This window comes from Kitasatospora sp. NPDC098652, from assembly GCF_044760155.1.
In the GTDB taxonomy this organism is placed as follows: Bacteria; Actinomycetota; Actinomycetes; order Streptomycetales; family Streptomycetaceae; genus Kitasatospora.
This window is the reverse complement of the sequence record NZ_JBIWAQ010000003.1, coordinates 378,677-436,347: the sequence shown is the minus strand read 5'-3', so window position 1 is coordinate 436,347 and position 57,671 is coordinate 378,677. Positions and strand designations below refer to the sequence as shown.

Here is a 57,671-nt window from a genome sequence, read left to right as displayed (position 1 = left end):
CGCCCTCCTCGGCCGGGCAGCCCTCCTCGGCCGGGCCCGCCGTGGTCTGGAGCGGCCAGGTCGCCATCACGATGGAGGGCGGGGCGGACTTTGACCTCACCCCGCCGGGGCGTCACCCCGGCTTCCCCCAGGGCATCTACGCGACGGGCTTCACCGCCACGACGGCGGTGGTGCGCGAGGAGATCAACTCGGAGCACGACAGCTTCGGCATCTGGACCGGCCAGGCGCCGCCCTCCGGCGCCGCCTGCGCGGACTGGGCCGCCAGCCATCCGGGCGACTCGGCCCACGTCAGCGTCGGGACGATGATCTGCCTCAGGACCCCGGGGGGCCGCACCGCGCTGATCAAGGTCGACTCCATCGCCCCGGCGGACTACCAGCTGGAGGCGACGGTGACCGTCTGGTCCGGCTGAGGTCAGGTGGCCGTCAGGTGGCTGTCAGGTGGCCGGGCCGAGGTCATGATCGGGCAATGTCCGGCGGGTGCCCGGTGTGCTTTCCGGACCGCCTGGACGGGTTGACCTAGATTGCCCGAGCATGAGCGAAAATGTCGGAATCAGTCGTCGGTCGCTGCTCAAGGCGCTGCCCACCGCCGCGCTGGTGGCCGCGTCCGAGGGGATCCTCTCCCGGCGGCACGCGGCGGCCGTCCCCGCGCCGCAGCCGTTCCCCCAGCCGTTCCCCCAGCCCGCCGTGCGGACCGCGCGGCGGGTGCCCGACCGGGCGGGGGCGCTGCTGGAGCAGACCCTCGACGTCCGGTTCACGGACACCGTCGTGCCCGGCTACGGGACGGTCACCACCCGCACCTACAACGGGACGATCCCCGGCCCGACCCTGCGGCTGCGCGCCGGGGACACCCTGCGGCTGACCCAGGTCAACGGCCTGCCGCCGAACGAACCCCACGACGGCGACCACAACCGGCCGCACGGCTTCAACAGCTTCAACCTGCACACCCACGGCCTGCACGTCGACCCGACCGGGGAGGCCGACAACGTGCTCCGGGTGTTCGAGCCGCGCACCGCCGACGAGGTCGAGGCCGACGCCCCGGAACCGCAGTACGTGACGACCATCGAGGTCCCGGCCGACCACCCGGCCGGCACCTACTGGTACCACCCGCACCTGCACGGGGCCACCTCCGTGCAGATCGTCGGCGGGATGGCCGGGGTCCTGATCATCGAGGGCGACGTCGACGAGGTCCCCGAGATCGCGGCCGCCGCCGACCTGGTGGTCTGCCTCAACGAGCTGCGTCTCAAGGACGGCACGGTCCCCGACTTCGACTCCGGCAACGCGCTGGCCGCCGTCCCGGCCGTGCTGACCGTCAACGGCGCGGTCGGCCCCACCGTGACGCTGCGCCCGGGCGAGGTGCAGCGCTGGCGGCTGGTCTGCGCGACGGCGTTCACCGCGCCGGTGCTACGGCTCACCGGCGACGGCGGGGACCTGACCCTCCACCAGATCGCCCAGGACGGCGTGACCTTCCCGGCCGCGGTCGCCACCGACGCGGTGCGCCTGACCATGGGCGGCCGGGCCGACGTCCTGGTCCGGGTCGACGACCCCGGCAGCTACGAACTGCGGGTCGAGGGGCTGACCGCGCCGCTGATGACGGTCGAGGTGACGGGCGAGGCGGTCGACCCGCCGATGGAGCTGCCGACCACGCTGCCGGCCGGCAAGCCGTTCCTCGACGAGGGCGACATCGCGAACCCGGACGCGGACCGCGAGGTGGTCTTCCACGTCGATCCGGGCGTCTTCCCGGGATCGTTCCCCAACGCCTTCCGGATGCTGGGGAGCAACCCGACCCCCGCCGCCGACCCCGCCGGCGACCCCACCCGGGACCCGGCCTACGGCCTGTTCGACCCCGGCTACGTCAACCACACCCTGGAGCTCGACACCGTCGAGCGCTGGACGCTGCGCACCGCCGAGACCAACCCCGCCTTCCACCACCCCTTCCACCTGCACACCAACCACGTCCTGGTCACCCACCGCGACGGCGAGCGGCTCGACCCGCCGGTCTGGCAGGACACCGTCGACCTGGCCGGCGGCAGACCGGGCGACACCGTCACCTTCCTGGTCCGGTACGAGGACTTCACCGGCCGGGCCGTCGCCCACTGCCACCAGCTCCAGCACGAGGACCTCGGGATGATGCAGACCGTCGAGTACGTGGCGCCGCGCCGGTCCTGACCCGCGGTCGGGCGCCCCGCCGCCGGGGCGACGGCGGGGCACCCGAGGACTACGCGCCGGTGCGGGCCGGGGCCGGGGACGGGCCGGTCGGGGACGGGTCGGTTGGCGCCGGGACAGCGGCCCGGCGGGCGTGCAGGACGGCGGCGCCCAGCGGGAGCGGACGGTGCTCCAGCAGGTGCAGCCCGGCGTCGGCGAGCAGCCGGCCGTAGTGGTCGGCGCGGCGCTCGCGGCCGCCGGTGTTGACCATCATGTGCAGGTCCCACGCGGTGGCCAGCGAGGGCGAGCCGTCGGCGGGCAGCAGCCGTTCGACGATCAGCAGGTCGGCGTGGGCGGGCATCGCCCGGGCGCAGTGCCGCAGGATCTCGGCGCAGCGCCCGTCGTCCCAGTCGTGCAGCACCCGGGACAGCACGTAGACGTCGCCGTCGCCGGGGACGTCGGCGAAGTCGCCGGTGAGGTACCCGCAGCGCCCGCCGAGGCCGGCGGCGTCGAGCCGGCGGCGCGCGGCCTCGACGGCGTGCGGGCGTTCCAGCAGGACGCCGCGCAGCCGGGGGTGGGCGGCGAGCAGTCGGCCGAGCAGTTCGCCGTTGCCGCCGGCGATGTCGACGACGGTGCCGGCGGGAGCGCGGGAGCCCGCGGCCGTGATGACGGGGTGGTCCGGGAGCGGGTCGAACATCCGGGAGCCGGCGACCATCGACAGGTCGAAGAGTTCGGCGAGTTCGGCGTCGCGGGCGAAGTGGTCGAAGTGGTTCTCGCCGAAGAGGTGGTCGAAGGCGGCCTCCCCGGTGCGCACGGTGTGCTCCAGCTCCGCGAAGGACCGGTAGAACGGGCCGCCGTACATCAGCGCCAGCGGCCGCATCGAGGCCGGGGCGTCGGCGCGCAGCAGGGCGCCGGTGCCGGTGAGCCGGTAGCCGTCGGGGTGTTCGGCGACGACGCCCAGCATGGCGAGGTAGCGCAGCAGGGTGGCGAGGCTCTGCTGGTCCGCGCCGAGTGCGTCGGCGAGTTGCCGCGGTGCGGTGGCGGTGCGGGTGTCCAGGGCGTCGGGCAGGCCGATCCGGGCGCTGACCGCCAGGGCCTGGGTGGTCCAGGCGCCGGTGAGCTGGTGCAGCAGGGTCTCGGCCGAGCACTGGGTGGGGTCCTCGCCCAGGTGGTCGGCGAGCACCGTGCGGTGGTCGCCGTGGGCGTGCAGCTCGACCCGCCGGTAGCCGGTGCGGGAGCCGCCCGGGGTGGTGAAGTAGAGGACGGTGGAGTCCTCGTGGGGGTTGTAGCCGCCGCCGTCCGGGGCGGCGCCGTGCCGGGTGAGCAGCGCGCACAGGCCGCGCAGTGCCAGCGGGTCGGGGTGGGCGACGTCGAAGGCGAGGTGGGCCTCGTGCTCGTGGGCGCGCTCGTGGGCGGCGAGTTCGGTGAGGTCGGAGCCGGGCGGCACGGTGAGCACGAACACCTCGACGCTGCGTTCCCCGTCGGGGCCGGAGACCGGCGGGCGCAGGATGCTGACGTCGATCTCGGCCTCGGCGCGGCGGTGCCGCCGGGCGAGCCGGCTGCGGACCACCACGCTGGGCTGCGCGGGTGCGTCGGGTTCCAGTCCGCAGGAGGCGAGTTGGGTGCGGAGCGCGGCGCCGTTCGGGGGTAGGACGAGCAGGGCGGCGTGCGAGAAGCGGCAGCGGTCGGCCACGGCCCGCAGTTCCGGTCCGTCGAGGTCGGGCAGCAGCAGCGGGAGCAGGGTCGCGGTGTCGTGCTCCCTGACGAACTCGGCCGTCGCACGCAGGCGGGCGGTGTCGTCCGGGGGTGTCGCGGTCATGGGGAGGGTGTCCTCGGTGCGGGGGCGGGGGCGCCCGGTGGGCAGGGCGGCTCAGATGCCGACGTAGTTCTCGGCGAACCAGTCCTGGTGGGTGCGCGAGGTGCGCAGGGATTCGACGCGGGAGCGCCGCATGGCTTCGTGGAAGAACGATTCCGCTGCCTGGCCGACGGGGGAGTGCAGGAGCTGGATCATCCAGTGCGCGAACTCCTGGGCCCGCCATATGTGGGTGAGGCAGCGCGCGGAGTACCGGTCGAGGGCCCGGGCGTCGCCCCGGCGGAGCTCGTCGATCAGCGCCTCGGCGAGCAGTTCCGCCTCCAGGACGGCCAGGTTGGCGCCCTTGGCGGCGGCCGGGGCGGGGAGGCTGGCGGCGTCCCCGGCCAGCAGCAGTGAGCCGTACCGGAGTCGGTCGAGCACGTCCGACTCCAGGTGGACGACGGAGCGGTGGAGGATCCGGCCGTGCTGCAGCGGTCCGTGCTCGTCGGCGCGCAGCCGCCGGTCGAGCGCGGCCCAGATCCGGTCCTCCGACCAGGCGTCGGCGGGGGTGCCGGGCCGGCACTGGAGGTAGTAGCGGGTGATGTCGGCGGTGCGGGTCATGTGGCCGGCGAAGCCGTCGGGGTGCATCGCGTAGCCGACGGCGTCCATGCTCGGTGGCGCCTCGGCCAGCAGGGCGAGCCAGGAGACGCCGTGGTCGCGCTGGTACCGGCGGGTGCCGGGGGGCAGCGAGCGCCGGGCCGCGCCGTGGCGGCCGTCGCAGCCGGCCACGTAGCGGGCCCGCCAGCGGGCGGGGCGGCCCTCGGGGTCTCGCACGGTGACGGTGGGGTCGGGGCCGTCGGTCCCTTCGACGACCTCGGCCTCGGTCTCGAAGGCGATCCGGCCGCCCGCTGCCAGGTAGTGCGTCAGGAGGTCGGCGACCAGGTCCTGTTGGGGGTACACGGTGTGGAGTTCGCGGCGGCCGAGGGTGCCGTAGTCGAGGCGGAAGCTGCCGTCCTCGGTGCGGAACTCGCAGGTGCCGTGCGGTTTCCCGTGGCGGTGCAGGCCGTCGGCGAGGCCGTGGCGGTCCAGCACCCGAACGGTGTTGGCGGCGAGGAACCCGGCCCGGGCCCTGGTGCGGACGTGGTCGGGGTCGGCCCGTTCGAGGACGACGCAGTCGATCCCGGCGGCGTGGAGGAGGTTCCCGAGGGTGAGTCCGGCCGGTCCGGCGCCGAGGATGACGACATCGGCGGATTCCTGGGCTGTTCGGCTCGTCTGACGTTCAGTCACAGTACGGGGAGCATAGCCACAGCCGGATACAACGAGGCGCCGGAATCGCTCGGATCGGTGAATAGGGTGATGATCTTCGCCGGTTCTTCACGCCATCGCCGACCGCGAGGCGTGCTGCTCGAAGCTGATCGGGGCTGCGCACTGTTGCGCAATGATGGAGGTCTCGACTATAAATCGATCATCTTCACGCACAATCGTGCAGTCTCGCGCAGGAGGACCTGATGGCCCACGTCGACGAAGAGATCGCCAGCCAGCCCGACTGCTGGCAGCGCGCCCTGGAACTGGCCCCGCAACACCTGCCCGAACCCGGTGAGCGGGTCGCCGTCATCGGCTGCGGCACCTCGCTCTACATCGCCCAGGCCTACGCGGCGCTGCGCGAATCCCTCGGACTCGGCGAGACCGACGCCTTCGCCGCCTCCGAGTTCCCGCTCGGCCGCCGGTACGACCGGATCGTCGCGCTCACCCGCTCCGGCACCACCACCGAGGTGCTCGACGCCCTCGCCCGGGTGGGCGGCACCGAGACGGTCGCGATCACCGCCGACCCCGGGACCCCGGTCGGCGCCGCCGCCCGCCACCTGGTGGCGCTGGAGTTCGCCGACGAGCGGTCCGTCGTCCAGACCAGGTTCGCCACCACCGCCCTCGTCCTGCTGCGCGCCCACCTCGGCGCCGCCCCCGCCGACCTGCCCGCCCAGGCCCGCACGGCGCTCGCCGAGCCGCTGCCCCGGGGCGCCCTGGAGGCACGGCAGTTCACCTTCCTCGGCACCGGCTGGAGCTGCGGGGTGGCGAACGAGGCCGCGCTCAAGGTCCGGGAGGCCTCCGCCGCCTGGACCGAGGCCTACCCGGCGATGGAGTACCGGCACGGCCCGATCAGCGTCAGCGGCCCCGAGGGCCTGGTCTGGTTCCTGGACACCCCGCCGACCGGCCTGGTCGACCAGGCCGGGGCGACCGGGGCCGCGATCAGTGTGCCCGGACTCGACCCGCTGGCCGAACTGGTCCGGGTCCAGCGCCTGGCCGTCGGCCTCGCCGTCCGGCGCGGCCTCGACCCCGACCGGCCGCGCCACCTCACCCGCTCCATCGTGCTGGACCAGCCGTGACCGGTCGGCCCGCGGAGCACCCGCCCGCGGCCGGCCCCGCCCGCCCACTGACGGCACAGCCCGGAGGAGCACCGTGACCCTGATCGGAACCGGAGAGATCGTCGCGCCCGCGGTGAGCGGCGGCCACGGCGTGGGGGCGTTCAACGTCATCCAGCTGGAACACGCCGAGGCCATCGTCGCCGGGGCCGAGGCCGCCGGGGCACCGGTGGTGCTGCAACTCAGCCAGAACGCGGTGCGCTACCACGGCGGCCTGGCGCCGATCGGCGCGGCGACGCTGGCGGTGGCCCGGGCCGCCGCCGTGCCGGTGGCCGTCCACCTCGACCACGCGACCGAGCGGTCGCTGGTGGCGGAGGCGCTCGCCCTGGGGTTCGGCTCGGTGATGTTCGACGCCTCGGCGCTGCCGTACGAGGAGAACGTGCGCACCACCGCCGAGGTGACCCGGCAGTGCCGGGCGGCGGGCGTCTGGGTGGAGGCCGAACTCGGCGAGGTCGGCGGCAAGGACGGGGTGCACGCCCCCGGTGCCCGGACCGACCCGGCGCAGGCCGCCGAGTTCGTGGCCCGCACCGGCGTCGACGCGCTGGCCGTCGCCGTCGGCACCTCGCACGCCATGCTCACCCGCACCGCCGCGCTGGACCTCGAGCTGATCGCCGCGCTGCGGGCCGCCGTCCCGGTGCCGCTGGTGCTGCACGGCTCCTCCGGGGTGGCGGATCCGGTGCTCGCGGCGGCGGTCGCCCACGGGATGACGAAGGTCAACATCGCCACCCACCTCAACAAGGCCTTCACCGAGGCGGTCCGCGGCCGGCTCGCCGCAGACCCCGCACTGGTGGACACCCGGACGTACCTGGGGGAGGGGAGGGCGGCGGTGGCCCGCGAGGTCACCCGGCTGCTCGGCGTCCTGACCGCGCCCCGACCGGCGGACCGGGCCGCCGTCTCGCCCTGAACCGCCGCCCGCCGCCGGGGTGCGCGGTTGGCTGCGCGAGGGTGCGCGGAGCTGTTCGCGGGTGCAGTCACCGACCGTCGGCCCGGGCTGAACTACACTCCGTCCATGCTCAAAGCTGATCGCGCCGCCAGGATCGTCTCGCACATCGCCGAGGCGGGGAGCGCGGACGTGCGGACGCTCTCCGACCTGCTCGGGGTGTCCGACGCGACCGTGCGCCGGGACCTGCAGGAACTGCAGGACCAGGGGCTGCTCCAGCGCACCCGCGGCGGTGCGGTGACCGGGGCGGTCAACCTGGAGATCCCGCTGCGGCACCGGAGCGACCAGCAGGCGGAGGAGAAGCGCCGGATCGCCCGGGCCGCCGCCGAGCTGGTGCCGGACGGCGCCGTGGTCGGCCTGACCGGTGGCACCACCACCACCGAGCTGGCCCGGGTGCTCGCCGAGCGCGGCAACCTGACCGTGGTCACCAACGCGGTGAACATCGCCGCGGAGCTGATCGTCCGCCCCGAGGTCCGCCTGGTCGTGATCGGCGGCCTGGCCCGCTCGGCCAGCTACGAGCTGGTCGGCCCGGCCGCCGAGCGGATGCTCGACCAGTACCACCTGGACCTCGCCTTCATCGGCGTGGACGGGCTGACCGTCCAGCAGGGCTGCACCACCCACGACGAGATGGAGGCCCAGACCGACCGGGCGTTCCTGCGCAGCAGTGCGCACACCGTCGTGCTCGCCGACCGGACCAAGGTCGGCCGGGTCACCTTCGCCTCGATCTGCCCGCTCACCGACGTCCACGACCTGGTGACGGACGCGGGGCTGCCGGACGCCCAGGAGCAGGCGATCGCCGAGATCGGCGTCCGGGTGCGGCGGGCCTGACGAGCGGGGCCCGGCGCTCGGGGCCTGACAGTCAGGGCCTGACTGTCAGGGCCTGACAATCAGGGCCTGACGAGCGGGGCCCGGCGTCCGGACCCCGGGCGGCGTCGTCCCGGGACGGCGCTGGGACGCGGGAGGGGACGGCGAAGCGTGGCGGACCGGCTCGCACCGCTCCTAGCGTGACTGCCGTCCAGGCCCCCTGCCCCCGCGCCGTCAGCAGGCCCGGGGCAGGGGGTCCTTCAGTCTCCTCCCGCTCCCCGAAGGACCAGGTAGTCCCGTATGAACGCCGTTGACCCCGCCTCCGCCCCCGTCGGCCCCGGCCGCCGCACCTTCCTGGCCGGCGCCTTCGCCGTCGGCACCGGCGCCCTGCTCGGCTCCGCCCTGACCAGCGGGGTGGCCTCCGCCGCCACCGGCCCGGTGATCGCCGACACCGGCGCCTGGGGCGCCCGCCCGGCGAGCAGCCCGCTCAACTTCGTGTCCGGCGCCCCGGACAAGGTGATCGTCCACCACACCGCCACACCCAATGTGACGGACTACTCCCAGGCCGCCGCGTTCGCGCTGGCCCGCTCGATGCAGACCTACCAGATGGACAGCGAGCACTGGATCGACACCGGCCAGCACTTCACCGTCAGCCGCGGCGCCTACATCATGGAGGGCCGTCACAGCAGCCTGGCGACCCTGCGCGGCGGCGGCCAGCACGTGGAGGGCGCCCACTGCACCGCGCAGAACACGGTGGCCATCGGCATCGAGAACGAGGGCACGTACAGCACCGTCGACCCGCGCAGCCAGCAGTACGCCGCGCTGATCGACCTGATCACCTACATCTGCCAGCAGTACGGGCTGCGCGCCTACCAGGTCTACGGGCACCGGGACTTCAACAACACCGAGTGCCCCGGGGACCGCCTCTACGCGCTGATCCCGCAGATCCGCCGGGACGTCGCCGCGCGGATCGGCGGGGACCCGACCGGCCCGGTCTGGCCGGTGCTCAGCAGCGGCGCCTCGGGCGAGCAGGTGAGGACGCTGCAGTACCTGCTGGTGCAGCGCGGCCAGTCGCTGACCGTGGACGGCGCGTACGGGCCCGCGACCCAGGCCGCCGTCACGGCCTTCCAGAACACCACCCACGCCTCGGCCGACGGCGTCGCGGGCAACCAGACCTGGAGCCAGGCCGTGGCGCCGCTGGCCCGTGGTGCCTCGGGCAGCGCGGTGCAGGCCGTGCAGAGCCAGCTGGTCGCGCACGGCATCCAGGTGAGCGTGGACGGCGCGTTCGGCCCGGGCACCCAGGCCGGGGTGACCTCCTTCCAGTCCTCCGCCGGGCTGCCGGCCGACGGCCTGGTGGACGCCCGCACCTGGAGCCGGCTGCTGGCCTGACCCGCCTTCCCGGTGGCCGGCCCGTCCGCGCCGACGGGCCGGCCACCGGCGTCCCACGCGTCTCCGCGGCGCGTCCCACGCGTCTCCGTGGCCCGTCCCACGCCGCTCCCGCTCCCGGCCGGGCCCGTCCCACGCCTGTCCCACGCCTGTCCCACGGCCGCCGCCCACCGTCCCCGGCGGGCCCGGGACGTCCCTGGTGCCGCCGACTGCTGGAGGGACGGGCGGCCGCCCCCCGAGAGTGGTCGGCACCGCCTGATCGACCGACAGGCACCCGACGGAATGGGATCGACCGTGAAGAGAACCCCGGCCCTGCGCGCGCTCGCCGCAGGCGTGCTCGCCGCCGCCGTGCTGGCCCTGCTGCCCGCACAGGCCCAGGCCATCGACAGCACCACCTGGGTCCAGCGCAACCTGGTGGGCATCGGCTACCTCGCGAGCAGCGGCGTCGACGGCAACTACGGCCCGCAGACCGCCGCCGCCGTCCGCAGCTTCCAGCACGACAACGGCCTCGACGAGGACGGCGTGTACGGCGGCCGCACCGAACTCGCCCTGCACAACAAGGTCGAGGAGGTCCAGCGGGTGGCCGGCTCGGGCGCCGACGGCGCCTACGGCGCGGGCACCACCAGCGCCGTCAGCACCTGGCAGCACTCCCACAACCTGAGCGCCGACGGCATCGCCGGCCCGGCCACCATGAACGCGATGGGCGTCGCCCGGACGGTGCAGATCACCGCGCAGTGGAAGTTCCCCAGCCACGGCTGGAGCGTCAGCGGCCAGTTCGGCTGCCTGGACCAGATCTACACCCACGAGAGCGGCTGGAAGGTCTACGCCACCAACCCCTCCTCCGGCGCCTACGGCATCCCGCAGTCGCTGCCCGGCGACAAGATGGCCTCCGCGGGCTCCGACTGGCAGACCAACCCGGCCACCCAGCTCCAGTGGGGCCTGGACTACATCAAGGGCCGCTACGGCGACCCGTGCTCGGCCTGGAGTTTCTGGCAGGCCCACAACTGGTACTGACCGGACGGCAGGTCCTGACCGGTCACCCGCACCGCCCCGTCCGACGCCCTTCCCTGTCGACTCCTCGAAGGAGCACGTGGTGAACAGCTCTTCCCTCAACCGTCGCGCCCTGCTGCGCTACGGCACCGGCGCGGTGGCCGCCGCCGGGCTCGCCGCGGTCGCCGACCTCGGCCTCGCCCGCCCGGCCGCCGCCTACGGCTGGTCCGGCAACCTGAGCCAGGGTTCCTCCGGTTCGGCCGTGGCCGAACTCCAGATCCGGGTCGCGGGCTGGGCGGCCGACTCCGCCTCGCAGACCTACGTGGCCGTGGACGGCTCCTTCGGCCCCGGCACCGCGGCCGCGGTGCGCCGGTTCCAGGCCGCCTACGGGCTGAGCGCGGACGGCGTGGCCGGCCCGCAGACCTTCGGCGTGCTGAACTCGCTGGAGAAGTCGGACGGTTCCACCGCCCACTTCAACTGGTCCGAGTTCACCAGCCACGACGGCTCGGGCTTCGGCGGCGGCAACGTCGGCGCCGACGAGGTGAAGGAGAACGTCCGCCGCACCATGTACAAGCTGGAGGCGCTGCGGAAGAAGGCGGGCGACCGCGCGGTCACCATCAACTCCGGCTTCCGCAGCACCGCGTACAACGCCTCCGTGGGCGGGGCCTCCAACTCCATGCACACCTACGGGGTGGCGGCCGACACCGCGGTCTCCGGCCTGTCCACGCTGGACGTCTACCGGATCGCCGAGACCTGCGGCTTCTCGGGCCTGGAGACCCACACCGTCTCCTGGCAACACGTGGACAGCCGGATCGAGCACTCCGGCTACGGCTCGGGCTTCTGGTGGTGGCAGGACGGCGTCGCGTAACGGCGGACGCCACACCGGCGGCGGCACCGCGCCCTCCCCAAGGGCGCGGTGCCGCTCTGTTGTGGTGGTGCCGGTGGTGCCGGCGGGTTCGTCGAGGTTCCTGTGCTGCCCACAGGGACCAGGTAGGTCAGGCCTCCCGCCGGACGGACCGCCGGCCGGCGGCCGCCAGGACCCCGCCCGCGCCGACCGCGAGGGAGACCAGGGCCACCCGCCGCAGCAGGGCGGCCTGCCGACGGTGCGGGCACTCCGGGTGGTCCTCCCCGCCCGGGGCATCGGCCGACGGTCCGTCGGCCGTCCTGGCCGGGGAGCTGGCTCCGCCGGGCGCGGGGGCGCCCGGCGCGGCCGACATCAGGCGTCGGCTCTCCGCGAGGTGCCAGAGCTCCAGCAGGAGCTCGGCATCGCCCCCGCAGACGGTCGCGATGCTCTGCACCGCGTCGCGCGGGGGGAACTGCTTCCCGTTCACCCAGCGCTCCCACGAGGACTTCGCGTAGTGGGTGCGTTCGCTGAGCCGGGCGTAGGTGAGGCCCGAACCGTTCTTCAAGGACTGCAGCTCACCGGCGAGCCGGTCGGCGGCCGACTCGGCCGATACGGCCGCGGTGGGTGCTGCGACCGTTGCGGGCGATGTGCGTGACGTGGGCGATGTGCGTGACGTGAGTGATGTGAGTGACTCAGGCGATGGTGACGTGATCTCGGACGCGTAGTGGCGGCCCATGAGGTTTCCCCGAACTTCCTCTGAGATGACCGTTGTGGTGCATTGATCCAAAACCGCACCGAGCGCCCCCCGTCTGCTCTGGCTGCGTCGAGGTCTTTACCCGGGCCAGAACCGGTGTTGACTTCTGGGCTACCCGGCGCGGCCAACTCTGCGGGATCGGGCACCGATCTTCGACCGTCTCCGGGGCTTCTGAGACGGTGTGCGCCGTCCCCGGGGCCCTGAGCTGTGGGTTGGGACGCGGATCAGGAATCCCTTGAGACGTTCCGCGGGACGTGGCGCCGAACCGGGCGGGAGCCCAGGGACGGAGAGACTAAACTGATCATCCGAAAGAAGATCAGTTCGCGCCTGTCGTCGACCCGCCAGAGGTGCCCCCCACGTGAGTCAGCACTGGAAACCGCTCCCTGACGATCTTTCGGAGCCCGCTCGACGCCTGGTCGAGGAACTGCGCGCCGTCAAGGACGCGCACCGGATCTCGCTCGCCGAACTCGGCCGGCTGACCTACCTCAGCAAGGCGTCCTGGGAACGCTGGCTGAACGGCAAGCGGCTGATCACCTCCCAGGCCCTGGCCGGCCTGATCGCCGCGCTGGACTGCGACGCCGTGCTGCTCGCTTCCCTGCTGCGGCAGGCCGAGGCCGCGCGCGACGCGGAGTCCGCGCCCGGCGCCGCGACCGCCGTGGAGCCGACCGCGGCTGCTGCCCCCGCCGCCGACCCCGTACCCGTCCCGGTCCCCGTCCCGCTGCCCGTCCCGGTGTCCCTCCCCGTCGCCCGCGTCGCCCGCTGGCGGCGGCCGCGGGCCCTGATCACGGTCGCCGCCGTCGCCGTGCTCCTCCTGGTCGCCGGCCTCTACCTGCACGGCCTGAACGGCGGCGGCAGCGCCGCCGCCTCCTCCTCGGGGCGCTCGACCGCCCCGCCCGCGGTGAGCACGGGCGGCCTGCCCGCACAGCTCTGCCAGTCCGTCGGCTGCGCCGGCAAGGACCCGCAGGCCATGGGCTGCGAGGCCGACGACCACACCGTGCTGACCGGCACCATCGGCAAGGTCGTCCTGTACCTCCACTACAGCCCGCGCTGCCGGGCCGCCTGGGCCGGGATCACCGACGGCTCCCCCGGGGACAGCGCCACCGTCTCCACCGGCACCGGCGGGCAGGAGACCGCCCTGATCCACTGGGGCTACGACAACTACTCGATGATGGTGGACGCCGATGCGCCCGGCACCATCCTCCAGGTGTGCGGCCACCAGAAGGACGGCGACAACTGCACCCTGCCGCTCTCCGGCCCCGCCGCCCGCGCACAGGCCCTGTCCACCACCGCCCCCGGTCTCACGCCGACGGCGACGCCCTCCTCCTGACGGTCCCTCCGGTGGGCGGGTCTGGCCCCGGCCACCGGAGCGGACGCCGGTGATCACACGAAGTTCTTGTCCACGAGCATCTGCAGCACGTTCACATGGAGGTCCGGGAAGTCCATCGGGACGATGCCGAACCGGGCGCGCTGCCGGGTGCGCGCGCTCAGGTACGGGTAGACCGCCCGGTCCATCACGGCCTGCGAGCTGGTCCGGGGCCAGTAGCCGCCCGCGTAACTGAGGAAGTTCACGAACATCCGCGGATACTGCGGATTGGCGAAGGCCTTGTCGAACTGGGCGACGACGTACCGGCCCTTGTCGCCCAGCGGGTCGGTGCCGCCGGTCTGCCAGACGTCCTGGGTGTCGAACCAGGCGTTCTGGCCGCTGGACCAGTCGATCAGGCCCCAGGGGTTGGCGAAGTCGGCGAGCAGCACCACCTTGCCGCGGGCCGCGCCCAGGGTGGGCCAGCCGTAGAGGTGGAACAGGCCGCGGTAGCCCAGCGTGTCCAGGTAGTGGTCGACCCGCCGCTGGAACTCCGGGTCGTCGAGGGCCTGGCCGCCGGCCCGCTCGTTGCGCAGGCGCATCAGGAGCGTCTCGCCCGGGTGCGCCGCCAGGAAGGCGCGGCACTGGTCGAGCACGTCCTGCAGCCGGATGTGCTGGTAGTTGTCGGAGTGGTAGATCCCGAGTTCGTCGGGCGCCCCCTGGAGGCCGTTGCAGCGGATGTCGAGGAAGCGGACGCCCTCCTGCAACTGCTGAGGGATGCCCCAGTTCTGGGTGTGCGACCACTCCGTCCCGTACCAGGGGTTCTGGCAGCAGGAGTCGTGGGTGCCCGGGACGGTGAGGTCGAGCAGGGACAGGCTGCCGTCCAGCCGGCCCATCCAGTTGTCCGTCGGCACCCCGCCCGGGGTGGCCGCGCTGCCCGCGGCCCGGGCGGCGGGTGCCCCGAGCAGGCCGCCGACGGCGGCCGCACCGCCCGCCCCCGCGCCCCACCTGAGAAGATCACGACGTGCGATGCCCATGGCCCGGCTCCCTCCGCCCCGCGAGCGGCTGCGACGACAAGTCCTGAGGACCGTCCGTCCCGACGACCGGCCGGTCCTGACGACCACTCCGTCCTGACACTCGTCCAACGCCGCCGCGGCGTCAACGGGTTCAGCGCGGGTCGGGCAGCGGGCCGTCCGGGCCGACCACCAGCCACCAGGCGGGCAGCTCGATCCGTTCGCCCTCGGGGGTGAACTCGGTGAGGGACAGCGGCAGTTCTCCGGTGGCGAGGACGGTGAGGCCGGCCGAGCGGAACAGCCCGTCGAAGGCCGCGTCGGCCACCTCGGCGGGGGCGAGTCCGTGGGCGAGAACCGGGCGCAGCTTCGCGGGCGGCCCGGCCGGGGACTGGGCGAGCCCCTTGAGCACCTCCTTGGCGGACTCGGCCAGTTCGACCAGGAAGGCCCGGCCGCGCGATCCGAGCAGGGTGGCGACGGCCTCGGCGACCGGTCGGCGGTCGGCCGGATCGCTCTGGTGGATCACCCCGCGCACGTACACGTTGGCATCGCCCAGGCGCGCGTGCAGGGCCCGGACGGCGGCCGGGTCGGTGGCGTCCAGCTGGGCGAACTCGGCCCGGCCGGCCCGGTCCTGGCGGCGGGCGAGCTCGACGGCGGTGCCGGACAGGTCGACGCCGACGACCCGGGGGAAGTGCTCGGCGAGGAAGCGGGTCTGGCGGCCGTTGCCGCAGCCCAGGTCGACCACCGGCAGGTGCGGGTCGTGCAGGTGGGGCCGGAACAGGGCGAGGTGGCGCTCCGCGGTGAGGGCCGGCTCGGCGTCCCAGATCACCGCGCCGGGCTCCTCGGGCGCCTCGCTCCAGAAGCCCTCCCAGGCGTCCCGGTACCGATTCGTCACGCTCATGGCGGGGCCTCCGGAGGTCACGCACGGTGTCGTCACGCACCGTGTCGGGACCGTGTCTACCGGTGCCCGATCCGGAAGGGCAAAATCACCGGCGCGGCCCGCCGGGTGCCGGCGCACGACGGCCGTCCCGCGCCCTCTCGGGGGAGTGCGGGACGGCCGTCGGCGCCGGTCGCCTCAGCGGCCGGGGCACCAACCGGCTTCGAGCGCCCTGCTCCCGTCCGGGCGGGTGACGGTGTGCCAGTGGGCGTGCAGCCCGCCGGCGGGGCGGTCGGTCGAGCGCGGCGCGCCCATCGCACCCAGCACGGGGCTGTCCAGGGGGCTGGCGGCCAGCCGCTCCAGCACCTGGGAGAACGCGGCGCGCAGCCCCTGACCCCGGCGGCGGACGTCGGGCACGACGGAATGGAACGCAGCGACCACGGACAAGCGACTCACCTCCGGAAGGACCTGCGGAACGTGCAGGTACGTCCCCCAGCTTGCGTTGCTCCGGCCCCGCGCCCGGCCGGATTGACGTACTGCTGACGCGTCGCTGACGGGCCCCTGACGGCCGCGCCGTTCCGGCGCCGCGATCCCGGCAGACCCCACCGCCTGTACGGCGGAGGAATCCCCTTCACCTGCAACGAGATCGCCACGCTGTTGGCCACCCTGGTATTCCACCCCGTTCGGGTGAACTGGTTCCACCTGCGGTGGAGCCGCTGGCGCCAGCTCCACCAAGCCCGCGCCGAATGGTCCCACTACCGGCGCCGCGGCGACCTCGTCCGCCATCCCGGCTACTCCATGATCCGACAGAACAAGATCCACTAATCAAAGTGCTGCTGTACTACAGGCAGCCCTGGCCACCGCCGCGGCCACCCGCGAGGCCGCCGCCCGCCGGGTCCCTGCATGGTTCCCCACCCTCGCAGCGGGTACTCGCACCACCGCGATAACCCTTACGGGTACGTCATGGCTGATCCACGGAAGCGCCAGCATCGTCATGTTCACAGCTCATCAAAACCTCAGGTTCCCGCTGCCATACTCCTGACTGTCACGACGGCCAGGCCTCACTTCGACCCCCCACGGATGGGACGGCCGGCCTCGACATTGCCGGTTCGCGGTGCGGCCGCGAACCGGCTGCCTACAGCCCGCAGTGAATATCAACCTGACATCGCAACGGCATTCCAGAATTCGGATTCAGGACAGGGGAGCTATCATGCAGCGCCGGAAGTTTATCCGAAATGGCGTTCTCTCCGCGGTGGGCGTGGCAATTCCGTTGTCCTTCGCGCCAGGCGCGATGCGCAGATCGGGACGGGCGCAGCAGGCGCTGACGAGCACTTCGGGATGGGTGAAGCATCCGCTGACGAGCACTTTGGGAGGCGCAGCGGAGCCGCCGTTGCCCAGGGGAGTGGAGCTCTTCACTGTCGACGCGCCAAGGAACCCGAATGGCCCGGTCGTCCACCTCCGGGACTTCGGCGCGGTGGCGGATGGAGCGGAGCCGCCTTCCAGTGGTCCGGACCGCAACCTGGCCGCGCTCGAAGCCGCACTCCGCCATTGCCGCGACGTGGGGGCCTCTAAACTCGTCGCCGACAAGGGGGTATATCGCATCGCCTCCGGCAAAACGATTGTCTTCGACTCTCTCACCGACTTCACCTTCGATGGCGGCGGGGCGACGTTTCTCTTCCACCTGATCCAAGGTGGCGCAGGCGTCTCGATCAAGAACTGCCAACGATCGGTGTTCTCCAACTTCAATCTGGACTGGGATTGCGCGATCGATCCGCCGGCTTGGGTAGGCAGAGTTACCGAACTGGCCGAAAATCGATCGAATTTCGTGATGCGCTTCGAGACGGCTGCGCCGCTCGATCCCGAGGCTTGGGTCACGATGAACCCGCTCGATGAAGATCTGCGTGCGCCGGGCGCCGGCACGGAGTTCGACGGCTTCGCACCCACCAAGATTGAGAAGCTCGATGCGCACACGGTGTGCGTGTGGCCAAAAAATCGCATCAACCCCATCGTAGGGCAGCTTTACCTACTGCGCCATTACACCTACGAAAAGCACGCCGTTGTCATGGGCGACAATTCCCATCTCTCGTTCCGCAACGTGAACATCTACACGTTTCCTGGCGAGGGATTCGTCACTGGCGGCGATCAGCATCACTTCGAGCTGGTCAACTGCCGCATCGCTCCTCCAGCAAACGAGCGCCGCCCCATCACCACCACGGCCGACGGATTTCATGTCATGCAGTCGCAAGGCTTCATCCGGCTGGAGCAATGCGAGTTCAGTTTCATGGGCGACGACTGCGTGAACATTCACGACAACATCCACATGGGTTTCCGCCGCGTGGATGACTACACCCTGGTCGCAACTAACTACGTCGATTGGAGATGTCCTTTCTCGCCTGGCGATCCAGTCGAGTTCCGCAACGCCGATCTGTCGCCGACCGACTTTACCGCCGAGCTGAAATCTGTCGGACCGGACTCCGAGAAGAGCGAAGTCACACTGGTCTTCAGCCAGAAGATTCCCACGCACATCGCCGATGACGCCATTCTCTTCAATCGACGCTATAGTTCACACAATGTCATTGTTCGCAATTGCTACTTCCATGAGAATCGGGCACGAGGCATCTTGTGCAACAGCGCCGACTGGCTCGTCGAAGATAACCGTTTCATTCATAACCAGTACGCCGCCATGCTTCTGAAGCCAGACGTGTCCCCGGGGCTCTGGGCAGAGGGCTTCGGCGCGCGCAACGTCATCATCCGGGGGAACAAGTTCGAGTCATCCAATTCCTTCGGAGCCGACAATGGACCAGCCATTCAGTTGGGCGCGACGGTCCGCGAGGTCAACACTGCGTATCCCCTGCTCGATGGAGTGCTGCTTGAGGAGAACGAATTTACAGAAATGCCGGGCCCCGCAGTAGATGCCTCCTCGTTCAAGGACCTGGTGATCAGGAAAAACCGCGTGACGAATCTCAAGGAGGCGCCGGTTGCGAAGGAGAAGCGCGGCAGCATTCGCGCCGAGCTGGGAACCGGCCTCTGGGTGGAAGGCAATGTCTGGACGACGCAGAAGGACATTGAAGCTCCCATCCTCTACTACAATGCCGACACCGCACACTCGATCGTGTGCCGTGACAACGAGCTAAAGAGTTAGCGTCAGCCCGGCGGAAGAAAAGGGCCTCGGATCATCCGTGTCCTTTCGGTCGGGCCGCGTGACTCCAGTAGTACACAGCACTTTGGGGCCCCGCCGGGCCTACGCGCGGGCCCCGGAATTGACCTGACCGGTATTCCGGGGGTGGTGGGGAAAATCCCGGGGGCACGCTCGGGGAGTGAATTTGTCAGGCGCCCGCCAGAACCGGTGGATCCGGACTCGGCCAAGGGCTCCGGGAGGGGGAGTCGCTGGTCACGGCCGTGCGGTCGGAATCGTCAAATTTCGTCCACGTGCCCCGCATTGAGGCGGGGTCGGCGCCCCCGCGGGCTTTCCCAGCAATTCCCCAGCCCTTGGCAAACCTTGTTCCCAGGCTGCTGCGCCGGGCCCTTCCGGACCGGCATGATCGGCTGACATGAGCCGACTCCCCGCAATACCGCAGGGGGCTTTCGCGTGAGAGCCTTCCGCTTCCTCCCCGCCGTCGCACTGGCCGTCGCCACCGCGGTGATCGGGCTGGCCACCGTCGTCCCGGCCGCCGCCACCAGCTCGCGGGTGGACCTGAACGTCCTGGTGGTCACCGACGGCAACCCCTGGGTCGAGGGCATCCGGCAGCAGTTGGCCGCCGAGGGCGTGCCCACCACCGTCATCGACCTGACCAGCGGCAGCCGGGCCACGATCACCGCCGGCTTCCTCGCCGACACCCTGGCCGACGGCACCCCGCACGGCCACTTCGAGGGCGTGGTGCTGCCCAACGACGCGCCGACCCAGCTCTCCGCGGCCGAACTGGGCACGCTGACCGGGTACGAGCGGACCTACCAGGTCCGCCAGGTGGACGCCTACGTCTGGCCCGGCGCCAACACCGGCCTGACCGCGCCGGCCTGGTCCGGCTCGCTGGACGCCACCACCGCCACCGCGACCGCCGCCGCCCGCGGCGACGCCTTCCGCTACCTGAACGGCCCGGTCGCCTTCGAGGGCACCGCCGGCGGCAGCGGATCGTACGGCTACCTGCCGACCCCGCTGCCCGACGACCCGGCCACCGGCTCGCACTTCGAGCCGTACCTGACCGAGACCGTCCCCGGCACCGGCACCCAGGGCACCCTCGCCGGGGTCTACACCTCCGGCGGCCGCCAGCAGTTGGTGCTCACCTTCGCCTACAACTACTACCAGCAGCAGTTCCGGCTGCTCGCGCACGGCATCGTGGACTGGGTCACCAAGGGCGTGCACCTCGGCTACTGGCGCAACTACTTCTCCGCCCACATCGACGACCTCTTCAACGCCAACTCCCGGTGGAGCCAGGTCGGCAACTGCACCCCGGGCGAGGGCGACTGCGTCGGCAGCGTCCCGGCGACCACGCCGATCCGGATGACGCCCGCGGACGTCACCGCCACCGTCGCCTGGGAGCAGCAGAACGGCTACACCCTGGACTTCCTGTTCAACGGCGGCCCCAGCCTGGACTACGCGGACGCCAACGGCGGCACCGACCCGCTGACCACCGCCCTGCTGGCGAACAAGAACAGCTTCATGTGGCTCAACCACACCTACCAGCACCCGTTCCTGGGCTGCGTGCAGAACTTCACCGTGATCCCGTGGAAGTGCCAGACCGACTCCACGGGCGCGGTCCAGTACGTCGACCAGGCGACCGTCGACAGCCAGATCCGGCAGAACATCCAGTTCGGCCAGGCCAACGGGCTGCCGTTCCGGCCGGGCGAGCTGGTCGCCGGTGAGCACTCCGGCACCGTGATGCTGCCGCAGCAGTCCGCCGACAACCCGAACTTCCTCGCCGCGCTCAGCCGGAACAACATCCAGTGGCTCGGCGTGGACGCCTCCCGGGAGACCGGCGAGCGGCAGATCGCCTCGGCGCTCGGCGTGCCCCGGCACCCGGTCAACGTCTTCTACAACGTCTCCACCCAGTCCGACGAGGTGAGCGAGTACAACTGGCTCTACACCTCGAAGGCCAACGGCGGCAGCGGCAACTGCGAGGCCAACCCGACCACCACGACCTGCATCGCGCCGCTCGACCTGAACCGCGGCTGGGCGGGTTACGTGCTGCCGCTGCAGGTGAGGATCACCCTCGGGTACGTGCTGAGCAACGACCCGCGGCCGTTCTTCATGCACCAGTCGAACCTGACCGACGACCGGCTCGCCCTGCAGACCCTGACGGGCATCCTGTCCACCTACCGCGGTTGGTACTCGGCCGACACCCCGCTGGTCAACCAGACCCTCACCGACGCCGGCACCACCCTCCAGCAGCAGACCGCCTGGCAGCAGACCCGCACCGCGGGCACCGTCGGCGGCTACGTCCAGGGCGGCGTGGTCACCGTCCAGGGCCCGGCCGGCACCGCCGTCCCGGTCACCGTGCCCACCGGTACCACCGTGAGCGGCGGCGCCGCCTTCGGCAGCGCCTACGCCGGTGAGCAGTCCGGGTACACCACGCTCGGCACCGCGCCGACCACGCTCACCGTGTCCAGCGCCCTCTTCGGGACCGCCACCAGTGGCGCGAGTCCGAGCGCCGGGCTCGCGCTCGCCTCGTACTCGACCGGCTCGCCGCACCAGGTGCGCCGCAACGGCACCGCCGTCACCGTCACCGACCCGTTCGGCACCCACGTGCTGCCCAGGCTCGCCGGCAGGCCCGAGGAGGAGCTGCACGTCGGCGGCACCCACCACCACCCGTACCAAACCCCGGTGGCGCCGCCGAAGAAGTGACGCCCCACGCGGTACCGGCGGCCGGCCGGGGGCAGCCGTCCCTAGGGCGTGTCTTGTGGATCAGGCCAGGCCCGCGACGCCAGGGCACGCACCTCGCCGCGTTGTCGTCGGTCGCCGATGCTCCGCATGGACTCCCTCCTCCGCCTTGCGATGCACGCACCCTGACGCCGCGGTCTGGTCCGACCTGATCCACAAGACACGCCCTAGACGGCCGCGCCGCTGCCCGGCGGTGCCTCGCCCGCGGTTTTCTCATCACCGACCGGCACAATGCGATCCGGCCCGACCGGCCCGACCGGGCCGGGCGGCGGACGGAACGGCGGACGGGACCGACGGACCGACGGACGGACCGGCGGCTTCGGGCCGTGACCGTACCGACCGGTACGGTCGGTGGGCTACGGCTGAACCCCGACCGGGGCGGGCGCCGTTGAGCGGGACGGAACGGGACGGGGGAGGAACGCCGGATGGAAGCGGACGGGCCGGAGGTGCGGGAGTACATCGCGGCCCTGGTGCAGATGGGCGCACCGGTGCTGCCGGGGCCGTCCGGCCTGGCGGTGCCGGCCTGCGGCGCGGCCGAGGTGACGGCCGTCGCCCGGCGGCTGGCGCTGGGGGTGCTGCCGGAGCGGCAGCGGCGGGTGGAGCCCACCCCGGGGCTGCTGGGCCTGGCCCGGGCGCTGGTGGTGGACGAGCACCCCTCCGCACCGGGGTGGACGGTGGCCGAGCGGGAGCGGCTGGCCGGCTGGGTCGCGGTGCTGATCGAGCACCGGGGCGAGGACGGGGTGCAGGACCTGGTGGAGGCGCTCAACGACGGCCCGGCGGCACCCGGCACGGACTGAGCCCGGGCACGCTGGGGCGGCATCCGGGGCCGCGCCGGGTGCCGCCCGGTCCGGGCGTTGGCGGATCGTTGGCAGGTCCTTGGCGGCGCCCGGCAGGCTGCTGTCTGCCGCCACGGGGGATGTCCGGCGGAAGCCCTGCCATGTGCCCTTGCCCGACCTGAGAGGTAGCGCGTGTCGAAGCAGTCCGTCGCTCCGTCCACGTCCGTCGCCCAGCCGCCCGCGGGCCCCCCTGCCGACCCCCTCGCGGCGGCGGAGCCGGCCCCGGTCCGACGGACCCTCGACCCCGACACCCTGGCCGAGATCCACCGGCTGCACGGCGGCTACCTGTTGCGCGCCCTGCTGCGCAACACCGGTGGCGACCGCGGCAAGGCCGAGGACATCCTCCAGGAGACCCTGCTGCGCGCCTGGCAGCACCCGGAGGCCCTGGCCGCCGGCCCGGAGCACAGCCGCCCCTGGCTGTTCACCGTCGCCCGCCGGATCGCGATCGACCACTACCGGATGGCCGCCGCCCGGGCCCAGGAGGCCCTCGGCGAGCCGGTGGAGGACCGCCCGCTCGCCGAGGACCCGTACGAGCAGGTGGTGGTCGCCCGGGACATCGCGCTGGCGCTGCGGCGGGTGCAGAAGCACCACCGCGAGGTGCTGGTCGAGCTGCACCTCAAGGACCGCTCGGTGCTGGAGGCCTCGGCGAACCTGGGAGTGCCGCCGGGGACGGTCAAGTCCCGCAACTTCTATGCCGTCCGGGCCCTGCGGCCGGTGCTGGCGGCCGAGCACGGGTACGCGCCGGCCACCGGCTGAACCCGGCACCGACCCCCGTGGTCAGTCCTTCCGGGCGACCGGACCGTGCACGGCGGTCCGGCCGCCGCCGGGTGCTCCGCCCGGTGGCTCGCCGGGCGTGCCCCCGGCCTCCGGCCCGTCTCCGGCCTCCGGCCCGTCTCCGGCTTCCGGCCCGTCCCCGGCGCGCAGGCTGAGCGAGGCCTCCAGACCGGCCGTGAACTCGCTGCGGTGCCCGGCCAGCCGGTCGTGCCGGCGGAAGCGCTCCAGCGCCGAGGCCAGCCGCTGCCGCACCTGCGGCGCGCGGCCCCGGGCCACCAGGTGGGCCGCGTAGGACTGTTCGGTGACCGCGTGGAGGTAGAGCAGGCCCGCCTCCTCGCAGGCGGCCAGCAGCCGGTGCCAGGCGAGGTCCGCGGCGTGCTCCCGGACGGTCGGCGGCAGGGCCTGCGCCTCGGTCAGCAGCGACCACAGGTGCACCTGGGTGACCGGACGGGGCGGCAGCAGCTCCCTGGCCTCCCGGGACAGCCGCTCGGCGGCCGTCGGATCGCCGGTGGCCAGGCTCACCCAGCCCTGGTGGACCAGGGCGTCGACCAGCCGCTTCCGGTCGCCCGACCGGACGGCGAGCGCGGTCGCCGCTGCCGCCAGCCGCTGCGCCCCGGCGGAGTCCCCCAGCATCGCGGTGACCAGGGCCAGCGTGGCCTGGGCCCGCACCCGCGCCGAGGCGGCGGCCGGCCCCTCGACGGACTCGACGGCCGCCACCGCGCGCCGGGCCGCCTCGGCCGACTCGTGCCGGCGCTCCAGGGCGACCAGCGCCTGGGCCCGGCAGTTGTGCAGGAACGCCACCGCGACCGGGTCGGCGCAGCGCTCCGCCGCCGCCAGGCCGACCTCGGCGCGGGCCAGCCAGTCGGTGAAGCGGCTGGCGCCGTAGTAGAGCGAACCGGTGGTCAGGGCGAGCCGCCAGGCCCGGTCGGGGTCGCTGACGGCGGCCTCGTCGATCAGCGCCCGGAGCACCGGCTCCTCGGCGCGGAACCAGTCCAGCGCGGTGCGGATGTCCACCGCGGGCGGGACGGCCTGCGGGGTCCGGGCGGGCGCCCCGGCCTCCTCCTGGCCGGGGTCGAGGTAGCTGCCGCAGTGCTGCAGCGCGGCCCGGTAGTGGTCCAGCAGCCGGGTTCGGGCCTGCTCCCTGAGCTGCCCGGGCTGTTCGGCCAGCAGCTGGACGCCGAACAGCCGGACCAGCTCGGTGCGGTGGTAGCGGCCCGGGGCGGTGCCGGTGAGCAGGTGGCGGGAGGCCAGCTCGGCGAGCGCCCGGTGGGCGGCCGCAGGGTCGGTGTCGAGCAGGGCGGCGGCGGCCTGGCCGTCCACCTCCGGGCCCGGGTGGACGGCCAGCAGGGCCAGCAACCGGGCTGCCGAAGGCGGCAGTTGGCGGTGGGTGAGGAGCAGCTGCTGGCGCAGGCCGGTGCGCTCGTCGAGCTCCAGGGCGGCCAGCCGGCCCTCCTCGTCGGCGAGGTCGGCGACCAGCGCGGCGACCGTCCAGTCCGGGTGGGCGGCCAGCCGCGCGGCGACGATCCGCAGGGCGAGCGGCAGGCCCTCGCAGAGCCGGACGAGTTCGGCGGCGGCCGCCGGCTCGGGGCGCAGTCGGCCCGGCGTCAGCAGGTGCTCCAGCAGGGCCAGGGCGTCGTCCTCGGGCAGCGCGGTCAGTCGCAGCAGGGCGGCGTCGTCGGTGGCGACCAGCTTCTCCAGGGAGCAGCGCGCGGAGACCACGGCGGCGCAGCCGGGCCCCTCGGGCAGCAGGTCGGCGAGCTGGTCGGCGTCGGCGGCGTCGTCCAGGACGACCAGCAGCCGGCGGCCCCGGGTGCGCTCGCGGTAGAGCGCCACCCGGCCGGCCCGGGTGGCCGGGACGGCGCACTCCGGGACGCCGAGGGCGCGCAGGAAGCGGCCGAGGACGGCGCCGGGATCGGCCGGACCGGCCGGGTCGAGGCCGCGCAGGTCCGCGTACAGCCGGCCGTCCGGGAAGCGGTCGGCGGCCCGGTGGGCCCAGGCGGTGACCAGGGCGCTCTTGCCGGTCCCGGCGGGGCCCACCACCAGGGCCGGGCCGTCGGTGGCCCGGTCGGGGGCGCAGGCGCGGTCCAGCCAGCGGAACTCGGCGGTGCGGCCGATCAGTTCCACCCGCAGCCCGGGCAGCTGCTGGGGGACCGTCAGGACCGGTTCGGCGGGCGTCCCGGTGCCGGGAGCGGCACCGCCGGCCGCCCCCGGCACCGGGACGCCCGCCGGGGCCGCGCTCGGCACCGCCGGTGGCGCCGGCCGGTCGTCCGCCAGCACCTCGGCGAACGCCGCCCGCAGCGCCGGCCCGGGCCGGATGCCCAGCTCACGGTCCAGCCGCAGCCTGGTCCGGTGGTAGGCGCTCAGCGCCTCCGCCGGCCGTCCGGCCTGGTGCAGACAGCGCATCAACAGCGCCACCAGCTCCTCGCGCAGCCCGTCCCGCCGGACGCTCTGCTCCAGCAGCGGCACCGCCGCCGCCCCCGCGCCCTGCCCCAGCCGCAGCGCGGCCCAGCGGAGCAGGGCCGCCGTCGCGGACTGCTTCAACTGCTCCGCGGTGGCGGCCCGCAGGGGGGTGTCCGGCAGGTCCGCCAGCGCCTCCCCGCGCCACAGCCACAGCGCCTCCTCCAGCAGCGCGACCGCCTCCCCGTCCGCACCGCGGTCGGCCCGGTCGGCGGCCCGGCCGGCCAGCCGCGCGAACCGCAGCGCGTCCACCTCCTCGGCCGGCCCGCTCAACAGGTAGCCATGGGCCCGGGTGTGCAGCTCGAACGGGGTGTCCGCAAGGACCTTGCGCAGCGCCGCCACGTGCCCCTGCACCGCCGCCCGGGCGCTGGCCGGCGCCCGCTCCCCCCAGAGCAGCTCGCAGAACTGGTCCATGCCGACCACCTGCCCCAGCCGCAGCGCCGACAGCGCCAGCACCGCGCGCCGCTGCGCCCCCGCCAGCGTGGCGAGGCCGCCCGCCGCGAGCCGCAGCTCCACCGGCCCGAGCAGCCGAATCCGCACCCGTACCCCCACCTCACCTCACCCGAGACCCGACGGCGACCCCCGGGACGGAGCAGTCGTCCTGCGCGCACCGGCCCGGTTCGTGCCCGGACGCTCGTCGCCGCGCGGGGCCGCCAGCGGTACAGAGTCCCAGGAGGGGCCGGATGGTTGCCTGGGAGCGCTCGCGGGCCTCGCGGCGGTCCGCGGCCGCCGGTTGCCGCGGCGCTGCCCGGGCCGGATAGCGTGCGGGCATGGACGAGCACTCCGAGAGACACGTGAACGCCCGGTACGAGCGGCTGGCCCAGCGGGTCCGCGACGAACTCGCCGCCGCCGGGCTCCCGGTGACGGCCCCCGGGCTGGACCTCGGCCTCGCCACCGGCGCCGAGGTCCGGGTCAGCACCTGGAACCAGCACTTCGGCGCGGCGGACCCGGAGGTCCTGGTCAGCTGGCACGTCAGCCCCCGGCTGCGCGGCCGGGCCGGCGAGGAGGCGCGGCGGGCCGACGGCGAGAGCCCGGCGGTCCGGCAGTCGGGCGAGGCCCGGACGGCGATGGCCACCGCGATGATCACGATCCTCACGGCGGCCGGCTACACCGTGCGCGACCACGGCAACGCGTACGCGCCGTACGACGTCCAGGTCCTCGCCGGGCCCGAGCGCCGCACCGTACCGGCCTGGGCCGACCGCGAACCGGCCCCGGGCGGGCCGGACGACGGGCCCGGGAACTGAACCGCGCCGGTCGGCCCCGTCGTCCTTCCCTACGGGGGCGACGGCGCGGCACCGGGAGCCGACGACCCCCGACGGGAAGGGGAGCATGGAGATCGAGCTGCTCGGGCCGATGACGGTCCGGCGGGCCGACGGCACGGTGGTCACCCCCTCGGCCCCGAAACGGCGCGCCCTGCTGGCGGCGCTGGCCGTCCGGCTGAACCAGCCGGTGGGCGCCGAGGAACTGATCGAACTGGTCTGGGACGGCGCCGCGCCGCCGACCGCGCGGGCCGCCCTCCAGGGGCACGTGGCCGCGCTGCGCCGGCGCCTGGACGACCCCCGGCTGGTGCTCGGCACCCGCGGCGGCGGGTACGTCCTGGAGGGCGACGCGGACCGGGTCGACCTGGTCCGCTTCGGCGCGCTGCACGACCGGGCCGGGGTGCTGCTGCCCGGCTCCGCCGCCCGGCTCGGCGCCGACGACCCGGCCGTCCCGCTGCTGCGCGCCGCCCTCGACCTGTGGCGCGGCCCGGCGCTCGCCGACTGCGGCTCCGAGCTGCTGCGCACCCGCACCCTCCCGGACCTCACCGACCTGCGGCTGCGCACCCTGGACCGGCTGGCACAACGGCTGCTGCTGGCCGGGCGCGGCGGGGAACTGGTCGCCGAACTCGGCGAGGCCGCCGACGCCCACCCGGGCCGCCAGCCGCTGGCGGCCCGGCTGGTCCAGTGCCTGGAACAGGCCGGCCGCGGGCTGGAGGCCCGGGCCCGGTACGACCTCGCGCTGACCCGGCTGTCCGGCCCGCCCGGGCCGGAACTGCGGCTGGCCGGCGAGCAGTTGGCCCGCCACACGCCGCCCGACCGGCGCTTCGTCGGCCGCGCCGCCGAACTCGCCGGCCTGCACGAGGCCCTGGCCGTCGCCGCCCGGACCGGCCGTCCGATCCTGGTGACCGGCCCGGCCGGAGCGGGCAAGACCGCGCTCGTCCAGCACTGGGCGGCGCAGCGCTTCCCGGACGGCGTGCTCCGCGCCGACCTGCGCGGCACCCACCCGGACGGGCCGCGCGAACCCGCGGACGTCCTGGCCGGGTTCCTCACCGACCTCGGCGTCGACCCCGAGGCCGTCCCCGCCGGGCTGGAGGAACGCGCCGCCCGCTACCGCGCCCTGCTCGCCGACCGCCGGATCCTGATCCTGCTGGACGACGCCGCCGACCACCCCCGGCTCGCCCCGCTGCTGCCCGGCCGACCCGCGACGGCCGGCTCCGTGCTGGGCCCGGTCGCCGTCGTCACCAGCCGCGACCGGCTGCGCGAACTGCTGCTGCACGAGGACGCCCTGGCGCTCCCGCTCGGCCCGCTCAACGCCGAGGACGCCCGGGCGCTGCTCGCCCGCGGCCTCGGCCCGGACCGCCCCGCCACCGCCCCGCGGACCGCCGCCGAACTCGACGAACTCGCCGACCGCTGCGACCGCCTGCCGCTGGCCCTGCGCCTGGCCGCCGCCCGGCTGGCCGCCCGCCCGGACTGGACGCCGGGCGACCTCGCCGCCGAACTCGCCGACGAGCAGACCGGCCTGACCGCCCTGGCCGGCGTCGGCGGCGGTCCCGACCCGAGCGGCATCACCGCCGCCCTGAACCGCACCTACCGGAAGCTGCCGCCCGCCGCCGCCCGGCTGTTCACCCTGCTGGGACTGCACCCCGGCGCGGTGATCGACACCGCCACCGCCGCCGCGCTCGCCGATCTGCGGCCCGCCGCCGCCCGCACCCTGCTGACCGCGCTCGACGCCGTCCACCTGCTCGCCGAGACCGCACCCGGCCACTACGCCCGCCGCGAGCTGGTCCGCCGCTACGCCGCCGGGCAGGCCGCCGAACTGGACTGCGAGGAACGGTTCGGCGCCCTCGACCGGCTGATCGCCCACTACCTGGAGCTCACCGCCCCCTGGGGGCCGGACGGCAGCGGCGACGGCGAGGGTGGCGGCGACGGCGCCGATGGTGGTGGCGACGGCGGTGCCCGGCCGGCGCCCTGGTTCCGCCGGGAGGAGAGCGCGCTGCGCGCCGTCGTCCTGTGCGCCGAGCAGTACGGGCGCACCGGCGCCGCCTGGCAGCTCGCCCACCGGATCGGCCGGCTGTACGAACTGTCCGGGGACACCGGCGGCGAGGACCGGGCGCACCGGCGGGCCGTCGCCGAGATCGGGCTGCGCGCCGCGAAGGCCGCCCGGGACGACGCGGCGCTCGCCCGGCTGGGCACCGACCTGGCCGTCCTGCACGTCCACCGGGCGGCCCACCGCACCGCCCTGGACCAGCTCGCGGCCGCCGTCGCGGCCGCCGACCGGGCCGGGGACGCGCTGCTGCGCCACCACTGCCGCCGCCGGGTGGCGGCCGCCCTGGCCCGGGCCGGGCAGTACGACCGGGCGGTGCCGCTGCTCACCGAGCTGGTGACCGCCGCCCGCGCCCCGGCCGCCGGGCACCTGCTGGTCGGGGCGCTCACCGAGCTCGCCGAGGCCCTGGTACGGGTCGGTGCCCCGGACCGGGCGCTGGCGCATGCCGACGAGGCGGTCCGGCTCGCCACCGACCGTACGGCCCGGGGGCGTTCGGACCCCGCCCGGCCGGGCGCGGAGCGTTCCGGCTCCGGCGGGTCGGTCCGGACCGACCGCGCGGCGGTGCTCGCCACCCACGGCCGGGCCCGCGCCCTGCACGCCCTCGGCCGCCGGGACGCGGCGCTGTCCTCGGCCCGGCTCGCCGTCGCCCTCGGCCGTACCGTCGGCGACCCGGCCGTGGAGGCGCGCTCGCACGGGCTGCTGGCCGACCTGCTGTTCGCCTTCGGCCGCAGCGTCGAGGGGACGGAGGCCAGACGGCGGGAACGGGCGCTGGCCGCGGGGGAACGCTGAGGGGCGGTCAGGGCGGTCAGGGCGGCTCAGGGGGGCCTCGGGGCGGCTCGGGGTGGTCGAGGGGGAGTGCAACCAGCACAACTGCCTCCCGGCCGAGCGGAGCAGGCGGAACTACAGGCGGTTCCGCTGGGCGGATCCGCCCGCCGGGCGCCCGTGTCCCGGGCATCCCCGCAGGCCGCGGCCGGGTACGCGCGGTCCGTCCCACGGGGCATACTTCTGCCTGAGACGAACTGCCCGGCGCGCGGCCCGGCAGAACTGCGGCGGAACTGCGCGAGCGCGGACCAGGGGGCGGGGCGGGGAGATGGCGGTTGCGAGCGGAACCGGGGAGTTCGGCCACCTGCTGGCCGGCCACCGGGTGACGGCCGGGCTGACCCAGGAGGACCTGGCGGCCACGGCCGGGGTCAGCCTGCGCGCCCTCGGGGACATGGAGCGCGGCCGCACCCGAGGACCGCAGCGGCGCACCGTGCAGGCGCTGGCCGCCGCGCTGGGCCTGGACGGCCCGCAGACCGCCGCGCTGGAGCGGGCCGCGCAGTCCGGCCGGCCCCGGGGCGTGCGGCAGGTGCCCGCGCAGGGCCCGTCGGCGGTCACCGACGGCCCGTCCGCTGCCCCCGCCGGCCCGTCGCGCGCCGCCGGGGCGCCCGGACCGGGTACGGCCCCGGGGCAGGCACCGCCCGGTCCCGAGCCCCGCACCGACCCGCCGGTGCCCGGCGCCCTCGCCCTGCCGCGCGACCTGGCCGACTTCACCGCCCGCGAACAGGCCCTCGCCGACCTCGCCGCACTCACCGCGGACCGGCGGCCCGCCCACCCCCGGGTGGTGCTGATCAGCGGTCAGCCCGGCCTGGGCAAGACCGCCTTCGCCCTGCACGCCGCCCACGCCCTCGCCCCGGCCTTCCCGGACGGCCAGCTCTCGCTGGACCTCGGCGGCACGGCCGCCACCCCGCTGCCCGCCCGGGAGGCGCTCGGCCAGGTGCTGCGCGCCCTCGGGGTCAAGGACGGCGAGGTTCCCGCCGGGACGGAGGAGCGGGCCGGGCTGTTCCGCGCCCTGGTGCGCGACCGCCGGCTCGTCCTGGTGCTGGACGACGCCGTCGACGAGAGCCAGGTGCGCCCGCTGCTGCCCGGCGCCGGCCCCGCCGTCACCATCGTGACCAGCCGGCACGCCCTGCCCGGCCTGGAGGCCGTGCACCGGCTGCGGCTCGACGTGCTCTCCCCGGTCGAGGCCACCGCCCTGCTGGCCCGGATCGCCGGGCCGGAACGGGTCGAGGCCGCGCCGGCCGCCGCCGCCGACCTGGCCCGGCTGTGCGGCTACCTGCCGCTCGCGCTGCGGATCGCCGGGCAGCGGCTGGTGGCCCGGCCACAGCAGCCGGTGACCCAGCTGGCCCGCCAGCTCGCCGCCGAGGAGAGCCGCCTGGACCTGCTGGAGACCGGGGACCTGGCGGTCCGTCCGGCCTTCGAGCTGTCCTACCGCCGGCTGCCCGCCGAAGCCCGGCTGGTGCTGCGGCGCTGCGCGCTGACCGCCGGGCAGGACTTCACCGCGGCCGTCCTGGCGCACTACGCGGGGCTGTCGGCCGGGCGCACCGAGCTGGTCCTGGAGCAGCTCGTCGACGCCGGCCTGGTGCAGCCCGCCACCCCGGAGCGCTACCGGCTGCACGACCTGGTGCGGCTGTACGCGGGCGAGCGACTGGCCGCCGACGAGTCGGCCGAGGCCGTCGCCGAGGCCCGTACCGAGGCCGGGCGCCGACTGCTGCGCGAGGCGGCCGGGCACGGCCTGCGGTTCGACCCCGACCACACGGCGACCGCGGGCGCGGCAGCTGCCGCTTCCTCTGGCTCTGCCGACGATCCGGCGCTGCTGCTCACCGAGTCGGCCCGCTGGCTGGAGGAGGAGCACCCGGAGTGGCTGGCCGCGCTGTACCGGGCCCAGCGGGAGGGCCGCCACCGGGAGGTGATCGACACCGCCGAGGCCATGCACTGGTTCTCCGACCGGCTGCTGAGCTGGGACCTCTGGGGCGAGGTGTTCCAGCTGTCGGTGGACGCCGCCCGGGCCTGCGGCGACCGGCAGGCCGAGGCGGTGCACGTGAACTACCTGGCCTGGACGTACACCACCTGCCTGCACCGCTACCAGCGCGGCATCGAACTCGCCGGTGAGGGGCTGGAGTTGGCCCGCGCGCTGGGCGACCACGAGCAGCAGGGCTGGGCGCTCACCTACCTCGGCTCCGGGCTGCGGCACCTGCAGCGCCACCGGGAGGCGAGCGAGAGCTACCAGCGGGCGGCGGACGCCTTCGCCGAGGTCGACAACCGGGCCGCCATGATCGGACGGCTGGTCACCCTGCGCGGCGCGGCGACCTGTCTGCGCGAGCTGGGCCGGGCCGAGGAGGCGGTGGACGTCCGCCGCCGCGCGCTGGCCGGCGCGCTGGAGCTGGTGGAGCGCTGGTCCTCGCCGCTGATGCACCTGCTGGCGGCCATGACGGCGCACGAACTCGGCCAGGACCGGGCCGCGTTGAAGCGCTGGCCGGCCGCCGAGAAGGCCTACCGGCAGGCCCTGGTGCACTACGAGGCGGTCGGGCGCCCGGACAGCATGACCAAGGCGCTGACCGAGCTGGGCACCGCGCTGATCGAACAGGGGCGGGCGGACGAGGCCCGCGAGATCCTCACCGAGGCGCTCACCGACCTGAGCGCGGACGGCCGCCCGGGCCGGGCCGTCGCGCCGTAGCGACGGTCCGCCCCGGGCGGCCGGTCCTGGGCCAGACCCGCGGTCAGATCAGGGTCAGATCCTGGGTCAGATCCGGGTGTCCTCCACCACCGGCAGCCCCTGGTCGTGCTGGACGGTCCGCTGGTTCTGCTGGGCCGGGGCGCTGCCGGTGCGCGGTGCGACCTTCGCCGTCGCCGGCTTCTTCCCGCAGAAGGCCGGCTCCAGCGCGTTCATCAGGCCCTGGGTGACCGAGCCGTTGTTGGAGGCGTTGGCGAAGACCACCACCGAGCGCTGCCCGTCCGGGGTGGCGAAGGACTGGGTCTGGAAGCCCTGGACGATGCCGCCGTGCCCGTACACGTCGCCGCAGGTCAGCGAGATGCGGCGGAGCCCCAGCCCGTAGGAGATCTTGGCGGTGGGGGTGGGCAGCGCGGCCTCCATCTGGCGGAGCGAGTCGTCCGAGACCAGCCCGCCGTCGCCGCCGGCCATCAGCGCGGTGAGGAAGCGGTCGAGGTCCTCGGCGGTGGAGATGACGGCTCCGGCGGCCCACACCCAGGAGCCGTTCTGCTCGGTGGAGTCCAGCAGCGGCTTGGTGCGGTCGTCGTTGGTGAGGTAGCCGGTGACGTGGGGGCCGTCGATCCGCTGGTCGGGGACGACGAAGGAGGTCCGGCCGAGGCCGAGCGGCTCGATGATCCGCTCGCGCAGCACGTCGGCGTAGGGGCGGCCGGTGAGGTGCTCGACGGCCAGGCCCAGCAGCACGAAGTCGGTGTTGGAGTAGGAGTAGCGGCTGCCCGGCGGGTACTGCTGCCCGTGCTTGACGGACATCGCGACCAGGTCGGCCGGGGCGTACACCGTGCTGCGGATGCGGGCCTCGAACGCGCTGGTGGTCTCCTCGCCGGCCTGCTCCAGCAGGTCGTTGGTGTGGTCGTAGACGCCGGCCCGGTGCTCCATCACCTGGCGGCCGGTCATCGTCCAGCCGTCCGGGAGGGTGCCGGCCGGCAGGTAGTCGCGCAGCGGCTTGTCGAGGTCGATCCGGCCTTCCTGTGCCAGCTGCATCACGAGAACGGCGGTGAACATCTTGCTGTTGCTGCCGACCCGGAACCTCCACGCGGAGTTCATCGGGGTCCCGTCCAGGTCGGCCTTGCCGGCGGTCAGGGAGCGGGTCAGCTCGTCCTCGCCGTGGTCGCGGATGACCGCGAAGGCGCCGGGGGCGCCGGCGGCGATGGTGGCTTGAAGCGCGCTCTGCACCCCCGCGGTGTCGGGGGTGGGCAGGGCCGGGCCGTCCTGGCCGGCGGCCAGGGCGGGTACGGCTCCGGTGGCCGCCAGGACGGCAGCGGCGGCGGCCACCGCGAGCGGACGCAGCAGACGGGTCTTCGCCATGTTCCTCGGCTCTCTCGTGCGCTGACGCGGTGTCGGATCGCGTCGGGTCGGTGATCACTATCACCGGCTCGGGCGGTCCGTGGCAATGTGAACCTTCGTGCCCGCTTCGTCCGTTGTCGGGCCGTTTTGCCGGGGCACGATCCGTTCTCCGGCTCGGGGGCAAGGTTTTACCTCCCGTCATCTACCCGCGTCGACCACTGCCACCGCATGCTGTTCGGGCCGTTCCGTTCGGCGTGTCCACGTCGCCCATGTGGGTCACGTGGGTCACGTCGTCCACGTGGGTCACGCCACCTGACGCGTCCGCTTCCCGGTGCCGCCACGCGCCGACCTCCCCCTCACCGACCATGGAGTCCCCATGCCCCTGGCCACCCTCGCGCGCCGCGCCGGCGCCCTGCTGCTCGTCGGCGCCGGCCTGATATCCGCCTCCGGCGCCGCCCACGCCGACGCCGCCGTCACCGCTGGCTACTCGACGATCGTCTTCCCGGACCAGGACCACAGCGCGGTCTACGGCCTGATCAACTCGGCCACCAGGTCCGTCGACGTGACGATGTACGAGCTGCGCGACACCACGGCCGTGAACGCCCTGATTGCCCGTCAGCGCGCCGGGGTTCGGGTCCGGGTGATCCTGGACGGCAAGCACAGCTCGGTCAACGGCGCCGCCTACTCCGCGCTCAAGGCCGCCGGCGTCGGCGTGACGTACTCCTCCTCGGCGTTCGTCTACACCCACCAGAAGACCGTCACCGTGGACGGCGCCAAGTCGCTGATCCTGACCGGGAACCTGGACGCCACCTACTACTCCAGCAGCCGCGACTACGGGGTCGTCGACACCGACGCCAACGACGTCGCCGCGATCGAGCAGGTCTTCGCCGCCGACTACGCCAAGACCTCGATCACCCCCTCGGACGGCGACAACCTGGTCTGGTCGCCCACCGACTCGCAGGACCGCCTGCTGGCGCTGATCAACGGCGCCCAGACCTCGCTGGACGTCGAGCAGCTGGAGTTCGGCGACCCGGCCCTGGTCGACGCCATCACCGCTGCCGCCGACCGCGGTGTCACCGTCCGCGTCGTCGGGATGAACCCGGACACCTACGGCTCCTCCTTCGACGAGGTCACCACGGCCGGCGCCAAGGTGGTCACCTACTCCTCCACCACCGGCCTGTACATCCACGCCAAGGCCATCGTCGCCGACTACGGCACGCCCACCGCCAAGGTGTTCGCCGGCTCGGAGAACTTCTCCGACAACTCGCTGAACAACAACCGCGAGCTGGGCCTGATCGTCTCCGACTCCGGGGTGCTCACCACGATCGAGTCGACCTTCGCCACCGACTTCGCCAACGGCACGCCGTACTAGGGCGTGCCGTTGGCCGGTCCGGCAGGCCGGTCCCCGGTCGCACTCCGGGTAGCTCAGTCACCTCCCGTCCGGGCGGCCCAGCCGGGGCCGCCCTCCACCCGAGGAAACGTCATGACTTCGTCCGCGAAGCCCCTGAACGACGCCCCCCGTCCGCGCTCCCGCTCCCGCCGCACCGCGACCGCGATCGGCTCGGCCGTCGCCCTGGTCGCCGCCTCGGCCGGGCTGTGGGCCGCCACCGCCAGCACCGCGCAGGCCGCCGGGCTGCCCACGCCCGACCACATCGTGGTCGTGGTGATGGAGAACCACGCCTACAGCCAGGTCATCGGCAGCAGCAGCGCCCCCTACCTCAACAACACCCTCAAGGCGGGCGGCGCCAACCTCACCCAGTCCTACGCCATCACCCACCCCAGCGAGCCGAACTACTACGCGCTGTTCTCCGGCTCCACCCAGGGCCGGGTCGACGACAGCTGCGTGACGGTCGGCGGCTTCCAGGCCCCGAACCTGGCCTCCGAGGTGCTCGCCGCCGGGAAGACCTGGGCGAGCTACAACGAGACCCTGCCCAGCCAGGGCAGCACGGTGTGCAGCAGCGGCAAGTACGCGCAGAAGCACAACCCCTGGTTCGGCTTCGGGAACGTCCCGCTCGACAGCGCCAAGACCTTCGCCCAATTCCCGACCGACTACACCACGCTGCCCAACGTGTCGTTCGTGGTCCCGAACCTGTGCAGCGACATGCACGACTGCTCGGTCGGCACCGGGGACACCTGGATCAAGAACAACCTCGGCGGGTACGCCGCCTGGGCGCAGAGCCACAACAGCCTGCTCGTCGTCACCTTCGACGAGGACAACAGCCTGTCCGGCAACCGCATCCCGACCCTGGTCTACGGCGCCCACGTGACGCCGGGCAGCAGCAGCTCCACCACCTACAACCACTACAACGTGCTGCGCACCCTGGAGGACCTGTCCGGGGCGAGCGGCCACGCGGGCAACGCGGCCGGCGCGACAGACATCTCCGGCATCTGGAACTGACCCCGCACAGCCGACCGGCACCCCGGACCGGCGACCGCCCCGCGGTCGTCGGCCCCTCCGTCGGTCCCTCCGTCGGCCCTTCGTTCCGGCGCCGCTCCCGCTGACGATTCGGCCACCGCCGAACTCGGAACGCCCCGGCTCCCGGGGACGTTGACCCGCGCACGAGAGATCACCGCCCCGCCCGGCAGCCGGGCCGGCCGGGGTCGGCGCGGTGCGACACCCGCAGCCCGGACCGGCTGCGGGTGGGCCGGGTACGGGGAGGAGTCGCGAGGTGCGGTACGGGATCCTGGGGCCGTTCGAGGTCCGGTTCGACGACGTTCCGGTGGTGGTGCCGCGCCCGCGGCAGCGTGCCGGGCTGGCCCTGCTCCTGCTCAACGCCAACCGTCCGGTCGGCATCGACCGGATGGTGGACGCGCTCTGGGGCGGGGCGCCGCCGCGCACCGCCCGCGCGCAGGTGCACACCGTCGTCTCCACCGTCCGGCGGGCCCTTCCGCCGCAGGCCGCGCAGGGGCTCACCCTCGAAGCGGTCGGCTACCGACTGGTCGTACGGGAGGAGGAGTTGGACGCGGAGCGGTTCGGCGCGGCGCTGGCCGCCGCCCGGGTGCTGGCCGGGCAGGGCCGCCCGGAGGAGGCAGCCGACCGGCTCCGGCAGGCTCTGGCCCTGTGGCGCGGCGAGGCCCTGAGCGGCATCGAGGCGCCGTTCGCCGCCGCGGCCCGGGCCCGGCTGGCCGAAGAGCGTTTCGCCGCCCACGAGTTGCTGGCCGACCTGGAACTCGCCCGTGGCAGGCACCGTGAACTGGTGCCCGAACTGACGGCGCTCGCCGGCGAGTTCCCCGCACGCGAGTCCATCGCCGAACGGGCCGCCCAGGCGCTCTACCGCTGTGGGCGGCAGGCCGACGCGCTCGCCGTCGTCCGGGCGACCCGCCGGGTGCTGGCCGAGGAGTACGGGCTCGACCCCGGTGAGCGGCTGCTGGAACTGGAGGCCGCGATCCTGCGGCACGAACTGCCCGCCGCCCCGCTGGCCCGGGCCGACACTGCCGGGCCGGACCTCGCGGGGCCGGACCTCGCGGGGCCGGACCTCGTGGGGACACGGCCGCAGCCGCAGCCGCAGCCGCAGCCGCAGCCGCAGCCGCAGCCGCAGTCGCAGTCGCGGCTTCCGCCGGCCCTGCCGGTCCCGGCCCAACTGCCCAGGTTCGCCTCCGGGTTCGTCGGCCGCCGGGCGGAGATCGACCGCCTCGCCGAGCTGTCCGCGGCGGGCGACGGCGCCGGCCGGATCGTCGCGGTGACCGGCCCGGCCGGGGTGGGGAAGACCTCCCTGGTGCTGCGCTCCGCCCAGGACCTCGCCGCCCGGTACCCGGACGGCCAGCTCTTCGTCGACCTGCACGGCTACGACCGGGCGGAGCACGAGCCGCCCGCCCGGGTGCTGGAACGCCTGCTGATCGCCCTCGGCGTCCCCGGGCCGCTGATCCCGTCCGACGCGGCCCTGCGCGAGGACCTCTACCGGTCGACCGTGGCCGGGCGCCGGCTCCTGGTGGTGCTGGACGACGCCCGTGACTACGAGCACGTCCGCCCGCTGCTGCCGAGCTCCCCGCAGAGCTTCACCGTGGTCACCAGCCGGGGCAAGCTCGGTAGCCTGGTCGCCGCCACCGGCGCGGTGCCCCTGCGGCTCGGCGTGCTGTCGCCGACGGACTCGGTCGAGGTGCTCGGCCGGATCGCGGGCCGGGACCGGATCGCCGGATCGCCGGAGGCCGCCGGGGAACTCGCCCGGCTCTGCGGCGGACTGCCGCTGGCCCTGCGGATCTCGGCCGTGCGGCTGGTCGAGCGGCCCGACCTGCCGCTCTCCGGCCTGGCCGCGGAACTCACCCCCGAGGACGAGCGGCTCACCGCCCTCAGTCTGCCGGACGGCGGACTGACCGTCTCCAGGGCGCTGGAGCACACCTACCGGCGGCTCGGCCCGGACGCCGCCCGCCTGCTGCGGCTGCTCGGCCTGCACCCGGCCGAGGCCGTCACGGAGGCCGTCGCCGCCGCCCTGCTCGGCCCGGCGGACGCCCCGCTCGGCGCCTCGGGAGCACCGGCCCGGCCGCTGCTGCGGATCCTGGAGTCGCTGCACCTCATCGAGCCCGCCGGCCCGGCCGGCCGCTACCGGATGCACGACCTGGTCCGGCTGTACGGCCGGGAACTCGCCGCCGGGGACGAGGCGGCCTCGGCCGCCGCCCGGGACCGGATGTTCGACTGGTACGTCACGGTCGCCGACGCCGCCCAGCGGCTGATGGCTCCGGCCGCCCCCCACGTCCCGGTGGAGCCGCGCCACCGTTGGAGCGGCCCGCACCCCTTCGACGGGGCGGCCGCCGCCCGGGAGTGGTTCGAGGCGGAGGGTGCCACCCTGCTCGCCCTGACCAGGCTCGCCGCCTCGCTCGGCGACCACCGCACCACCTGGCAACTGGCCACCGTGCAGCAGAGTCACCTGATCGGCGGCCACGGCCTCGACACCCTGGTGGAGACCCAGCAGCTCGGCGAGCGCGCGGCCGTCCTGGCCGGGCACGACCTGGCCGCCGCCACGCTCGCGAGCAGCCTCGGCATCGCGTTCGCGATCCGCCGGGACGACCGCGCCCGCGGGTACCTCCTGCGGGCCGTCACCGGCTTCCTCGCCCTGGGCGACCTGCGCCGCGCCGCCGTCACCCGGCTGTACCTCGGCGACCTGGACGACGCGACGGCCCACCGGCTCTGCCTCGCCGCGCTGGGCAGCCCGGCGGCCGAGGACGGGGAACGGCTGGAGCGGGCCGTCCGGGACCGCCTCGCCGAGTCGGCCTGACCGTGCGGCGCAGTGCAACCGCAGTTCGGGGCGGGTGGGGCGGGCGGGTAGCGGATGGAGAGGGGGTGAGTAGCGGGGCCGCCGAGGATGGTGACCACAGCCCCACCGGGTCCCGCCCGGCGGGGCGGCCGGACCGGACCCGGTCCGGCCCGGGATCCAGAGAGCGAAGGAGACGACCATGCAGAACGAGAACACCGAGAAGGTCACCGTCCAGGTCGAGGACGAGGCCGCCGCCATCGAGATCCGCCTGCTCGACCGGATCGAGACCATCGGTTCCAAGGCCGTCGAGGGCTGATCCTCCGACGCGCAGCGCGACACCCAGTGCCGGCGGGGCTGCCCCCCGCCGGCACGTCGGCGTCCCGGGGCAGTTCGACGGACGCCGCCGCCCGCGCGCCACCCCGTGCGCCGCCCGGCGCCGCCCGCGCCACCCGGCGTGCCGCCAGCAGACCGAACTCCCGGGAGGAGCAGCTCCGATGAGACTTCCGAAGGTCAAATTCGACCACCTGCCGTACCGCACCGCCGACGGCTCGGTGCGGATCGGCGGCGAACTCTACGGCCTCGGGGCCGAGATCCGCGACCCGCACGGATGGGTCTGGACGGCCCTCGGCCTGCTGGACGGCACCCGCGCCGAGGACCGCGTCGTCGACGAACTCCGCTCCGCGCATCCGGAGTTGACTGCCGCCTCGGCCCGCGGCCTGGTCGGCGCACTGATCGCCACGGGCTACCTGGAGGACGCCGTCGGCGCCGACACCGAGCTGCTCGACGCCGCCGAGCGGGCCCGGTACACCAAGAACCAGGCGTTCTTCCGCCGGATCGACCTGCGGCCCCGGGAGAGCCAGTGGGACGCCCAACTGAGGCTCAAGCGCGCGAGCGTGGTGGTCCTCGGCCTCGGCGGCACCGGCAGCCACGCCGCCTGGGCGCTGGCCGCCGCCGGGGTCGGCCGGGTGCACTGCGTCGACCCGGACCGGGTCGAGCTCTCCAACCTGACCCGTCAGGTGCTCTACACCGAGGCCGACCTCGGCCGCCCCAAGGCGGAGGTCGCCGCCGAGCGGCTGCGCGCCGTCAACTCCCGGATCCGGGTCACCCACGACACCCGGCGGGTGGACGGCCGGGACGCGCTCGCCGAGACCGTCGCCGGGCACGACGCCCTGGCCCTGTGCGCGGACGAGCCGGACGGCGAGACCCTCCGGGGCTGGGCCTCGGAGGTCTGCGCCGGCACCGGCGTGCCCTGGGTCGGCGGCGGCTACAACGGCCCGTTCGTCTCGGTGGGCACCTTCACCCGGGAAGGGCCCTGCTTCCAGTGCGTCGCCGCCGGTGAGGAGGCCAGACTGCCCGACGGCCCGCCGCCCCGGCTCGGTGGCAGCGGCGTGCTCTCGGCCTCCGCGGGCATCTCCGGAAACCTCGTCGCCTATGAGGTCGTCGCCCTGCTCACCGGGACGTCCCGGCTGGCCCCCGGCTACCTGCGGGCCGTCAACCTGATCGCCCCGGACGACCAGCCGCTGATCCGTCACGAGCGTCGGCCCGACTGCCCCCACTGCCGTGGCTGACCGGCCCGGCGACGGCGGACCGGCCGTGCTCGGAACGGTCGAGTTCCATCCGCTCGGGATGCGCGAGGACGCCGGGGAGTGGATCGTCGGCCGGGCCGACACCGGGGACTTCGTGGCCCTGCCGCCCTCGGGCGTCCAGGCCATCCGGCTGCTCCGGTCCGGCCTGACGGTCGACGAGACGGCGGCCCGCATCCACCGGGACAGCGGCCGGCGGATCGCCGTGGCACCCTTCGTGGAGTCCTTGACGCGGCTGGGCTTCGTCCGCTCCGTGGACGGCCGGCCGGTGGACTCCGCCCCGCCGGTGCGGGCGAGCCTGCCGTGGATCCGTACCGAGCACGTCCGCTGGCTGCTCAGCCCGTTCCTCCCGGCCGTCCTGCTCGCGGTCGCGGCGGCCGCCGCGGTCCTGCTGGCCGCCCGGCCGGAGCTGCGGCCGGGCTGGCAGGACCTGGTCTGGAGCGACCGGGGCACCTTCGTGCTCGCCGGGCAGGCCGCGCTCACCTGGGCGCTGCTCTACGTCCACGAGCTGTCGCACCTGCTGACCGCCCGCGCGGCCGGGGTCCCGGGGAGGATCCGGCTGGGCACCCGGTTGCAGTTCCTGGTGATGCAGACCGACGTCTCCGGCATCTGGCAGTGCCCCCGGAAGGTCCGCTGCACCGTCTACCTCTCCGGCATGGTGCTGGACCTCGGCATCGCCGGCGGGTGCGTGCTGATCGAGACCGGCACCGGCCCGAACCGGCTGCTCTCCCTCCTCGCGTTCAGCAAACTGCTCGCCGTGGCCGTCGAGTTGATGGTCTTCATGCGGACCGACGTGTACTTCCTGCTCCAAGACCTGCTCTCCTGCCGCAACCTCTACCGGGACGCGGCGGCCCACTGCCGCCACCTCGCGGCCCGATGCGCGGGCCGGGCCCACTCCGACCCGTTGACCGCCCTGCGGCCCCGGGAGCGGCGGATCGTGCGCGGCTACGCCGTGCTGATGGTGCTGGGCACCGTCGGCTCGCTGGTCCTCGCCTACCTGGTGTTCGTCCGGGTCACCCTGGTGCTGCTGACCCGGGCCCTGCACACCCTCGGCGGCCCGGCCGACCCGGTCTCCCTCGCCGACGCCGTCGCCACGGTCGTCGCCCTGGTCGCCACCCAGGGGCTGTGGGCGCGGGCCTGGTGGCGCCGGCACGGCCCGAAGGTCCGCCCGGCGCTGCGCTCGCTGCTCCGGGGCGGACGGCCGGCCGGGGCCGGTCGGTAGCGGCGGCGGGTGCCCGGCTGGTATCGATAGGGGCGTGCGATTCGAACAGGTGCCGATGCCGGAGCAGGTGGGGGAGCGCCCCCGGGACGCCCGCGGGTACCCGGTGCCGGCGATCACGCCGTGGCAGGACGGGCAGCCGCAGTTCGCGCTGACCGACCACGGGCGCAGCGCCGACTGCGCGCTGGAGCGCCGCTGTTCGGTGTGCGGCGCCCTCATGCCGCGCGGTCCGGTCTGGCGGGTGGTCGGTCCGGCGGAGAGCGCCGCGATCGCGGAGGCGCTCGGGGCCGGGCGCCCGTACCGCAATCTGGCGCCCACCATGGAGGGCCCGGGTCACCGCGCCTGCATGCTGTACGCGTCGATGGTGTGCCCGTACCTGGCCCGGCCCAACGCCCGTCGGCGGGTGAGCGCCGAGGGCGCGGGGGAGGGGCTGACCGCCGCCGCCGTCCGCGGTGCGGCGCGCGGTGGGACGGGCGCGGTGGTCGGGTTCGGCGACTACGAGTACGCCGTCACCGAGGAGCGGGTGCTGTTCCGCTTCCTCGACCTGGTCGAGTTCCTGCCGCACGAGTCGGCGGACGAGCACCTCGCTGAACTGCGTGCCGAGTTGGCGCGCCCGACCCCGGATCAGGGCCGGTAGACCGGCAGGCCCTTGACGGTGGAGACCTGGACCGGGGCCGCCGAGCCGTCGGCCGGTACGGTGCTGATGCCGTCCGGGGTGCGGGCCGCGACGGTCCTGCCGTCGGGGGACCACGCGGGCTCGGTGTAGTCCGTGGTGGCCGAGGGGGTGAGGTCCTTCTCGGTCGTCCGGTCGTGCTCGGTGGAGCGGGTGAACAGGTGGTCGTGGCCGTTCACCGAGCGGACGAAGACGATGTTCCCGCCGTCCGGGGACAGCGCGGGCTGGGAGCCCTTGCCGATGTCCCGGGTGGCCGGGCGGATGTAGTCGTCGTAGATGTACACCTCGCCGGACGGGGTGTTGGCGTACGCGATGTCGGCCCGCTGCCCGCCGGCGTTGGCCCAGGTGTTGCCGGTCTGCGGCGGCTGCGGGGCGCCGGCCGCGTCGCCGGCCTCGGAGTTGTGCGGGGCGAGTTCCTCGACGGCGCCGCCCTTGGCGGGCACCTTCTCCAGCCGCAGCACGCCGCCCTTGTTGGAGGTGAACACGATGTTGTTGTAGCGGTCGGTCTCGTCGGGCACCGCGCCGCCGCTCGGCCCCTTGTCGGCGTGCTGCCAGGTCGGGTGGGACCAGGTCTCGCCACTGGGGGCCTTGGCGAGGGTCGCCCTGCCGCTGCCGTCCGGGGCGGCGGTCAGCAGGTTGCCGTCGCCGTCGACGAAGACGGCCTTCTTGCCGTCGGGGGACCACGCGAGGTCGCGCACCACGGTGCCGAAGTCGACGGTGGTGCCGTTCATGGCGACCGTCCGGGTGCCCGTGCTGATGGTCAGGTGGTTGGCCGCGGAGGTGCCGTTGACCTCCTTGCCGCCGGACTCCTTGCCCCCTGGCTCCTTGCCGCCCGGCTCCTTGCCGCCCGGCGCCGGGCTGCCGGAGTGCGATCCGCCGCCCGGCGCCGCCGTGACCGGCGCGCTGGGGGCGGCGGTCGATCCGGAGTCGCCGTTCTCGGGGCCGCAGGCGGAGAGCAGGACCGCGCCCGCGGTGGTCATCAGGGCGATGGCGGCGGCGCTGCCGAATCTGTTGCGCACGGACATCTCTTGGTCCCCCTCGGTGGTGCTGTGGCTTTCGACAAGGAGGTTCCCAGTCCGAGGTCCGCGGCCGGTGCGGGCTTCGTCACAACCCTGGAACAGTGATGCGGGGCCGCCGGGGTGGGGACCGGGGCCGGGCCGCCCGACGCCGCGTCAGCCGGACGCCGCGTCAACCGGCCGCGCCCGCAAGGGCCGAAGCACTCGGAGGCCGAGCGCTCAGAGGCCGAGCTCGGTGAGGCCCGGGTGGCCGTCCGGGCGTGGGCCGGCCGGCCAGTGCAGCAGGCGCTCCCCGGGAGCGATCGGCAGGTCGTTGATGCAGGCGAGCCGACGGGCCATCAGGCCGTTCGCGTCGAACTCCCAGTTCTCGTTCCCGTGCGAGCGGTACCACTGCCCGGCGTCGTCGTGCCACTCGTAGGCGAAGCGGACGGCGATCCGGTCGCCGTCGTGCGCCCACAGCTCCTTGACCAGGCGGTAGTCGAGTTCGCGCTGCCACTTGCGGGTGAGGAAGGCGGCGAGTGCCGTCCCGGTGGTCACTGCCCGGGCGGTGTTCCTGGTGGTCCTGCCGGCGGTGCTGCGGTCCATGGGGAGGTCGTCCTCTCGGTGGGGGGAAGAGGTCGTGCTCGGATCCGGCGATTCCTTGTTAGGAAACCTTCCTAACAATTGGCATTGAACCACCGACCGCTGCCCCCGCCAAGCCGTCGGGCGGGGTGGAGTTCGGTGCGGGTACGCCCCTTGCGCCCCACGCGCCCCTCGTTTATCGCCCGTTGATCGCCGCCGCCTAGCGTCGGGGCCATGGACGACAGGACGGCCGAGTGGCCGGGGGCGGCGCCCGAGGGGCGGATGACCGAGCAGGACGCCGAGCGGTTCCGGCAGTTGCTGGCCGGGCTGGAGAGCTCGCTGGCGGCGGACCGGGAGGTGGCGGGGCGTGAGACCTGAGGCCGCCGAAGCGCGCGGTCCGGTGGCGGTACTGCCGCTCTGGCGGCGTGGGGAGGAGCACCGGGACGCGGACCGGCCCGGGGTGCTGCGGGGGCACCCCGGGCCGGTGGCGTCGGATCAGCCGGAGCCGGAGCCCGAGCCGGAGGAGGCGCCCAGGGGGGCGCCGGTGCCGGTGTCGGAACGGAACTGATCGACCGTCAGCAGTCGCACCCACAGTCGCAGCCCTCGCAGCCACAGGAATCGCAGCAGTCGCACCCGCACTTGCCGCACTCGCAGCAGCTGGGGTCGCAGCAGTCGCAGGCTTTGCCGCAGTCGTGCCGCTCGCAGAAGCCCTTGCGGCGCTCCCGGCTGAACGGGTCGTCGTGCTCGCAGCAGAGCAGCTGGCAGGAGCAGGCCATCAGGGCCCACACCGCGCACCCGGCGAGCAGGTTGCGCGGGTGCGGCGGCTTCCCGCCGAGCGGCGGGCCGAAGCCCGGGCCCTGCGGCACCCACGGGGGGAGGGGCGCCTGCTCCGGGGCCTGGCCGGGCGGCACCTGACGCGGCGGCGCGTCCTGCGGGGTGTCGGCGGTGGCGTGCTCGGCCCCGACCGGACCGCGCCGGCAGCTTGCCGCGTGCCCGGCCCGGCCGAAGACCCGGTCCACCGCGGTCTCCGTCTCGTGGGCGAGCAGCACGTGCACCAGGGCCCGGTCGGTGAGTTCGACCTCCCGGAGCGCGAGCCGGATGCCGTGCACGGCGTCCCGGCAGAGCCGTTCGGCCTCGGCCCGGTCGGTGCCGGTGGCGGTCAGCGGGTTCCAGGCGCCCGAGGCGGCGTCGGCCGCCTGGTCCTCGGCGGCGTCCAGCAGGTGGGCGAGCCGGCCGAACAGCCGCCCGGCCTCGGCGAGCGGGGCGGCGTTGCCGGGCCGCCCGGCGATCACGGCGGTGTGCGCGAAGGCGGCCGAGGTGGCGGTCTCGGTGGGCTCGGTGACCAGCAGCACGGAGCCGCCGGGCCGCAGCGAGCGCTCCAACTCGCCCTGCCGGGAGGCGGCGTCGAGCAGCACGGCGGTGTCGAAGCCGACCGCGGAGGCGCTGCCCGCGCTCTGCCGGTCCCAGCGCCTGGTCACCGCGCGGGCCCCGGCGGCCACCGGGCGGCGGGCGAACACGCCGTCCCGGTCCTCGACGTGGTCGCGGATCTTCACCGAGGCGAGCGCGAGCGAGACGGCGGCCGCCAGCCGGGCGCCCTCGCCCTTGGCGACGGAGGCCGTGCGCATGCCGCGCAGCGGGCAGGGCCCGGCCGTGCGGCGCCAGTTGGTGTCGGTCGGGGCGGCCTGCGCCTCGACCAGGACGGAGATGATCAGGCCGTCGTAGTTGGTGGCGGTCCGGGCGAGCTGCCCGTGGTCGTCCCGCAGGGCGAGGCAGAGCCCGCACAGGTGCGCCATCCAGGAGGTGCGGAGGCGTTCCGACAGCCGGTGGCCGCACGGTCTGATGATGCCGAACACGATCGTTGCTCCCCCTCGCCGGTGGGCCGCGGCACGGCCCCTCGGGCCGCTGACCGGCCCCTTTGTCGCCGAACATCATATGATCACCGGCTCGGTGACGGTCGACGGGCGGCCGAACCGAGGCCGCCTCGAGACCGAGCCGCCGTCAGACCTTCACGGCTTCCGGAGAACTCCCGGGAGGCGGTCCCAGATCCGGGATAGCATCACGGATATGGGAATCGACACCGCCGCCGACGAACGGCTGGCACAACGGCTCGCCGAGTTGCGGGTCGAACGCGGCTGGACGCTGGAGGAGTTGGCGCAACTGGCCGACGTCAGCCGGTCCACCCTCTCCCGGGTGGAACGCGCCGAGGTCAGCCCGACCGCCGCCCTGCTCGGGCGACTGTGCACCGTGTACGGGCGGACCATGTCCCGGCTGCTCGCCGAGGTGGAGTCCGGCCCCGCCCGGCTGGTCCGGGCCGGCGACCAGCAGCTCTGGCGCGACGAGGCCACCGGCTTCGTCCGTCGCTCGGTCTCCCCGCCGCACGGCTCGCTGCACGCCGAGATCATCGAGGGCCGGCTCCCGGCCGGCGCCGACATCGCCTACGACCGCCCCTGCCTGCCCGGGCTGGAACACCACCTCTGGCTGTTCGAGGGGCAGTTGGAACTCACCCTGGACGGCGAGGCCGAACTCCTCGGCCCCGGCGACTGCCTGCGCTACGGCTCCGGCAGCATGCGCTTCCGCAGCCTCGGCCCGGGCGAGGCCCGCTACGCCCTGGTGGTGGTCGAGTCATGAGCACCGCCACCGGCCCGATACCGGAGCGGGCGGGCAGGCAACGCTTCGACGCCGCCGGGCGCCGCGTCCTGCTGGTCTGCGTCGCGGGCGGCTTCACCACCCTGATCGACCAGTCCGTCCTGAACACCTCCCTCCCCGCCCTGCGCCAGACCCTGCACGCCCAGCCCGCCCACCTCCAGTGGATCGTCGCCGGGTACTCCCTCGCCTTCGGCCTCGCGCTGATCCCCGGCGGCCGCCTCGGCGACGTCAAGGGCCGCAAGTGGTTCTTCGTCACCGGCCTGGCCCTGTTCACCGCGGTCAGCCTGGTCTCCGCGACCGCCACCGCCCCGGAGGTGCTGATCGCCGCCCGACTGCTCCAGGGCGTCGGCGCCGGACTGGTCAACTCCCAGATGATCGGCACCCTCCAGGACGTCTTCGACGGCCAGCTGCGCGCCCGCGCCCTCGGGATGTACGCCGTCACCGGCAGCCTCGCCTTCGCCCTCGGCCCGCCGGTCGGCGGCCTGGTCCTGGCGGCGGCCGGCCCCGAACTCGGCTGGCGGCTGACCTTCCTGCTCAACCTCCCGTTCGGCCTGGCGACCCTGCTGCTGGCCGTCCGACACCTGCCCGCGCCCCGCCCGGCCACCCGGCACGCCGACCTCGACCTGCTCGGCCTGCTGCTGGTCGGCGCGCTCACCCTCGCCCTGATGCTGCCCTTCGTCCAACCGCCCGGCTGGGCCGGCTGGCTGGCCTTCGGAGCCGGCGCCCTGGCCCTGCTCGGCGCACTGGTCGGATGGCAGCGCCGCTACGCCCGGACCGGCGGGCACCCGCTGATCCACCCCGCCCTCAGCCGCTCCGCGCCGTACGCGCTCGGCACGGCCACCGCGATGGCCCAGTTCGGCTCCTCGCTGGCCGCCTCGCTCGTCCTCACCATGTTCCTCCAGGACGGCCTGGGGCTGTCCCCGATGGGCGCCGCCCTGGTCTCGCTGCCCTCCGCGCTGGCCATGGCGGCGGCCTCCGCGCTCGCCTGGCGGGTGGTGCAGCGGCTCGGCCGGCGCACCGTCACCCTCGGGATGACCGGCTCCGCGCTCGCCATGCTGCTCAGCGGCGCCGTCGCGCACTGGGCCCCGGCCGCCGTGCTGCCCTGGCTGCTCGCCCTGCTCCAACTGCTCAGCGGCGCCTCGGTCGGCCTGATGGGCTCCACCAACCAGGCCTACGTGCTGCGCCACGCGCCCGCCGAGGCGGCCGGCGTCAGCGGGGCGATCCTGCAGATGGCGCAGCGGATCGCGGCGGCCGTCGCGGTCTCCGCGCTGTCCGGGGTCTACCTGCGCGAGACGGCCGGGGGCGGCGGCCACCGCTCCGCCTACCTGGCGGCGAGCCTGGTCTGCGCGGCGGTGGCCGGACTCGCCGTGCTGGCCTCGGTGTTCGCCGGCCGGCCGGCCGGGCCGGAACGCACCCCCGACGGCACCGCCCCGGTGCGCCGAGGGCGAACGGCCGTCCGGTAGCAGCCGGTCGGCGCGTACGGTGTCGCCATGACGACAGTACGAACGGTGGAACTGCCCGGCGTCACGCTCGCCTACCGGGAGAGCGGACGCCCCGACGGCCCGCCGCTGGTGCTGCTGCACGCCCTCGGCGAGCGCGCCGCCGACTGGGAGCCGGTGCTGCCCGAGCTCGCCCCCGACCACCACGTGTACGCGCTCGACCTGCGCGGCCACGGCGACAGCGGCCGCACCGCCCGCTACGGCCTGGCCGAGATGCGCGAGGACGTGCTCGCCTTCCTCGACGCGCTCGGCCTGGCCCGGGTCGACCTGGTCGGCCACTCGATGGGCGGCGTGGTCGCCTACCTGCTCGCCCAGGCCGCACCCGAGCGGGTCGACCGGCTCGTCCTGGAGGACATCGCCGCCCTGTACCCGCGCCCGTCGAGCGTGCCGCCCGAGGGCGCGGACGAACCGGCGCACTTCGACTGGGCGATGGTCCGGGCCGTCAAGGCGCAGCTCGACACCCCCGACCCGGCCTGGCGGGAGGGGCTGGCCCGGATCACCGCCCGCACCCTGGTCGTCGTCGGCGGTGCCACCAGCCACATCCCGCAGGAGCGGGTCGCCGAACTCGCCCGGCTCGTCCCGGACTGCCGCCTGGTCACCATCGAGGCCGGGCACCTGGTGCACCGCACCCGGCCCGCCGAGTACGTCGCCGCCGTGGCGCCGTTCCTGGCGCCCTGAGCGACCCGGCTGTCCCACCCGGACCCCGCCGGTCGACGCCTGCCCCCTCAGACCCCCTGCTCGGCGGGCAGCCGCCCGCTGCGCACCGCCGCCAGCAGCTCGGCGTGGTCGGCCTCGGTGCGGTCCGCGTAGGTGACGGCGAAGGCCGCGACCGCCTCGTCCAGCGCCTCGTTCTTGCCGCAGTACCCGGCGAGCAGCCCCGGGTCGGCGGTGTGGGCGTGCGCCCGGGCGAGCAGCGCCCCGGTGATCCGGGCGTAGTCGTCCAGCTGGCCCGGCAGCAGCGCGGCCGGGTCGACGCTGCCCTTGCGGTTGCGGAACTGCCGTACCTGGTAGGGGAGTCCGTCCACGGTGGTCCACCCGAGCAGGGTGTCGCTGACCACCTGCATGTGCTTCTGGCCGAGCACCACGCGCCGCCCCTCGTGCTCCTCCGGCCGCTGCCCCCGGCCGCCGTCCAGGTACGGCAGCAGCACGGACGGCCGGGCCTCCTTCACCTGGAGCACCAGCGGCTGGTCCCGGTGGTCGGTGAGCAGCACGACGTACGAGCGGGTGCCGACGCTGCCGGTGCCGACCACCCGGAACGCCACGTCCTGCACCCGGTAGCGGGACAGCAGGGTGCGCACCTCGGCGGGCACCGTCGCCACGTACGGGCCCAGCGCCCCGGCCACCGCCCGGGCGGTCGCGTCGGTGACCTCGGTGAGCACCGGCGGGGCGGCCGTGAAACGCCAGCCGCCGTCCGCGGTACGGATGGTGCTGCGGGCGGCGAACCGGGCGCTGGTGTTGCCGAGGGCCTTCGCACCGACCTTGGTCAGCACCTCGGTGAGGTCGTGCGCCTCGGTGAAGGACACCAACTGCTCGTCCGCCACGGCGTTCCAGGCGTCCAGGGCGGGCAGCTTGGCGAGGGTGCGCATGGTGCGCCGGTAGGAGGCGGCCGCGTGCGCGGCGGCGGCCCGGGCGGTGGTCTCGCTCGCCCCGGTCTCCCGCCCGGCCAGCACCAGGCTGGTGGCCAGCCGCTTGAGGTCCCACTCCCAGGGGCCGGGCACGGTCTCGTCGAAGTCGTTGATGTCCATCACGAGTTGGCCGCGCGCGTCGCCGTACAGGCCGAAGTTGGCCGCGTGGGCGTCCCCGCACAGCTGCGCGGTGACGCCGGTCACCGGAGTGCCCGCGAGGTCGGCGGCCATCAGCCCGGCCGACCCGCGCAGGAAGGCGAACGGGGTGGCGGCCATCCGGCCGACCCGGATCGGCACCAGCCCGGGGATCCGGCCGGCATTGGAGGCCTCGATCGCCGCCACGGCGGTGGGCCGGTCGGGCGCGGGCGTGAACTCCGCGTGCCGCTCCCGGGGGACGCGCTCGCGCAGGGCCTTGCCCTGCTCGCGGGCCCGCTGCGCCCGGCCGTCCGGGCCGGTCGCGAATCCGGGGACGCCGAACTGCCGCCGTGCCGTGCTGCCTCTGTTCTCCGTCACTGTCCCCGCCCCGCCCGCCTTGCTCGAACTCCCGCCCGTGACCTGCACGGATGGCTCAACAGGGGGAGGACGTCCGGGATGGCGCGGTGGTTCCCGGGGCCGCTGGGCCAGCTGGGGCCCGCCGTGCCGTGCGGGCGGACCGGGGCCTACCGTGGGGCGGGTGACTGAGCTTCGGAACGGCCTGACGGTACGACTGCCCGCTGCCGCGGCGGCGCTGGTGACGGTGGCGGCGGGCCTGGGCGTGCGCGCCGTGCTGACCGGCGAGGTGGCCAAGTGCGCGGGCGACGCGCTCTACACCGTGCTGGTGTACGCCCTGGTGGTGCTGGTCGCGCCCCGGGTGCGGCCGCTGCGGGCCGCCCTGGTGGCGGCCGCGGTGAGCTGGGCGGTGGAGCTGTTCCAGGCCACCGGCCTGCCGGACGCCTGGGGGCGGCACAGCGCGCTGGTGCACCTGGTGCTCGGGTCGACCTTCAACCCGCCGGACCTGTTCTGGTACCTGGTCGGCGCGGCGGGCGCCGCGCTGTCGCACCGGGTGCTGCGGGCCGGCCGGATCAGCCGGCCCGCAGCACCCGGTGCGAATGTCTGATGGCGCGTCAGATTCTGATGGCGCGTCAGAGCGGCAGCAGCTCCGGGCGCTTGGCCTCGACGTGGTCGCCCGAGGACTCCCCGCGCAGGCGTCGGCCGACCCAGGGGATCAGGTACTCGCGGGCCCACTGGAGGTTCTCCCGCCGCTGGTCGGCGGGGGTGAGCGCGCGGGCGGTCGGCCACGGGGCCTCCGGGTCGTCCTGGGTGCGCAGGCCGAGCGAACGGGCGGCCAGCAGGGCGACCCGCTGGTGGCCCTCGGGGGAGAGGTGCAGCCGGTCCTCGCTCCAGGCCCGGCGGTCCTGCACCGCGCGCAGCGACCACAGGTCGGCGACCTTGCAGTCGTAGCGGTCGGCGACCGCCCGCATGTGGCCGTTGTAGGTGGCGATCTTGCCGCGCAGGTGCTTGAGCAGCGGCACCTCGCGGGTGTCGAAGCCGGTGCAGATCAGCACCGTCCCGGCGTTCTCGGCGAGTTGGGCGATGGCGGCCTCGAAGCGGACGGCCACCTCGTCCGGGTCGCTGCCGGGCCGGAGGATGTCGTTGCCGCCGGCGCAGAAGGTGACCAGGTCGGGCTGGAGCCGGCGGACCTGCGGCACCTGCTCGGCCACGATCTGGTCCAACAGCCGCCCCCGCACCGCCAGGTTGGCGTAGCGGAACCCGCCCGGCGGCCGCCCGTCGGCGAGCAGCCCGGCCAGGCGGTCGGCCCAGCCGGCGAAGGCGCCGTCGGCACCGGGGTCGTTCAGGCCCTCGGTGAAGCTGTCCCCGAGGGCGGCGTACGAACTGAGGTCAAGGGTCTCCTGGAGGTTCGGCATGAAAGAGATAGTTCACCCATTCAAGTGACCTACGCCACCGTAGGTGAGCCTGGCGGAACGTGAGATGGGCCACGTACGCTCTACGGCCCCGCCCGGCCGCAGAGCGCCCGGTCCGGGAAAGCACAAGGTCCGTTCCCCCTTCCGCTTTCCGGCCCGCCCGGACGATCCTCGAAGGACGGCGCGCCGCTCCGGCCGCCGTACCTTTCCTGGGGGAGCACCGGCCATGAACAGCTCCGAGAACTGGACCGTCGACGACCGCTGCACCAACTGCGACGTCGCCCGGCAGCTCGCGCCCGACCTGATCCGGGAGCGCGACCGCAAGTCCGAGCTGGTCCGCCAGCCGCGCGACGAGGCCGAGCGCCGCCAACTGCTCGCCGCCGCCCACGCCTGCCCGACCCGCTCGATCCGCCCCGGCAACGGCCCGCTCGACCGGGCCACCGACCCGTTCCCGCTGGCCCTCGACGAGACCGGCGAGGTGCTGCTGCTGGGCCACAACTCGCGGCAGACCGCGGGCGCCACCGCCTACCTCTGTCGCCGCCCCGACGGCTGGGTGATGATCGACACGCCCCGCTGGAGCGAGGCCCTCGCCGCCCGCTACCAGGCGCTCGGCCCGGTCACCGACGTCCTGCTCACCCACCGCGACCACGCGGCGCACGGCCGCGCGTACGCCGACCGGCTGGGCGCCCGGCTCTGGATCCACGAGGGCGACCTCGCCGCGGCCCCGGACGCCGACCGGGTGCTGCGCGGCACCGACCCGGTGGAGGTGTCGCCCGGCCTGGTCGCCCACCCCTTCCCCGGCCACACCCGCGGCAGCGTGCTGTACGTCGCCGACGAGCGGTACTGCTTCAGCGGCGACAGCCTGTACTGGTCCCGCACCAACCGGGACATCGAGGTGCAGGAGGCGGTGACCTGGTACTCGATCGAGGAGCAGGCGGCCTCGCTGGAGCGCAGCCTGGACGCGCTGCGCTTCGAGTGGCTGCTGCCCGGCCACGGCGACAAGCACTGGATGCCCGCCGAGGAGGCGGACCGCCGGCTGCGCGCCCTCGCCGTCCGGGCCCGCGCGCTGCGGACCGGGCCGGTGGACTTCGCCGCGGTGCGCTGGTGAGCGGTCCGGCCCGCCGGTGAGGGTCCGGCCCGGCGCGGCTCGCCGGTGACCCGGCCCGCCGGTGACCCCGTCCGGCCCGCCGGTTCGTGCGCCGGGGCTCGCGCCGGGTGCGCGGGGGGTTGCGCCCGCCGGGGGCGCCCGCGCGGGTGTGCGAGTGGGGATCGCGGGGCAGCCGCCTCAGCAGCGACCCGCAGCTCCGCACCCGAACTCCCCGCGATCCTAGGACGGTTGAGCGATGCCCACGCACACTCCGGCACGTACGGCGCGGCCCCGGCGCTACCTGATGTGCCGGCCGACGTACTTCACGGTGGACTACGCGATCAACCCGTGGATGGACCCGGCGCAGCCCACCGACACCGCGCTCGCCGTCCGCCAGTGGGAGCTGCTGCACCGAACCTACCGCCGCCTCGGCCACACCGTCGAGCTGATCGACCCGGTGCCCGGCCTGCCCGACATGGTCTACGCCGCCAACGGGGCCACCGTGCTGGACGGCCGGGCCCTGGTGGCGACCTTCCGCCACCGGGAGCGGGCCGCCGAGTCCGAGGCCTACCAGTCCTGGTTCCGGCTGCACGGCTACCGCGCGGTGCGCCGCGCCGGGCACGTCAACGAGGGCGAGGGCGACCACCTGGTGGTCGGACGCCGGGTGCTCGCCGGTACCGGCTTCCGCACCTCGCGGGCCGCCCACGCCGAGGCGGAGGAGCTGTTCGGCGTCCCCGTGGTCAGCCTGACCCTGGTCGACCCGCGCTTCTACCACCTGGACACCGCGCTGGCCGTGCTCTCCGACGACCACGTCATGTACTACCCGGAGGCCTTCGACGCCCACAGCCGTTCCGTGCTCCGCACCCTCTTCCCGGACGCGCTCCTCGCCGACCGGGCCGACGCCGAGGTGCTCGGACTGAACGCGGTCTCGGACGGCCGCCGGGTGCTGCTCCCGGACACGGCCAAGAACCTGGCCGGCCGGCTCGCCGAGGAGGGCTACGAGCCGATCCCGGTGGACGTCTCCGAACTGCTCAAGGGCGGCGGCGGGGCGAAGTGCTGCACCCTGGAGCTCAGGCCCTGACCGCGCCCAGCCAGAGGTCCGGCCCGAACACCTCGTAGTGGATGTCCGCCGCCGGGACGCCCGCCGCGAGCAGTTGGCCGCGCACGGCGCGCAGGAAGGGCAGCGGTCCGCACAGGTAGGCGGTGGTGCCGGCCGGGACCTCGACGGTCGACAGGTCGACCAGGCCGGTGCGCTCGGCCGGCCAGTCGCCGAGCGGCTGCTCGTAGAAGACATGGGCGGTGGCGTCGGCGAGCCTGGCGGTCAGCTGCTCCAGGTCGGCGCGGAAGGCGTGGCTGAGCTGGTCGCGGTCGCCGTGCACCGAGACGATCCGCCGGGTGGAGCCGGTGGCGGCGAGGTGGTCGAGCATCGCGGTCATCGGGGTGTTGCCGATGCCGGCGGAGGCGAGCAGCACCGGGCCGTCGCCCTCGGCGAGGGTGATGTCGCCGAGCGGGGGCGCCAGTTCGACGGTGTCGCCGGTGTGCAGGTGGTCGTGCAGGTGGCCGGAGACCTCGCCGCCGGGCTCGCGCTTGACGCTGAACCGCAGGGCGCCGTCGGCCCCGCCGGAGAGGCTGTACTGGCGGATCTGGTGGGCGCCGTCGGCGAGTCGGGTGCGCACCGAGACGTACTGGCCGGGGCGGGAGACGGGGGCGGGGTGGCCGTCGGCCGGGCGGACCAGGTAGCTGGCGACGGTCGAGGTCTCCTGGTGGCGGGCGATCACCGTGTACGGGCGCCACAGCTCGGCCGGGTCGCCGCCGGCCGCGGCCTCGGCGCGCAGCCGGTCCTCGATCGCGATCAGCGCGTTGGCCATCAGCCAGTACACCTCGTCCCAGGCGGCGGCGACCTCCGGGGTGACGGCCTCGCCGAGCACCTCGACGATCGCCGCGAACAGGTGCTCGTGGACGATCTTGTACTGGGCACTCTCGATGCCGACCGAGACGTGCTTGTGGGCGATCCGGGCGAGCATCGCGTCCGGCCGCTGGTCGGGGTGGGCGATCAGCGCGGAGGCGAAGGCGGCTATCGAGCCGGCCAGCGCCTCCCGCTGGGTGCCGTTGGCCTGGTTGCCCCGGTTGAACAGGTCGCGCAGCAGCTCGGGGTGGGCGGCGAACAGCCGGTCGTAGAAGCGCGGGGTGATGTCACCGATCGCGGCGCCCACGACGGGCAGGGTGGCCTCGACGACCTCGGCGGACTTCGCGGACAGCATCAGAGGAACTCCTGACGGGTGGCTGAGAAACTGGTACCTGAGATTCGTATTTAAGCCCGTGAGTGCCGACCGACCCCCCGGGGAGCGGGGTTGATCGGCGGGGTTGATCGCCGGGGTCAGTCGACGGGTCGGGCGGTGAGGCCGAGCAGGACCGGTCCGGTGGGGGAGGCCACCAGGTGGTCGATGCTGAGCGGGTCGAGCGCGGCGAAGAACGCCTCCTGGGCGGTGCGCAGCGCCCCGCGCAGCCGGCAGGCGGCCCGCAGCGGGCACGGCGGGTCGTCCTCGCAGCCGACCACGTCGCCGACGCCCTCCAGTTCGCGGAGCAGCAGGCCGAGCGAGCCGGTCCGCCCGGCGAAGGTGATCATCAGCCCGCCGCCGCGTCCGCGCCGGGCCTCCACTACCCCGAGGTGCTGCAGCCTGCTGACCACCTTGGCCGCGTGGGTGTACGGCACGCCGACCGACTCGGCCACCTCGCGGGTGGTCGGGTTCTCGCCCTCGCCGATCACGGCGAGCCGCATGGCGATGCGGAGGGCGATGTCGGTGCTCTTGGTCAGCCTCACGATCGAAACGCTAGCGAATACGACTCCAGAACTCCAATTTCCTGCACGACCCCGACGGGCGCTCCCGGTGACCTCGCCTGTGGCCCCGCCGCATCTCGGTCGAATCTGAACAGTTGGCGACATTACCGATCAGCTCCTGACGCGCCGTCACCAAGCGATCTACGCTTCGCAGCGGCTCCGGAGCCACGTCCTTCACCACCTCCCCCTGGTCGACCTCCCCTGGAGAATCCGTGAGATCACCGCGTGCACCCCGGCGCACCTGGACGGCCGTGGCGGCGATATCCGCAGCCACGGCCGCGCTGCTCTCCCAGCCCGCCCCCGCCGAGGCCGCCGCGCCCCCGCCGACCGTGGCGGCCCATGTGCCGGTGGCGCCCTACCCGGCCGGTGTGGCGCTCACTCCGGACGGCGCCCGGGCCTACGTGACCAGCCAGAACACCGGCACCGTCAGCGTGCTCGACACCGCGACCCGGACGGTGACCGGCAGCTTCACCGCCGGTACGGGCTCCTACGCGGTCGCCGTCTCGCCCGACGGCCGGCGCGCCTACCTGACCCACCACCTGGACAACGCGGTCAGCGTCGTGGACACCGCGAGCAACGCCGTCACCGCGACCGTCCCGGTCGGCGTCCAGCCCTGGGGCCTGGCGCTCTCCCCGGACGGCACCCGTGCCTACGTCAGCAACGCCGGGGCCGGCACCGTGAGCGTGCTGGACACCGCGAGCAACACCGTCACCGCCACCGTCCCGGTCGGGGCCGAGCCGCACGGGCTCGCCGTCTCGCCCGACGGCAAGCGGCTGTACGTCGCCGCCTCCGGCGCCAAGGCGGTGAACGTGGTCGACACCGCGAGCAACGCGGTGAGCGCCACGATCGCGGTCGGCCACAGCGCCTTCGGCCTGGCGCTCAGCCCCGACGGCAGCCGGCTGTGGGCCGCCGACGGGGACGACACCACGGCCGCCGTGCTCGACACCGGCGCGGGCACCCTGGTCGGCACGGTCACCGTCGGCAACGGCCCCTACTCGGTGGCCCTCGCCCCGGACGGCTCCACCGCCTACGTCTCCAACTACGCCGACAACACGCTGAGCGTCATCGACGCGGCCGGCCGGACCGTCACCGCGACCGTCCCGGTGGGCGCAAGCCCGTACACCCTGGCGCTGAGCGCCGACGGGCGGCGCGGCTACCTCGCCGACTTCACCGGTGACGCCGTCGACGTGCTGAACTTCCCGCTGCCGGTGCCGGCGGTGACCGGGATCAGCCCGAACGGCGGCTCCGGGGCGGGCGGCACCACGGTGACCATCACCGGCACCGACCTCAACGGCGCCACCGCCGTCACCTTCGGCGCGGCCGGCCCGGCCACCTCGTTCAGCTGCACGAGCACCAGCTGCACCGCGACCGCCCCCGCCACCACGGTGACCGGCCCGGTCGACGTCCAGGTCACCACGCCCGGCGGCACCAGTGCCGCCGTCGCCGCCGACCGCTTCGGCTACACCGCGCCCAGCGCCCACCTGGCCGTCGCGCTCACCGCGACCCCGGTCACCGACCTGCTCTCCAGCCGGGTCGACTACACCGTCACCCTCACCAACCAGGGCCCGGACCCGATCACGGCGGCCACCGTCGCCGCCGCTCTGCCCACCGGGCCGACCACCACCTCGACCGACTGCACGGTCGCGGCGGGCAAGCTCACCTGCACCCTGGCCGCCCCGCTCGCCAAGGGGGCCAGTGCCACCCGGCACTTCTCCGTCCGGGTCGGCGCGCTGAGCCTGCTCACCTCCTGGGACGTCACCGTGGCCCGCACCGCCGGCGCCCCCGCCGACCCCTCGCCCGCCACCAGCCGGGCGACCCGCAGCTGCACCTCCGTCCTCGGCCTGCTGATCACCTGCCACTGATCACCTGCCGCTGATCGCCTGCCACTGGGCGCCCCCTCGGAGGCCCCGTCCGGAACGCCGGGCGGGGCCTCTCCCACACCCAGCCCTGCTCCCGCCTCTGGACTGAGTGTCCGAGTCGGACGTACAGTCCATCCATGCCTGCCGAAACCCCTGACCCGCGCGTGCGGACCTGGTCGCCGGTCTGCCGCGCGGTCGCCCAGCTGCTGGGGCCGTACGCCGAGGTGGTGCTGCACGACACCGCCACCGACCGGGTGCTGGCCATCTGGAACCCGATGACCGCCCGCGCCCCCGGCGACCGGTCCCTGCTCGGCGAGCTGGACGAACTGGACCCCTCGGCCCCGGACGTCTACGGGCCGTACGAGAAGCTGCTGCCGGACGGCCGACGGCTCTCCTCGGTCAGCGCGGTGCTGCGGGACGACGCCGGCCGGCCCTCGGCGGTGCTCTGCGTCAACCTGGACCGTGGCCCGCTGGACCAGGCCGCCGCCCTGCTGACCAACTTCGCCGCCCCCACCGCCCCCCGCCCCGAGCCGCTGTTCGAACGCGACTGGACGGAGCGGATCAACGACGTGGTCGGCGGCCACGTCCGCGCCCAGGGCCGTCCGCTGGAGCGCTTCACCCGCGAGGACCGGCTCGCCGTGC

General features: G+C 74.5%; 47 protein-coding genes (2 of these 47 running past the window's edge). 32 read left to right on the top strand and 15 right to left on the bottom strand.

Annotated elements, in window-relative coordinates; all coding sequences use genetic code 11:
* On the top strand, positions 1-410 hold the 3' portion of the coding sequence (locus tag ACIQWA_RS09950; protein WP_402480509.1) for a hypothetical protein. 295 nt of this gene lie to the left of the window's left edge; only the last 410 of its 705 coding nucleotides appear in the window; its start codon lies beyond the left edge, outside the window; its stop codon occupies positions 408-410.
* A gap of 121 nt (positions 411-531) precedes the next feature.
* Positions 532-2,166 (top strand): multicopper oxidase family protein, encoded by a 1,635-nt coding sequence (locus tag ACIQWA_RS09945; protein WP_402480506.1) that lies wholly within the window; start codon positions 532-534, stop codon positions 2,164-2,166.
* Between the two features lie 49 nt (positions 2,167-2,215).
* Here the strand turns inward: ACIQWA_RS09945 and ACIQWA_RS09940 are convergent, their stop codons facing one another.
* Together ACIQWA_RS09940 and ACIQWA_RS09935 are read right to left on the bottom strand one after the other, a co-directional pair.
* Positions 2,216-3,961 (bottom strand): methyltransferase, encoded by a 1,746-nt coding sequence (locus tag ACIQWA_RS09940; protein ID WP_402480503.1) that lies wholly within the window; start codon positions 3,959-3,961, stop codon positions 2,216-2,218.
* A gap of 51 nt (positions 3,962-4,012) precedes the next feature.
* On the bottom strand, positions 4,013-5,221 hold the full coding sequence (locus ACIQWA_RS09935) for a 4-hydroxybenzoate 3-monooxygenase (RefSeq protein WP_402480500.1): 1,209 nt from the start codon (positions 5,219-5,221) through the stop codon (positions 4,013-4,015).
* A gap of 221 nt (positions 5,222-5,442) precedes the next feature.
* Here ACIQWA_RS09935 and ACIQWA_RS09930 point away from each other — a divergent pair, with 221 nt between their 5' ends.
* From ACIQWA_RS09930 to ACIQWA_RS09905, 6 genes are all read left to right on the top strand, one after another.
* Complete coding sequence (locus ACIQWA_RS09930) at positions 5,443-6,315, top strand: sugar isomerase (protein ID WP_360234107.1); 873 nt, start codon at positions 5,443-5,445, stop codon at positions 6,313-6,315.
* A gap of 73 nt (positions 6,316-6,388) precedes the next feature.
* Entirely contained in the window at positions 6,389-7,255 is an 867-nt protein-coding gene (locus ACIQWA_RS09925; RefSeq protein ID WP_402480497.1) for a ketose-bisphosphate aldolase, read from the top strand.
* A gap of 105 nt (positions 7,256-7,360) precedes the next feature.
* Positions 7,361-8,119: a DeoR/GlpR family DNA-binding transcription regulator gene (locus tag ACIQWA_RS09920; protein WP_402480494.1), complete on the top strand. Its 759-nt coding sequence runs from the start codon at positions 7,361-7,363 to the stop codon at positions 8,117-8,119.
* 276 nt (positions 8,120-8,395) lie between these two features.
* Positions 8,396-9,484, top strand: coding sequence for an N-acetylmuramoyl-L-alanine amidase (locus tag ACIQWA_RS09915; RefSeq protein WP_360234099.1), 1,089 nt, complete (start codon positions 8,396-8,398; stop codon positions 9,482-9,484).
* Positions 9,485-9,775: 291 nt separating this feature from the next.
* Positions 9,776-10,495, top strand: coding sequence for a peptidoglycan-binding protein (locus tag ACIQWA_RS09910; RefSeq protein ID WP_402480491.1), 720 nt, complete (start codon positions 9,776-9,778; stop codon positions 10,493-10,495).
* 79 nt (positions 10,496-10,574) lie between these two features.
* Positions 10,575-11,339, top strand: coding sequence for a D-Ala-D-Ala carboxypeptidase family metallohydrolase (locus ACIQWA_RS09905; protein ID WP_360234094.1), 765 nt, complete (start codon positions 10,575-10,577; stop codon positions 11,337-11,339).
* 127 nt (positions 11,340-11,466) lie between these two features.
* Here the strand turns inward: ACIQWA_RS09905 and ACIQWA_RS09900 are convergent, their stop codons facing one another.
* Positions 11,467-12,051, bottom strand: coding sequence for a helix-turn-helix domain-containing protein (locus ACIQWA_RS09900; RefSeq protein ID WP_402480488.1), 585 nt, complete (start codon positions 12,049-12,051; stop codon positions 11,467-11,469).
* Between the two features lie 376 nt (positions 12,052-12,427).
* On the opposite strand from ACIQWA_RS09900, the gene ACIQWA_RS09895 reads away from it, so the two are divergent.
* Positions 12,428-13,396, top strand: coding sequence for a DUF2690 domain-containing protein (locus tag ACIQWA_RS09895; protein ID WP_402480486.1), 969 nt, complete (start codon positions 12,428-12,430; stop codon positions 13,394-13,396).
* A 53-nt stretch (positions 13,397-13,449) separates the two neighbouring features.
* Here the strand turns inward: ACIQWA_RS09895 and ACIQWA_RS09890 are convergent, their stop codons facing one another.
* From ACIQWA_RS09890 to ACIQWA_RS09880, 3 genes are all read right to left on the bottom strand, one after another.
* Complete coding sequence (locus ACIQWA_RS09890) at positions 13,450-14,406, bottom strand: phosphatidylinositol-specific phospholipase C (RefSeq protein ID WP_402480484.1); 957 nt, start codon at positions 14,404-14,406, stop codon at positions 13,450-13,452.
* 130 nt (positions 14,407-14,536) lie between these two features.
* Positions 14,537-15,280 (bottom strand): class I SAM-dependent methyltransferase, encoded by a 744-nt coding sequence (locus ACIQWA_RS09885; RefSeq protein ID WP_402480481.1) that lies wholly within the window; start codon positions 15,278-15,280, stop codon positions 14,537-14,539.
* A 174-nt stretch (positions 15,281-15,454) separates the two neighbouring features.
* Positions 15,455-15,673, bottom strand: a complete 219-nt coding sequence (locus ACIQWA_RS09880) for a hypothetical protein (protein WP_402480478.1) — start codon at positions 15,671-15,673, stop codon at positions 15,455-15,457.
* A 240-nt stretch (positions 15,674-15,913) separates the two neighbouring features.
* Between ACIQWA_RS09880 and ACIQWA_RS09875 the strand changes: the two genes are divergently transcribed.
* From ACIQWA_RS09875 to ACIQWA_RS09855, 5 genes are all read left to right on the top strand, one after another.
* Positions 15,914-16,081, top strand: a complete 168-nt coding sequence (locus tag ACIQWA_RS09875) for a hypothetical protein (RefSeq protein ID WP_402480476.1) — start codon at positions 15,914-15,916, stop codon at positions 16,079-16,081.
* 385 nt (positions 16,082-16,466) lie between these two features.
* Positions 16,467-18,398, top strand: a complete 1,932-nt coding sequence (locus ACIQWA_RS09870) for a right-handed parallel beta-helix repeat-containing protein (RefSeq protein WP_402480474.1) — start codon at positions 16,467-16,469, stop codon at positions 18,396-18,398.
* Between the two features lie 447 nt (positions 18,399-18,845).
* On the top strand, positions 18,846-21,095 hold the full coding sequence (locus ACIQWA_RS09865; protein WP_402480471.1) for a hypothetical protein: 2,250 nt from the start codon (positions 18,846-18,848) through the stop codon (positions 21,093-21,095).
* A 461-nt stretch (positions 21,096-21,556) separates the two neighbouring features.
* A complete protein-coding gene (locus tag ACIQWA_RS09860) occupies positions 21,557-21,928 on the top strand; it encodes a hypothetical protein (protein ID WP_360246060.1) in 372 nt (123 codons plus the stop codon).
* 171 nt (positions 21,929-22,099) lie between these two features.
* Positions 22,100-22,723, top strand: a complete 624-nt coding sequence (locus ACIQWA_RS09855) for a sigma-70 family RNA polymerase sigma factor (protein ID WP_402480467.1) — start codon at positions 22,100-22,102, stop codon at positions 22,721-22,723.
* Between the two features lie 21 nt (positions 22,724-22,744).
* Here ACIQWA_RS09855 and ACIQWA_RS09850 read toward each other — a convergent pair whose 3' ends face one another.
* Complete coding sequence (locus tag ACIQWA_RS09850) at positions 22,745-25,738, bottom strand: BTAD domain-containing putative transcriptional regulator (protein WP_402480465.1); 2,994 nt, start codon at positions 25,736-25,738, stop codon at positions 22,745-22,747.
* Between the two features lie 230 nt (positions 25,739-25,968).
* Here ACIQWA_RS09850 and ACIQWA_RS09845 point away from each other — a divergent pair, with 230 nt between their 5' ends.
* The 3 genes from ACIQWA_RS09845 to ACIQWA_RS09835 all read left to right on the top strand — a co-directional run bounded on the left by ACIQWA_RS09845 (position 25,969) and on the right by ACIQWA_RS09835 (position 31,997).
* A complete protein-coding gene (locus ACIQWA_RS09845) occupies positions 25,969-26,442 on the top strand; it encodes a hypothetical protein (RefSeq protein WP_402480463.1) in 474 nt (157 codons plus the stop codon).
* An 85-nt stretch (positions 26,443-26,527) separates the two neighbouring features.
* Positions 26,528-29,290 carry a BTAD domain-containing putative transcriptional regulator gene (locus ACIQWA_RS09840; RefSeq protein WP_402480460.1) on the top strand — a complete coding sequence of 921 codons (2,763 nt, stop codon included), beginning with the start codon at positions 26,528-26,530 and terminating at the stop codon, positions 29,288-29,290.
* 301 nt (positions 29,291-29,591) lie between these two features.
* Positions 29,592-31,997 (top strand): ATP-binding protein, encoded by a 2,406-nt coding sequence (locus ACIQWA_RS09835; RefSeq protein ID WP_402480457.1) that lies wholly within the window; start codon positions 29,592-29,594, stop codon positions 31,995-31,997.
* Between the two features lie 66 nt (positions 31,998-32,063).
* Here ACIQWA_RS09835 and ACIQWA_RS09830 read toward each other — a convergent pair whose 3' ends face one another.
* On the bottom strand, positions 32,064-33,353 hold the full coding sequence (locus tag ACIQWA_RS09830; RefSeq protein WP_402480454.1) for a serine hydrolase domain-containing protein: 1,290 nt from the start codon (positions 33,351-33,353) through the stop codon (positions 32,064-32,066).
* Positions 33,354-33,708: 355 nt separating this feature from the next.
* Here ACIQWA_RS09830 and ACIQWA_RS09825 point away from each other — a divergent pair, with 355 nt between their 5' ends.
* From ACIQWA_RS09825 to ACIQWA_RS09800, 6 genes are all read left to right on the top strand, one after another.
* The gene (locus ACIQWA_RS09825; protein WP_402480451.1) at positions 33,709-34,704 is read left to right on the top strand and encodes a phosphatidylserine/phosphatidylglycerophosphate/cardiolipin synthase family protein; all 996 of its coding nucleotides are present in this window, start codon (positions 33,709-33,711) and stop codon (positions 34,702-34,704) included.
* Between the two features lie 111 nt (positions 34,705-34,815).
* Entirely contained in the window at positions 34,816-35,730 is a 915-nt protein-coding gene (locus ACIQWA_RS09820) for an alkaline phosphatase family protein (protein ID WP_402480448.1), read from the top strand.
* Between the two features lie 271 nt (positions 35,731-36,001).
* Complete coding sequence (locus ACIQWA_RS09815; protein WP_402480445.1) at positions 36,002-38,542, top strand: BTAD domain-containing putative transcriptional regulator; 2,541 nt, start codon at positions 36,002-36,004, stop codon at positions 38,540-38,542.
* Positions 38,543-39,015: 473 nt separating this feature from the next.
* Positions 39,016-40,089, top strand: a complete 1,074-nt coding sequence (locus ACIQWA_RS09810) for a HesA/MoeB/ThiF family protein (RefSeq protein WP_402480442.1) — start codon at positions 39,016-39,018, stop codon at positions 40,087-40,089.
* Positions 40,082-41,326: a hypothetical protein gene (locus ACIQWA_RS09805; RefSeq protein WP_402480439.1), complete on the top strand. Its 1,245-nt coding sequence runs from the start codon at positions 40,082-40,084 to the stop codon at positions 41,324-41,326. Before ACIQWA_RS09810 ends, ACIQWA_RS09805 begins: the two co-directional genes overlap by 8 nt.
* Positions 41,327-41,360: 34 nt before the next feature.
* Complete coding sequence (locus ACIQWA_RS09800) at positions 41,361-41,960, top strand: hypothetical protein (protein ID WP_402480436.1); 600 nt, start codon at positions 41,361-41,363, stop codon at positions 41,958-41,960.
* Here ACIQWA_RS09800 and ACIQWA_RS09795 read toward each other — a convergent pair.
* A complete protein-coding gene (locus ACIQWA_RS09795; RefSeq protein ID WP_402480433.1) occupies positions 41,948-43,015 on the bottom strand; it encodes a TolB family protein in 1,068 nt (355 codons plus the stop codon). The two genes, ACIQWA_RS09800 and ACIQWA_RS09795, sit on opposite strands and share 13 nt — an antisense overlap.
* Positions 43,016-43,231: 216 nt before the next feature.
* A complete protein-coding gene (locus ACIQWA_RS09790; RefSeq protein WP_402480430.1) occupies positions 43,232-43,597 on the bottom strand; it encodes a DUF1348 family protein in 366 nt (121 codons plus the stop codon).
* Between the two features lie 210 nt (positions 43,598-43,807).
* On the opposite strand from ACIQWA_RS09790, the gene ACIQWA_RS09785 reads away from it, so the two are divergent.
* Entirely contained in the window at positions 43,808-43,951 is a 144-nt protein-coding gene (locus tag ACIQWA_RS09785; RefSeq protein ID WP_360240603.1) for a hypothetical protein, read from the top strand.
* Between the two features lie 197 nt (positions 43,952-44,148).
* On the opposite strand, the gene ACIQWA_RS09780 is transcribed toward ACIQWA_RS09785, so the two are convergent.
* Positions 44,149-45,426, bottom strand: a complete 1,278-nt coding sequence (locus ACIQWA_RS09780; protein WP_402480427.1) for a DUF5685 family protein — start codon at positions 45,424-45,426, stop codon at positions 44,149-44,151.
* 211 nt (positions 45,427-45,637) lie between these two features.
* On the opposite strand from ACIQWA_RS09780, the gene ACIQWA_RS09775 reads away from it, so the two are divergent.
* The 3 genes from ACIQWA_RS09775 to ACIQWA_RS09765 are packed head-to-tail and all read left to right on the top strand — an operon-like array spanning position 45,638 to position 48,396.
* Positions 45,638-46,201: a helix-turn-helix domain-containing protein gene (locus tag ACIQWA_RS09775; RefSeq protein ID WP_402480424.1), complete on the top strand. Its 564-nt coding sequence runs from the start codon at positions 45,638-45,640 to the stop codon at positions 46,199-46,201.
* A complete protein-coding gene (locus ACIQWA_RS09770; RefSeq protein ID WP_402480422.1) occupies positions 46,198-47,682 on the top strand; it encodes an MFS transporter in 1,485 nt (494 codons plus the stop codon). Before ACIQWA_RS09775 ends, ACIQWA_RS09770 begins: the two co-directional genes overlap by 4 nt.
* A gap of 27 nt (positions 47,683-47,709) precedes the next feature.
* On the top strand, positions 47,710-48,396 hold the full coding sequence (locus ACIQWA_RS09765; RefSeq protein ID WP_402480420.1) for an alpha/beta fold hydrolase: 687 nt from the start codon (positions 47,710-47,712) through the stop codon (positions 48,394-48,396).
* Positions 48,397-48,443: 47 nt separating this feature from the next.
* Here the strand turns inward: ACIQWA_RS09765 and ACIQWA_RS09760 are convergent, their stop codons facing one another.
* On the bottom strand, positions 48,444-49,904 hold the full coding sequence (locus ACIQWA_RS09760) for a DUF2252 domain-containing protein (protein WP_402480417.1): 1,461 nt from the start codon (positions 49,902-49,904) through the stop codon (positions 48,444-48,446).
* Positions 49,905-50,016: 112 nt separating this feature from the next.
* On the opposite strand from ACIQWA_RS09760, the gene ACIQWA_RS09755 reads away from it, so the two are divergent.
* Positions 50,017-50,439: a DUF2809 domain-containing protein gene (locus ACIQWA_RS09755; protein ID WP_402480414.1), complete on the top strand. Its 423-nt coding sequence runs from the start codon at positions 50,017-50,019 to the stop codon at positions 50,437-50,439.
* Between the two features lie 25 nt (positions 50,440-50,464).
* Here ACIQWA_RS09755 and ACIQWA_RS09750 read toward each other — a convergent pair whose 3' ends face one another.
* Positions 50,465-51,247, bottom strand: coding sequence for an SGNH/GDSL hydrolase family protein (locus tag ACIQWA_RS09750; protein WP_360240580.1), 783 nt, complete (start codon positions 51,245-51,247; stop codon positions 50,465-50,467).
* Positions 51,248-51,470: 223 nt separating this feature from the next.
* On the opposite strand from ACIQWA_RS09750, the gene ACIQWA_RS09745 reads away from it, so the two are divergent.
* Together ACIQWA_RS09745 and ddaH are read left to right on the top strand one after the other, a co-directional pair.
* Positions 51,471-52,352 carry an MBL fold metallo-hydrolase gene (locus tag ACIQWA_RS09745; RefSeq protein ID WP_402480410.1) on the top strand — a complete coding sequence of 294 codons (882 nt, stop codon included), beginning with the start codon at positions 51,471-51,473 and terminating at the stop codon, positions 52,350-52,352.
* A 235-nt stretch (positions 52,353-52,587) separates the two neighbouring features.
* Positions 52,588-53,412, top strand: coding sequence for a dimethylargininase (gene ddaH, locus ACIQWA_RS09740; RefSeq protein WP_402480407.1), 825 nt, complete (start codon positions 52,588-52,590; stop codon positions 53,410-53,412).
* Here ddaH and ACIQWA_RS09735 read toward each other — a convergent pair.
* Both ACIQWA_RS09735 and ACIQWA_RS09730 read right to left on the bottom strand, forming a co-directional pair.
* Positions 53,402-54,592: a globin domain-containing protein gene (locus ACIQWA_RS09735; protein ID WP_402480404.1), complete on the bottom strand. Its 1,191-nt coding sequence runs from the start codon at positions 54,590-54,592 to the stop codon at positions 53,402-53,404. The genes ddaH and ACIQWA_RS09735 overlap by 11 nt on opposite strands.
* A gap of 116 nt (positions 54,593-54,708) precedes the next feature.
* Entirely contained in the window at positions 54,709-55,152 is a 444-nt protein-coding gene (locus ACIQWA_RS09730; protein WP_402480401.1) for an RrF2 family transcriptional regulator, read from the bottom strand.
* A gap of 230 nt (positions 55,153-55,382) precedes the next feature.
* Between ACIQWA_RS09730 and ACIQWA_RS09725 the strand changes: the two genes are divergently transcribed.
* Both ACIQWA_RS09725 and ACIQWA_RS09720 read left to right on the top strand, forming a co-directional pair.
* A complete protein-coding gene (locus ACIQWA_RS09725; protein WP_402480398.1) occupies positions 55,383-57,032 on the top strand; it encodes a beta-propeller fold lactonase family protein in 1,650 nt (549 codons plus the stop codon).
* A 134-nt stretch (positions 57,033-57,166) separates the two neighbouring features.
* A protein-coding gene (locus tag ACIQWA_RS09720; RefSeq protein WP_360240562.1) for a PAS domain-containing protein crosses the window boundary here: on the top strand, positions 57,167-57,671 show its 5' portion. The gene runs 140 nt beyond the window's last position; 505 of the gene's 645 nt are visible here — the first part of the coding sequence; the start codon lies at positions 57,167-57,169; the stop codon falls past the right edge of the window.

Bases quoted from the DNA above. Each gene is read 5' to 3' on its own strand.
- ACIQWA_RS09945 (WP_402480506.1), top strand. From the start codon at position 532: ATGAGCGAAAATGTCGGAATCAGTCGTCGGTCGCTGCTCAAGGCGCTG.
- ACIQWA_RS09940 (WP_402480503.1), bottom strand. From the start codon at position 3,961: ATGACCGCGACACCCCCGGACGACACCGCCCGCCTGCGTGCGACGGCC.
- ACIQWA_RS09930 (WP_360234107.1), top strand. From the start codon at position 5,443: ATGGCCCACGTCGACGAAGAGATCGCCAGCCAGCCCGACTGCTGGCAG.
- ACIQWA_RS09920 (WP_402480494.1), top strand. From the start codon at position 7,361: ATGCTCAAAGCTGATCGCGCCGCCAGGATCGTCTCGCACATCGCCGAG.
- ACIQWA_RS09915 (WP_360234099.1), top strand. From the start codon at position 8,396: ATGAACGCCGTTGACCCCGCCTCCGCCCCCGTCGGCCCCGGCCGCCGC.
- ACIQWA_RS09900 (WP_402480488.1), bottom strand. From the start codon at position 12,051: ATGGGCCGCCACTACGCGTCCGAGATCACGTCACCATCGCCTGAGTCA.
- ACIQWA_RS09890 (WP_402480484.1), bottom strand. From the start codon at position 14,406: ATGGGCATCGCACGTCGTGATCTTCTCAGGTGGGGCGCGGGGGCGGGC.
- ACIQWA_RS09885 (WP_402480481.1), bottom strand. From the start codon at position 15,280: ATGAGCGTGACGAATCGGTACCGGGACGCCTGGGAGGGCTTCTGGAGC.
- ACIQWA_RS09870 (WP_402480474.1), top strand. From the start codon at position 16,467: ATGCAGCGCCGGAAGTTTATCCGAAATGGCGTTCTCTCCGCGGTGGGC.
- ACIQWA_RS09860 (WP_360246060.1), top strand. From the start codon at position 21,557: ATGGAAGCGGACGGGCCGGAGGTGCGGGAGTACATCGCGGCCCTGGTG.
- ACIQWA_RS09845 (WP_402480463.1), top strand. From the start codon at position 25,969: ATGGACGAGCACTCCGAGAGACACGTGAACGCCCGGTACGAGCGGCTG.
- ACIQWA_RS09840 (WP_402480460.1), top strand. From the start codon at position 26,528: ATGGAGATCGAGCTGCTCGGGCCGATGACGGTCCGGCGGGCCGACGGC.
- ACIQWA_RS09835 (WP_402480457.1), top strand. From the start codon at position 29,592: ATGGCGGTTGCGAGCGGAACCGGGGAGTTCGGCCACCTGCTGGCCGGC.
- ACIQWA_RS09830 (WP_402480454.1), bottom strand. From the start codon at position 33,353: ATGGCGAAGACCCGTCTGCTGCGTCCGCTCGCGGTGGCCGCCGCCGCT.
- ACIQWA_RS09825 (WP_402480451.1), top strand. From the start codon at position 33,709: ATGCCCCTGGCCACCCTCGCGCGCCGCGCCGGCGCCCTGCTGCTCGTC.
- ACIQWA_RS09820 (WP_402480448.1), top strand. From the start codon at position 34,816: ATGACTTCGTCCGCGAAGCCCCTGAACGACGCCCCCCGTCCGCGCTCC.
- ACIQWA_RS09810 (WP_402480442.1), top strand. From the start codon at position 39,016: ATGAGACTTCCGAAGGTCAAATTCGACCACCTGCCGTACCGCACCGCC.
- ACIQWA_RS09790 (WP_402480430.1), bottom strand. From the start codon at position 43,597: ATGGACCGCAGCACCGCCGGCAGGACCACCAGGAACACCGCCCGGGCA.
- ACIQWA_RS09785 (WP_360240603.1), top strand. From the start codon at position 43,808: ATGGACGACAGGACGGCCGAGTGGCCGGGGGCGGCGCCCGAGGGGCGG.
- ACIQWA_RS09775 (WP_402480424.1), top strand. From the start codon at position 45,638: ATGGGAATCGACACCGCCGCCGACGAACGGCTGGCACAACGGCTCGCC.
- ACIQWA_RS09770 (WP_402480422.1), top strand. From the start codon at position 46,198: ATGAGCACCGCCACCGGCCCGATACCGGAGCGGGCGGGCAGGCAACGC.
- ACIQWA_RS09765 (WP_402480420.1), top strand. From the start codon at position 47,710: ATGACGACAGTACGAACGGTGGAACTGCCCGGCGTCACGCTCGCCTAC.
- ACIQWA_RS09750 (WP_360240580.1), bottom strand. From the start codon at position 51,247: ATGCCGAACCTCCAGGAGACCCTTGACCTCAGTTCGTACGCCGCCCTC.
- ACIQWA_RS09745 (WP_402480410.1), top strand. From the start codon at position 51,471: ATGAACAGCTCCGAGAACTGGACCGTCGACGACCGCTGCACCAACTGC.
- ddaH (WP_402480407.1), top strand. From the start codon at position 52,588: ATGCCCACGCACACTCCGGCACGTACGGCGCGGCCCCGGCGCTACCTG.
- ACIQWA_RS09735 (WP_402480404.1), bottom strand. From the start codon at position 54,592: ATGCTGTCCGCGAAGTCCGCCGAGGTCGTCGAGGCCACCCTGCCCGTC.